The following is a 56,121-nucleotide window of genomic DNA, read 5'->3' as shown; positions in this document are numbered from 1 at the left end:
TCCTTGACCACCAGGTGTTCCAGGTTGGCCAGCACGTGGGACAGCTCGGCCGGTTTGCGGCACTGGAAGGTCGGTACGTTTTTCAGGATCGGCTCTTCGCTGAGGTAGAAGCGGATCATGTCGTCGACATAGGGGTAGATCGATTTATCGTCCGCCACCCCGGTGCCAATGGCGTTGGCCAGCACCACGTTACCGCTGCGGTAACAGGCCAGCAGGCCAGGCACGCCGAGCATGGAGTCGGGGTTGAAGGCCAGCGGGTCGAGGAAGGCGTCGTCGAGACGACGGTAGACCACGTCCACCTGCTTGGCCCCGGCGGTGGTGCGCATAAACAGCTTGTCGTCACGGACGAATAGATCGGCGCCTTCGACTAGCTCCACGCCCATTTCGCGGGAAAGGAAGGCGTGTTCGAAATAGGCGCTGTTGAAACGCCCCGGCGTCAGCACCACGACGTTGGGGTTATCCAGCGGGCTGGAAGACTTCAGCGTGTCGAGCAGCAGGTTCGGGTAGTGGTCAATCGGCGCCACGCGCTGGGCAGCAAACAGCTCGGGGAACAGGCGCATCATCATCTTGCGGTCTTCGAGCATGTAGCTGACGCCGCTGGGCGTGCGCAGGTTGTCTTCCAGCACGTAGTAGCTGCCGTCGCCATCTCGCACCAGGTCGACCCCGGCGATATGGGCGTAGAGGTCGCGGTGCAGGTTGAGGCCCTGCATGGCGATCTGGTAACCCTCGTTGGCCAGCACCTGCTCGGCGGGCACGATGCCGGCCTTTATGATGCGCTGGTCGTGGTAGAGGTCGGCAAGGAACATGTTCAGCGCCTGCACGCGCTGGATGCAGCCGCGTTCGACGATGCGCCATTCGCTGGCAGGGATGCTGCGCGGGATGATGTCGAACGGGATCAACCGCTCGGTGCCCTGGTCGTCGCCATACAGGGTGAAGGTGATACCCGCGCGGTGGAACAGCAGGTCGGCTTCCCGGCGGCGCTGGGCCAGCAGTTCATCCGGCGTATCCGCTAACCAGCGGGCAAATGCTTGGTAGTGCGGGCGGACAGCGCCACTCGCGTCGTACATCTCGTCATAAAAGGTGCGGACCATGCCGTACTCCTTGTCACCCGGACATGGAGGCAGCTTTGCAAGGCTCGCGCCATACAATAAAAATGTTTTAAATCAGTAACTTGAGTATTTACGACACAAGCAACGCACCAAGCCAGGGCGCAATGGTGACCGCCAGGTCGCAGCGCGCGCCATTTTAAGGCGGCCAGTCCGTAGGGTGGATAACGCTCTTTTTATCCACCGCACGGCAACCACTGGTGGATGGGAAAGCGTCATCCACCCTAGCCGAGCATCAGAACCCGGCCAGTTGCAGCCAGTGGCGATAGAAGCCTTCTGCTACGCGGTTTAGTTCGGCAATTTTGGCGGGCAGTTGGTCGAGCATCTGCGCCCTGCTCTGCTGGCTGGGTTGGCTTTCATCCAGCAGGTGGTGCCAGTCGCCGAGCCACTGGCGGACCAGGGCTTCGTCCATTTCCGGGTGGCCTTGCAGGGCCAGGACTTTATCGCCCCAGGCAAACGCCTGGTTGCTGCACCAGGGGCTGCTGAGCAAAGGCTGTGCACCCACAGGAATAGCAAAGCTGTCGCCATGCCACTGGAAGATCGGGAACTGCTCAGGCACATGCTGTAACCAGGGGCTGGGCGCCGCCAGGTCCAGACGGGTCAGCGGCTGCCAGCCACTTTCGGTGTAGGGCATGCGGCTGATGTCGGAGCCGAGCGCCTTGGCCAACAGCTGGCCGCCCAGGCAGTGGCCGATCAGCGGAATATCGCGGCGGATAAAGTGCTGCAGCGCGGCGACCTCGGTGGCCAGCCAGGGCAGCGGATCATTGACGCTCATTGGTCCGCCCATGATGGCCACGGCCTTGGGTCGGTCCAGATCAATGCCGTCCAGCTCACCGAGGTCAGCGCGTAACACTGAGAATGGATGACCCGCCTGCTCCAGCACCTTGCCCAGGTGGGCCGGCGGGCAGTAATCGATATGGGTAAGAATCAGGATGTCAGTCATGCGCCAAGTCTGAAGCAAAGCGCAGGCTGGGGTCGAGGGGCGATTGGCTGGGCGCGCGTAGGCGAGGTAGAAATGACACGGGCCAGCTTATGGCCGGCCCGTGTGCAGACTTCAGGGCTGCCTTACCTCCTGGGTAACACCCCACCCATCCAGTTTGCCGCCAAGCGGCGCCACGACTGACTCCAGGTCATGCTCGAAGTCGTCGATGCCGTGGTATGTCGCGAACATTACTTTACTGACTTGCAGGTGCCAGACACCGTCATCACGCTCGGTCACCAGGGCGTGTAAAGACTCACCTCGAAATTTGCGGGTGGCCATGCGGGCCCGCTCTTCATCAGGGAAAAGGGCGTAGAACTCGATGGGATGGAAGCTGGCAAAGTCGAAGCCACCCTCCTTCATCCGCCGTAAAACCCCGTTACTGACATCATCGTGCAAGGCTGTGCTCATGAAGTGACCTCCTCAGGCGATGGACAAATTTACAGGACGCTAAAGAACCAACTAGGTGTCGATACTGCAGTGCTACGACCTGGTAAACGCTTTCCCATTGCTACCGCCAGAGCCTCAGCGGTGTTGCGGCACCGATTGCAGTGCCGCCCGAGAATCAAGCGATGTGCTGCTTGATATGTCATAAGCCAGACCTGAAACCAGGGCTGGTCAACGCAGGCTTGTTCAGAGCGAACAAGTCAGAAGCGTTAGTTGCAGACTAGTCCCATCAACGCGCATTTGCCCAGCGAAAGTTGTTTCAGCCACACAGCCAATCAATCAGTCGCGACTAAGCCAGGCCATGATGCGCCGGGTCAGCCAGGCGGGGGTCAGCTGGCCGGACCAGTACAGCAGCTTGAATTGTCGGCTGATCGGCCGGTGTACCGCGTGGCTGCGGGTTTGCGCCAAAGCGGCCTGAGCCACGGCTTCAGCCTCAAGATTGACGCCCAGACGGCGCAATACCGGGGCCTGGAAGCGTTGGTTGTTAAGCATCGGCGTGCTGACAAACGGCGGCATCAGGTCGCCGACGCGAATGCCGTGCTTGGCCCACTCGAGGTCCAGCGCCTCGGTCAGCCCGCGCACGGCGAACTTAGAGGCTGAATAGCTGGCCAGATGCGGCACGCCGTAGAGCCCAGAGGCCGAGCCCATATTGATCACCTGGGCGTCGGGCGTGGCTTTCAGATAAGGAAAGGCCGCGTGGGTCATATTTAGCAGCCCCTGCACGTTGATCTGCAGAATGCGCGCATGCTCGCTTAGCTCGATGTCCTCGAAGTGCCCGCATTGCAGAATCCCGGCACTGTTGAACAGCAGGCGCAACTGACCGCCATGCAGGGCGCAGAAGTCCGCCAGGGCGACCTTGACTGCCGCCGGGTCGGCCACATCCAGCTCGGCATGCCAAACGTTACCCAACTCACCGGCCAACTGAGTCAGCGCTTGGTGGTTGATATCCAGCAACCCAACCTGCCAGCCGTGTTGATGAAACAACCTGGCGGTGGCGGCGCCGATCCCTGACGCGGCGCCGGTAATCAGAATATTGTTCACTCAGCAGCCCCGCTCACGCAGAAAACTCACCACTTCAGCCAAGGCAAAATCGGCGGCTTTGAGCATGCCCGCGTGGGCCTGAAACACGTGCCACAGGTTCGGATAACGCTGCAGGCGCACATCCACACCCGCCGCCTGGGCCTTGTCGGCAAAACGCAGGCTGTCGTTACGCAAAATTTCGTCTTCACCGACCTGAATCAATACAGGGGCCAGGCCATGCAGATCGGCAAACTGCGGCGACAAGCCAGGGTCGTCGTGGGCCAAACCCGCCGGGCAATACAGCGCCAGGGCCTGCTCCACCCATTTGCGGTGGATCAGCGGATCACCGGCTGGTGGCTCGTGCAGCTGTGTGCCGGTAAAGTCGGTGACCGGTGAAAAACACACCAACGCTGCCGGTTGCGGCAGATCCAGATCACGCAAACGCAAACTGGTAATCAACGCCAAGTTGCCACCAGCCGAGTCGCCGCCAATCACGATCTGCTCGGGCGTATAACCCAGCGTCAGCAGTTCCTGAAACGCGACCAACGCATCGTCACGGGCGGCTGGGTATTGATGCTCAGGTGCCAGACGGTAATCCAGCGCGCACACATCCATCTGTCCGCGTTTGGCCAGGGTCGAGCAGATCGTGCGGTGGGTATTCGCTCCGCCGATCAGGTATGCACCGCCATGCAGGTACAGCAGCACCGTGCCGCGACCACTCTGTGGTTTATGCCACTCACAGGATCGCCCGCCCAAGGTGCCGGCGCTACGGGTAACGCCACTCGGCGCCGGGCTGGCTGCTGTCAGCAGGCGCAGCACCGCGCGCTGCCCGGCAATCGGCATGGGTGGGCGCACCAGACCACGGAACAGCAGGCGCAGGCTGGTACGCAAAACGCTGCGCAGCAGTGCCTGATCGGCCGCCGGCGCGGTGAATTCAACGGGTGCATTCATAGTCATCAAGCTCCGGTGCGCGGGTCTGCTGGCGGTAAGTGAAGGTATAGCCCGGCCAGTTATTGGTGCTTTTGCCGGAGGCGGTTTTGTACCAGCTTGAGCAGCCCTGCTCCCATATCGTTCGATGTGAGCTGGCCTGAATCTGCTGGTTGTAGCGCTGCTGTACTAAGGCTTTTACGTCGACATAACGGGCGCCTTGCTGGCGCAGCAAATCGATGCAGCCGAGCACATAGCGGAACTGACTTTCGAGCATATAAATGATCGAGTTATGCCCCAGGTTGGTATTCGGCCCGTAAAGAATAAACAGGTTGGGAAAACCGCTGACGCTGATGCCCTTGTAGGCTTCGGCGCCGTCGCGCCAGGCCTGGTTCAGCTCCTGCCCGCCGAGGCCGCGAATTTGCATCGGCGCAAGAAAATCCGTGGCAGCAAAGCCGGTGCCGTAGATCAGTACATCGCACGGGTGCTCGCGGCCATCGGCGGTGATGATGGCGCGCTCGCCGACGCGGCTGATCGCCTCGCTGATCACCGCCACATTGGGCTGCGCCAGGGCCGGGAAGTAGTCATTGCTGATCAGGATGCGCTTGCAGCCCATGGGGTAATTCGGCTGCAGCTGGGTGCGCAGCTGCGGATCACTGATGTGCTGATTAAGGTGCCGTTCGAAGCTGAAGCGAAACAGCTTCATCAGCCACGGCATGCTGATAAACGCTAGGCCGCGAACCTCGTGTTGCAGGTACTTGAGGCCGCGGTCGATGCGTTGCAGCCAGGGCAGCCGGCGCATTACCGCTAGTTCCCACGGCCGATAGGCGCGGTCCGGCTTGGCCAGCACATAGGCCGGCGAGCGCTGGAACAGCTGCAGCTGCGCGACCTTGGGCTGGATTTGCGGAACAAACTGGATCGCCGAGGCGCCGGTGCCGATCACCGCCACGCGCTTGCCGTTGAGGTCCAGGTCATGCCGCCAGCGCGCCGAGTGAAAGGCCTCCCCGGCGAACTGCTCAATTCCCGGCAACGCTGGATAGGCCGGCTGATTGAGCTGGCCGCAGGCGCTGATCAGCACCTCGGCGCAGAGTTCTTCGCCAGTGCTCAGGGTTACCCGCCACAGCGCTGCGGCCGCATCGAAAGCGGCAGACGCCACTTCGGCATTGCAGCGAATACGCGGCCGCAACTGGTACTTGGCCACGCAATGCAGCATGTAGCCGTGGATTTCCGCCTGGGGCGCGAACTTGCGGCTCCAGTCGGTTTTCGGCTCGAAGGAAAACGAATACAGGTGCGACGGCACATCGCAGGCCGCCCCCGGATAGCTGTTGTCACGCCAGGTGCCGCCGACTTCTGCGGCCTTTTCCAGGATCAGAAAATCTTCGATCCCGGCTTTCTGTAACTGGATGGCCATGCCCAGGCCGCCAAAGCCGCTGCCGATAATCAGCACGCGCAACGGGGCCTGGTTCTGGGAAGTGTTGTGCATTGTTATATCCCCAACCGCAAACAGTGCGGATACCAAGATGCTACTTGCCCGGCACGTGAGAGGTTATGGCATAGTCGGCCAATCAGTTGTGACTTTCGGACAAATCAGCGGATAACTGCATGTCGGCTCTTCCCTACAGCCTGCCACGACGCAGCATCACCAGTGTGCAACTGCTGACCCAGCTGGGCCTCGATCATGGTTTGAGTGTCGAACACTGCCTGCGCGACACCGGCCTCAGCCCCCTGCAACTGGCCGAGTTGCACAGTGAAATCGAAGGTGCGCAGGAGCTGCAGCTGATCCGCAACCTGATCGAGGCCCTGCCTGGCCGGGATGACCTCGGCCTGCAAGCCGGTTTGCGCTATCAACTGACCACCTATGGCATCTGGGGTTACGCCCTGCTCAGCAGTCAGAGCTTCCGCCAGGCTGCCGACCTCGGACTGCGCTACTTGGACCTGACCTTTGCCTTTAACCGCATCAGCTTGCGTGAAGACGCCGACCAGGCGCATCTGCAGCTGGACGGCAGCCATTTGCCGGATCAGGTGCGCGACTTTCTCCTGCTGCGCGACACCGTGGCAGTGATGGTGATTCAGCGCGAACTGACCGGCAACCGCATGCCACTGGATCGCGTACAACTGAGCATGCCGGCGCCGGCTGACACTGCACGCTTTATCGAGCAATTCGGCCTGCTGCCGGAGTTTGCCTGCGCAGAGAACCGCATCAGTTTTTCCCGTCACCTGCTTGATCTGCCACTGCCTCGCGCCAATCCGCACAGCGCTCAGCTCTGCGAGCAGCAATGCCAGGCCCTGCTGGCCAAACGTCAGGTACGCAGCGGCCTGGCCGGGCAGATTCGTGATCGCCTGTTGAGTACACCGGGACGGCTGGCGGACATGGAAGTCATCGCCTGCGAACTGAACATCAGCAGCCGTACCCTGCGTCGCCGTTTGGAAGAGCAAGGCAGCAGCTTTCGCCAGTTGCAGGAAGAAGTGCGTCAGGCCCTGGCCGAAGAACTGCTGGCCATCGCCAGCCTAAGCCAGGAGGAGATTGCCGAACGCCTGGGCTACAGCGAGGTGTCGAACTTTCTGCATGCCTTCAAACGCTGGAAAGGCCTCACGCCTGGGCAGTACCGCCAAGGATTGGTGTGAAAGAGCGACTGACAAGTCGTCGGCGCAGATGGCACTTTGCTATTTCATCCGCCAAATTGGCACTTTCCACCCTCAAGCTGGCGACCATTTGCGCCGATACTGCTGAACAACCTACAGACTGGAGTTTTCATGCGACAGGGTTTCCTTGGGCAGTTCCTGCCACATGATTTGACCGACCAGGCCAGCATCCTGTTGGCCCGCACCCTCGCCTTCAGTGCCCTGTGCAGCGTGGTCATTGGCCTGTACAGCTGCATCAAGTGGGGCCGCCTGGGCAACGATGCATTGATGTATGGCTCGTTGCTGCTGGTGCTCGGCATGCCACTGATGTTGCTGGTACTGCGCAGCGCCATGCTGCCGCTGGCTGTGCCAGCCAATATGGCGCTGGCCAGCATGGCCAGTTACTCGATGCTGCTGATCTACCAGCTGGGCGGCCTGCATTCGGCGCATATCTACTGGCCGGCGGTGATTATCGTATTCGCCTACCTGCTGGCCGGCACCCGCAGCGCCATGGTCTGGAGCCTGGTTCAGGTGCTGTTCGTGTTCTGGCTGATCCGCCTGGAACGCAGTGGCGCCAGCCTGCCGGTGTTCGAACTGAGCCCACGGGATGCTGCCGTCAACACCTACTCGGGTTACATCCTGCCCGTACTGACCGTCTGGTTGGCGCAGTGGTACAGCGCGCAACTGCGTAATCAGGCCCTGGCCGATGCCGAACAGGCACTCAATGAATCCCGCGAGTTCGGTCAGCGCGCCGCGCGCAATCAGGATCAACTCGGCGGCATCGTCGATGACGTGCGCAGCACCGCCAGCGATTTGCTACAGATGGCCGGCAAGCTGCAACAGACCCTCGGCGGTATCCGCCAGCGCTGCCAGAGCATCGACACCGATGTGCAACAGCAGGCCGATGCCATGCACCAGCTGGATATGGCGCTGCATGAAGTGCTCGACAGCCTCGCCGCTAGCACCGGCCATATGCAGCAGCTCAGCCAGGACACCCAGCACAGCAGCAACCAGGTGAATACCTGCGCACAGCGCATGGAAGATGCCCAAGCCAGCATGCAGGCCATTCAGCAGAGCAACCAGCGCATCGCCGAATCCATGCAGATGATCAGCGCCATCGCCCAGCAAACCAACCTGCTGGCGCTTAACGCCGCCATCGAAGCCGCCCGCGCCGGTGAGCATGGCCGCGGCTTTGCGGTGGTGGCCGATGAAGTGCGTAACCTCTCACAGCGCAGCAATGAAACTGCCGACACCGTACAGAGCGTGCTGGGCCAGTCGCAGCAGATCATCGACACCGGGGCGATGCAGGTCAGTGAAGTAGGCAGCGCGCTGAGCAGCAACGCCGGGCTGACTGACAACCTCTCCAGCTCAATCCTGCAACACAGCCAGGCACTTACCCAGGCGCACCAGCAACTGTTGCACGTGCGCGACAACAGCGCCGCGCAACGTGACGCCAGCCAACGCCAACGCGCCGCCAGCGCCGAACTGCTGGATGCTCAGGAGTCGCTGGTGCACCTGGGCCAACAGCTGGAGCAGCTGTCGCATCAGTTGCATCAGCGCGTGGCCAGCGCTTAGCTAGCACGCACCCTCTCCCAAGCCAGGGAGAGGGTAAACGCCAGTTTGAAAGTCAGTTCTGCGCTGACAGCCAGCCGAACGGCGGTTATTGTTCGGCCATGAACCAATCACCCCACACTCTGCTTCTGAGCTATCAACCGCCCTGGCAGTGGCAACAATTCCACGCGCACTTTGCCCTCCGTGCCCTGGCTGGGGTGGAAAGCTTGCAACCGCACAGTTACGCGCGCAGCGTGCTACTGGAGGACCAACCTGGTTGGTTCCGCGTGCAACCCCTGGCTGATCAGCACGCGCTGCAGCTGCACTACAGCGAATCGCTGCAGACCTGTCTGGCGACGCTTACTGCGCGGGTGCGCAAAATGTTTGATCTGGACTGCCAGCCGCAGCAGATCAGCGCGCACTTTGCTAACGATACGCAGCTCGGCCCGCTGGTTGCGCGAAATCCCGGCTTACGCCTGCCGGCTGCTTTCGAGCCGTTCGAGCAGGCCGTGCGCGCCATTGTGGGTCAGCAGGTTACGGTCAAGGCGGCAGTGACCATCACCGGCCGCCTGGTTACGCGTCTGGGTGAATCACTGCAGTTTGCCGATGCGACCGATATTCAACGGCTGTTCCCCACAGCCGCAGCCATTGCTGACGCCAATCTGGACGGCATTGGCATGCCCGGCAAACGCGTGCAGACCTTGCAGCACTTCGCTGGGCAGGTGGCCAGCGGGGCACTGCGTCTGGATTTGCAAAACGGCTACACAGCCTTTGTCGAGCAGCTGTGTGCCCTACCCGGCATCGGCCCGTGGACGGCGGAATACATTGCCCTGCGCGCCTTTGGCGAGGTCGATGCATTTCCCGCCAGCGACCTGGGCCTGCTCAAGGCGCCGGTGTGGGGGCCAGAAGGCATCGACGCCAAACAGCTCAAGGCCCGCGCCGAAGCCTGGCGACCTTGGCGCGCCTATGCCGCCGCGCACCTGTGGCACAACTACTCAGAGGGATGACGCCGGATGTTCTACCGCTACCACGACAGCCCGATTGGCCGCCTGCTGTTGGCCGCTGACGAAACCGGCCTGCAAAAGCTGCTGATGGATATCGATGACAAGCCCTGGCATATCGGCGAACACTGGAGCCGCGCCGCCGATGAGCTGGATGAAGTGTGCCGGCAACTGGATGAGTATTTCGCCGGGCGTCGGCAGCGCTTCGAAGTGCGCCTGGCGCCGCAAGGCACGGCGTTTCAGCAAGCCGTTTGGCAAGCGCTGCAGACCATCCCATTTGGCCAAACCAGCTGCTACAGCGCCCTCGCCGCCGAGATCGCGCGGTCCAAGGCGGTGCGCGCCGTCGGCGCAGCCAATGGCGCCAACCCGATTGCCGTCATCATTCCCTGCCATCGTGTAATCGGCCGTGACGGCAGCCTCACCGGTTATGCCGGCGGCCTGCCGCGCAAGGCGCTGCTGCTCAAATTGGAAGGGGCGCAGCTGCCGGAACAGCGCTTGCTGAGTATTTAGCCTAGGGTAGAACCCGCGCCAGCACGCGCGCCGGAGCCTCTAGCGGCAACGCCAGAATCAGACCCTCGCCAGATGCCGGGTAGATGCCGGTCAACGCGGTGATATTGACCTGATGGGAGACCAGCACCAACGACGCACCACGCGGTTGTGCATTGATCTGCTCGATCAGCGCGGCGGTTTGCTCACGGGCGTTGTTGGGTATTTGAAAGAATGAATCCAAGGCAGGTAGCGCTTCGACTGCGCCCAAGCCCATTTCGCGGGCCGTATCCTGAGCGCGGCACCAGCGGCTGCTGAGCAGACGCGGCTCGATCCACTGACTACGCAACAACTGTCCCCAGCGCTGCGCCTGCTCACGGCCAACTTGATTGAGGTTGCGCTGGGTGCGGCAATCATTCAGCTGGAAATTCGCCGGATCACCCGTACCGGGCGCTGTGGCATGGCGCAACAGCAGCACGGCGCGACCTTCACGCAGCGCAGTCCAGGCGTGCTTATCGCTGGCCTGAACCGTGCCACTCAACAGGCAAAGCGCCAACCACCAAACGCCGGCCCGCCGCATGACTAGAACTTGACCGTACCGCGAGGCCCCAACAGCGCCCAGATGATCAGACCGATCACCGGCAACAGTACGATTAGCAAGATCCACAACACCTTGATGCCCGTTTCGGCGTTGCTTTTGATGACGCTGAGAATCGCCCAGATATCCAGCGCCAGAATGACCAGACCCAGTAAACCGTTGAACATTGAACCCATATGGTGTCGCTCCTATGCGAAGGGATCGCTTAAGTAGGATAGACGCTGGCCAGAAGAGTTCAGCCGCTTTACCTATCAGCAGTCATCCAGCCCCGCAAAGGCGGCGGCAAACTCACCCGCGACAGGCACAAAATCAGGCACCTTGGCGCTGTCAAACAGACGCAGCACGGCAAACCGTGGATGCTCGCCGCCATCGAACCAATGCGCCGTAGTGGCGGGCAACAGCAGCAGATCACCCTTCTCGCACAACAGGCTGTAGACGTACTCGCCGAGATGCAGCGCCAGCAGGCCACGCCCGGCCAGGTAGTAATGCAGGTGGGCCGGCTGACAAGATTGCTCTGCGCGCAGGCGGCGAGCCAGCTCACTGCCCTCACCGCGCTCATCACACAGGCTCATAACCTCGGCAGTGGCGTAGCCATGTGCGGTCATCAGCTGGTCGACCTGTACGCGACTAGCCGCCAGCAGCTCATCACTGGCTATACCGGCCGTGACCGCCTGCTGAACCGGCACCTGACTGAATTGCACGCCAACAGCAGCCAGAGTGCTGGCGATGTCCTCGGCGTGAGTCAGCAGCTTGTTCGGGTACTCGGGCGAAGACTGGTGGTAGACGGTCAGGCTGCTCATGCTCAAGGCTCTCGTACAGTCGGTTTCAAGTCAGCGGTTCAATTCAACTGCTAAAGGTTCAGGGCCGCTCATCGCGCATATAGCGCGCGGTAATCACCGCAGCCGTCAGGGCAATCAGGCTGGCGATGGCAAAGGTCCAGGCCGCACCGAGACTGTGCCAGCTATAGCCCGAATACAACGCGCCCAATGCACCGCCCACGCCCGCCAGCGCGGCATACAACGCTTGGCCTTGCCCCTGTTGGCGATCGGCAAAGCTACGCTGAACAAAATGCATGGCCGCCGCATGGAAGCTGCCAAAAGTCGCCGCATGCATCAGCTGAGCGAACAGCAGCACCGGCAAGTGCCCAGCCAGATTACCCAGCAACAGCCAGCGCACGGCAGTAATCAGAAAGCTCGCCAGCAGCACGGTACGCAGGGAATAGCGCGCCAGCAACCGGGCCATGACCATAAACAGCACGATTTCGGCCAATACGCCCAGCGCCCACAGCTGGCCGATAACCCCGCGCGAATAGCCGAGTGCTTCCAGGTGCAAACTGAGAAAGGTGTAGTACGGGCCATTGCTTAACTGCATCAGCCCGGCGCTGAGGTAAAAGGCGAGAATCCCCGGCCGCCGTAGTTGCTGGAGAAAGCCGCCCTGCTCCAGGGTGTTAGGGCGCAACTGCGGCTGGGCATTAGGCACCCACCAACTGCTCAGGACGATACCGCTCATGATCAGAATCAGCGCCCAGGGATAGGCATCCAGGCTGAGCAACTCGAACAGCTTGCCGAGGCCCACCACTGCGACGATAAAGCCGATGCTGCCCCACAGACGGATCTGGCTGTAGCGCGCGGCCTGCTCCTTGAGATGGGCAAAGGTGATGACTTCGAACTGCGGCAGCACCGCGTGCCAGAAGAACGCATGCAGCGCCATGATCAGCGCCAGCCAGGCGTAGCTCTGGCTGATAAAGATGCCGGCAAAGCACAGCAGCGTGCAGAGCGCACCAAAGCGCACAATAGCCAAGCGCTGGCCCGTGTGATCGCCCAGCCAACCCCAGATATTCGGCGCAATGCAGCGCATCAGCATGGGAATGGCGATCAGCTCACCGATCCGCGCAGCGGAAAACCCCAGGTGATCGAAATACAGCGCGAGAAAGGGCGCGGTGGCACCGAGCAGCGAGAAATAGAAGAAATAGAAACCGGACAGACGCCAGTACGGCAAAACCGGGCTCATGCTGAGCACAAACCCGGCAGCGTGCTGCGGAGCGCACGTGGCCGCGCAGCAGCGCTGATCACAGCTGTGGCAGCACCGGCGTGTTGACCCGCACATCGGCATTCTGCGCGCGGTGGCGCAGCAGGTGGTCCATCAGCACGATGGCCATCATCGCTTCAGCGATTGGTGTAGCGCGGATGCCCACGCACGGGTCGTGACGACCCTTGGTGATGATATCCACCGGGTTGCCGTGAACATCGATCGAGCGCCCCGGCGTGGTGATGCTCGAGGTCGGTTTGAGCGCCAGGTGCGCAACAATCGGCTGGCCGCTGGAGAGCCCACCGAGAATGCCGCCGGCATTGTTCGAGAGGAACCCTTCAGGGGTCATCTCGTCACGGTGCTCGGTGCCGCGCTGCGCCACGCTGGCGAAACCCGCGCCGATTTCCACGCCCTTGACTGCATTGATACTCATCAGCGCATGGGCCAGTTCGGCGTCCAGGCGGTCGAAAATCGGCTCGCCCAGGCCGGGCATCACGCCCTCGGCAACCACGGTGATCTTCGCCCCAACCGAATCCTGATCACGGCGCAGCTGGTCCATATAGGCTTCCAGCTCCGGCACTTTGTCAGGATCGGGGCTGAAGAAGGCGTTCTGTTCGACGCTGTCCCAGGTCTTGAACGGAATTTCAATCGGGCCGAGCTGGCTCATGTAGCCGCGAATCACGATGCCCTGAGTCGCCAGGTATTTCTTGGCGATGGCACCCGCGGCCACACGCATGGCTGTCTCGCGCGCCGAACTGCGGCCACCACCGCGGTAGTCACGCACGCCGTACTTGTGGTGATAGGTGTAATCGGCGTGGGCCGGGCGGAAGGAGTCCTTGATCGCCGAATAGTCTTTGGACTTCTGGTCGGTATTGCGGATCAGCAGGCCAATCGAGCAACCGGTGGTCTTGCCCTCGAACACCCCGGCAAGGATTTCCACCTCATCGGCTTCCTGGCGCTGGGTGGTATGACGGCTAGTGCCCGGTTTGCGCCGATCAAGATCGCGCTGCAGGTCTTCCAGGCTAATCTCCACCCCCGGCGGACAGCCATCGACAATGGCGACCAACGCCGGGCCATGGCTTTCGCCAGCGGTGGTGACAGTGAACAGCTTGCCGTAGGTATTGCCGGACATGTGCAAAACGCTCCGCGAAAATCAGCTCCGAGGCTACGCCAGCCGGCGCAAAGCCTCATTTGGATAAAGGCGGCGAGTATACCCGTGGCGTCCGCACAGATCATCCTCGAACCTTCAGGGCAGATAAACGTCCAAGATGCTCACCCCCGGCAGTTCTTTTCCATGACCCGAGCTCTTCTGTTGCCCCTTCTTCTCTGCAGCGCCCTGCTAAATGCCGCGCCCAACGCCGCCCACACCACCACCGCACACAGCAGCGTGCAGCAACCCATGCGCCTGCAGACCGGCCAAGGTACGCTGCATGGCACGCTGCTCAAGCCCAGCAGCACCAAGCCGGTGGCCGTGGCGTTGCTGATTGCCGGCTCAGGCCCCACCGACCGTGACGGCAACAACCCCGAAGGCGGCCAGAGCGACAGCCTCAAGCGCCTGGCGCAAAGTCTGGCCAAACAGGGCATCGCCAGCCTGCGCTATGACAAACGCGGTGTAGCCGCGAGCCGCGCCGCCACCCCGGATGAACGCGACCTCAGTGTCGAGGGGTATGTCAGCGATGCCGTGGGCTGGGCACAGCTGCTCAGGACTGATCCGGCGTTTGACCGACTGATTCTCATCGGCCACAGCGAAGGTGCGCTGATTGCCAGCTTGGCGGCCGAACAGGCCCAGGCCGATGCCCTGGTGGCGATTGCCGGCAGCTCGCGGCCGATTGATCAGTTATTGCGTGAGCAACTCGCCGCTCGCTTGCCCCCACATCTCATGGCGCAGAGCAATCACCTGCTTGACCGCCTAATGGCCGGGCAACTCACCCCGCAAGTACCCAAAGACCTGCAGGTGCTGTTTCGCCCCAGTGTGCAGCCCTATTTGATTTCGCTGCTGCGGCAGAACCCCGGTCAAGCCTTTGCTCGCCTGCAGATTCCGGCGCTGATCGTCCAAGGCAGCCACGACATTCAGGTCAGTGTCGCCGATGCCCATGCCTTGCAGGCGGCCAAGCCTGATGCCGAGTTGCTGATCATCCCCGGGATGAACCATCTGCTGCGCATCAGCGCGCTGGATTTACCGGCGCAACTGGCCAGCTACGACAATCCTCGGCTACCGTTGGCACAGGGGCTGGGCGAGCAGATCGCCCAGTTCATCCAGCGCAGCGGCAAAAAGCCAGCCTCCAGTTAGCCGAGCGGCGGCCGATAAGCGCATCAGACGACACCTGAAGATGTCGCGCACAGGATCGCCGTGTATGACTGACAACCCAGAACAACAGAACGATACCGACGCCGCTTCGCAGGAGGTCGTCGAGCAAGCCCACCCGTGGGCCGATCTTGCGCCCGAGCACTTTCGCCTCTTGCGCCTGACCGCCTTGCCCACCGACCGCCACACTGGCGCACGCCCCTTGCGCTTTATCCAGTTCGGCCGCGTCGAGCGGCTGGGCAAGCAACACAGTTTGCTGCGTTTAACCTTGCAGCTCCCCGGACAGCGGGTGCGCAAGGAGCAGAATATTCTCGAAGTCTGGGCCGATCACGAACAACGCCTGCTCAGTTTCGGCCCCGACAGCGCACTGCAGGTGCAGCCGGAAAACCGAGGTTTAGGGCGCTTTATGCTGGCACAGGGGATTAGCTGGGCACGTCAGCACTTCGCCCATTATCAAGTGGCCAACACCACGCTGCCCAGCAAGGACGCCTTCAGTGAAGAAGCCCGTGCGCGGCGCGACCACTGTCTGCAGGCCCAGGGCTTTGTCGTCGAGTACCTCGACCCGCTGAAGATCAAGGCGCATTGCGTCGCACCACGGGTCAGCTCACTGCATGGCGACTGGCATACGGAAAAAGTGCAGATCGTCGAATTACTGGACGCCGCCAGCATGCTGCAGCAGGCTGACCAGAGCCTGCGCGAGCAAGAGGTGAAAGTACGCAAACTGGAAGAGCGCATTGAGGTTTTCAAACGCGAAGACAACGGTCTGCGCTTCACCATTACCTGCCTGGTGGCCTTCTGCGTGTTTCAGGCGGGGTTGCTGATCTGGATTGCCACGCGCTAACGGATGGCGCGTGCCTGGCGATACTGCCCTGGCGCCACGCCATAGACCTGTTTGAACTGCCGGCTCAGATGGCTCTGGTCGGCAAACCCCAGCTGCATTGCCACGCTCAGCGGCGCACAGCCATTCCTTAATAACGCCCGAGCCTGTTCCAGGCGGCGCTGCATCAGCCAGCTATGCGGCGGCAGGCCGGTGGCGCGGCGGAATACGCGCGCGAAATGAAATGGCGACAAGCCCACTGCCTGCGCCAGTTCCTCCAATGAAGGAGGCGACGCCAGCTGGCTGCTGAGTAATTCCTTGGCGCGGCTGACCGCATGCGGCTCATGGCCCGGTACCAGGACCTCAGGCAGACGCGCATGACGCTGAAACAGCAGCAGAATCGCCTCACGCCAGGCAGTTTGCAGCTGCAGCGCCGACGCCTGGCTGTCCAGTAGTTGATGCAAGGTGACGAACTGGTGATGCAGCTGTGGATCATGCAGCACGCTGAGCGCGAATGACGGCATACCCTGCTGACTGCATTCCAGCTCCGCGAGCACGCCGCATACCTGCGCATTGTCCGGGTAAAAACCGCGGTAATGCCAACCCAGATCATGGGCTTTGGAGCCGGTATGCAGCTCGTCCGGGTTGATCAGCACCATGCTGCCGGCCGGCGCCAGATGATCGCTGCCGCGATGACGAAAGCGCTGCGCACCATGTTCAATCACGGTAAAGACAAACCCTTCATGCACATGCGGGGAAAAGCGCTGCTCAACATAATGCGCCTGCAACAGCTCTACCCCGCCCAACTCGCGTGATTGCCAGAACCGTGTCTGCTCGCTGTGTGCCTGCGCCATGAGTCAACCGCTGAAACGCGCCTCCAGCTGCTGCTTGATCGCCGGCCAGTCGTGATCCGTGATGCTGTACAACACGCTGTCGTCCAAACGCCCGTCGGCCAAGCGGCGGTGGTTTCGCAGCAGACCTTCGCGCTGCGCGCCGAGCTTTTCGATGGCACGTTGCGCGCGTAGGTTGCTCGCAGCGGTTTTTAGCTGAACGCGGACCAGCCCCCAGTGCTCAAAAGCGTGCTTGAGCATCAGGTACTTGATAGTGGTATTGAGGCCCGTGCCGTGCTGGCTGCGATCCAGCCAGGTCCAGCCAATCTCCGCGGCGGGCAAGCTGTTCATAAAGTCGCCGAAACGGGTAGTGCCCACCAGCTGGTCGCCCAGGCGAATCACAAAGGGCAAGGCCCGCCCTTCGCGCTGATCAAGCAGCCCTAGGCGGTACCAGTCCAATCGCAGGCTGCCACTCATGTAGATCAATTCTTGGCGATTGGCTTCGGCTAGGCTGATCAAAGCCGGGATATCGGCATCGACCATTGGCTCGATGCGCAAACCACCACGTTGCAGGGTAATCAGTTGCGGCTTGAACATAGGGTCCCTCCTCGGACAGAGTCGCAGGCGCGACACGCTAACAGGGCCAACACGTGTGCACAATCCACAACAGCAACAGGTTCTACGCCAGTGCGACCTTGGTCGTGCCTGACGCATCGCGACTTTGCTGCGAGACTGACACCCATCATCTGCCGTGGACGCTGATGCGGTAGGCTCTGGGCAGCCGCTGCGCTGTCAGGTAAGACCCCGGCAGCCCCCTATAGTTTGTTTTCGGAGTTTGCATGACCCTGTCTAGCGGGCTGATCGCCGCGGTTGCGCTGATTTACATGGCCCTTCTGTTCGCCATCGCCTTCTACGGCGACCGCCGCGCCACGCCCATGCATCCGAAGGTTCGCGCCTGGGTGTACAGCCTGTCGCTGGCGGTGTACTGCACCAGCTGGACGTTTTTCGGCGCGGTAGGCCAGGCCGCTGAGCAGCTGTGGTCATTCCTGCCGATTTATCTAGGCCCAATCATCGTTCTGGTCTTCACCCCCTGGGTGCTGCAGAAGATGGTGATGATCAGCAAACAGGAAAACATCACCTCGATTGCTGACTTTATCGCCGCGCGTTACGGCAAATCCCAGACGCTGGCTGTAGTAGTGGCGCTGGTTTGCCTGGTGGGCGTATTGCCCTATATCGCCTTGCAGCTCAAAGGCATCGTGCTCGGGGTCAACCTGCTCAGTGGCGCTGGCGCCGGCGCCAATGGCACCGGCGCTCAGGACACCGCGTTGATCGTCTCACTGGTGCTGGCACTGTTCACAATATTGTTCGGCACTCGCAACCTGGATGTCACCGAACACCACCGCGGCATGGTCCTGGCAATTGCCTTCGAGTCACTGGTCAAACTGCTGGCCTTCCTCGCCGTCGGCACGTTTGTGACTTACGGCTTGTACAACGGTTTTGGCGACTTGTTCAGCCAGGCTAAAGCCAGCACTGAACTGGCGGGCTTCTGGGCAGAAACCGTGAACTGGCCGGCGATGATGACCCAGACGGGGCTGGCGATGATCGCCATCATCGCCCTGCCGCGTCAGTTTCATGTGGCAGTGGTGGAAAACATCGAGCCCAAGGATCTGCGCCTGGCGCGCTGGGTGTTCCCCGCCTACCTGATACTCGCCGCGTTGTTTGTGGTGCCCATTGCCTTGGCCGGGCAGATGCTGCTGCCGGCCGGTATCACCCCCGACTCCTTCGTGATCAGCCTGCCGCTGGCCGAAGCCCATCCGGCGCTGGCCATGCTGGCCTTTATCGGCGGCGCGTCGGCGGCCACCGGCATGGTAATTGTCGCGTCAGTGGCGCTGTCGACGATGATTTCCAACGACATGCTGCTGCCTTGGCTGCTGCGCCGGCAGAACACTGAGCGGCCCTTTGAAGCCTTCCGTTACTGGATGCTCACCGCGCGACGGGTAAGCATCGTGGTGATTCTGCTATTGGCCTATGTGTGCTACCGACTGCTCGGTTCCAACGCCAGCCTGGCAACCATCGGTCAGGTCTCCTTCGCAGCCATCGGCCAGCTAGCCCCAGCGATGTTCGGCGCACTGGTATGGAAGCAGGCCAACCGCCAGGGCGTATTCGCCGGGCTGTTCGTGGGCGCGCTGATCTGGTTCTACACCCTAGTCATGCCGCTGGTATCGCGCAGCCTGGGCTGGCCGGTGGATGCCTTACCGGGCATACACACCTTGCTGTACGGGCCGATTGGTTTTCAGGTCGACCCGCTGACCCGTGGGGTGGTGCTATCCCTGGCCGGCAACTTCCTGCTGTTTGCCTGGGTCTCCTACTTCTCGCGCACCCGGGTGGCCGAGCATTGGCAGGCCGGGCGCTTTATCGGCCATGACCTGGGCAACAAACCGAGTAACCGCAGCATGCTCGCGGTGCAGGTCGGCGACCTGTTGCTGCTGGCCAACCGTTTTGTCGGTGAAGACCGCGCGCGGCAAAGCTTTATGCGCTTTGCCTACCGCCAGGGCAAAGGCTTCGACCCCAACCAGACCGCCAACAGTGAATGGATCGCCCACACCGAACGCCTGCTGGCCGGTGTGCTCGGTGCCTCATCGACCCGCGCGGTGGTCAAGGCGGCCATCGAAGGCCGCGAGATGCAGGTCGAGGATGTGGTGCGCATCGTCGACGAAGCCTCGGAAGTGCTGCAGTTCAACCGCGCACTGCTGCAAGGCGCCATCGAGAACATCACCCAGGGCATCAGCGTGGTCGACCAATCGCTGCGCCTGGTGGCCTGGAACCACCGTTATATAGAGCTGTTCAATTACCCCGAGGGCCAGGTGTATGTCGGCCGCCCGGTGGCTGAACTGATCCGCTTCAACGCCGAACGCGGCCTGCTCGGCGGCGGTGATATCGAGGAGCACGTCAGCAAACGCCTGTACTGGATGCGCCAGGGCACGGCGCACACTTCAGAGCGACTGTTCCCCAACGGCCGGGTGATCGAGCTGATCGGCAACCCCATGCCTGGCGGCGGTTTTGTCATGAGTTTCACTGATATCACCGAGTTCCGTGAAGCCGAGCGCGCACTGAAAGACGCCAACGAGGGCCTGGAACAACGCGTCAGCGAGCGCACCCAGGAGCTGTCACAACTGAACCAAGCGCTGACCGAAGCCAAGGGCGTAGCCGAAGCCGCCAACCAGTCGAAAACCCGCTTTCTGGCCGCCGTCAGCCATGATCTGATGCAGCCGTTGAATGCTGCGCGGTTGTTCTCCGCCGCCCTGTCCCATCAGGACGACGCCCTGCCCGCCGATGCCCGTGAACTGGTGCGCCATCTGGACAGCTCATTGCGCTCGGCCGAGGACCTGATCAGCGACCTGCTGGACATCTCGCGCCTGGAAAACGGCCGCATCACTCCGGACCGTCATGCCTTTGTGCTGAATAATTTGTTCGACACCCTGGGTGCCGAGTTCAGGGTGCTGGCTGCCGAACACGGCGTGGACTTCCGCCTGCGCGGCAGCCGCCTGCGGGTCGACAGCGATATCAAACTGCTGCGGCGCATCCTGCAGAACTTCCTGACCAACGCCTTCCGCTACGCCAAGGGCCGTGTACTGCTCGGTGTGCGCCGCAAGGGCCAGCAGCTGCGTTTGGAAGTATGGGACCGCGGACCGGGAATACCGGAAGACAAACGCAAAGTGATTTTCGAGGAATTCAAACGCCTGGACAGCCACCAAACCCGCGCTGAAAAAGGCCTGGGGCTGGGCCTGGCGATTGCTGACGGCCTGTGCCGAGTGCTCGGTCATCAGCTGGAAGTACGCTCTTGGCCAGGCAAAGGCAGCGTATTCAGCGTCACCATTCCCCTGGCCTTGCACGCCGAACCGCCGGCGCTACTCAGCCAACCCGAGCAGAATGGACAAGCACTGGCCGGCATCCAGGTGCTGTGTATCGACAACGAGGACAGCATCCTCGCCGGCATGCACAGCCTGCTGTCACGTTGGGGGTGTCAGGTGTGGACGGCACGCAATCGCTTGGAGTGCGAGCACCTGCTGAGTGAAAACGTGCGGCCGCAGCTGGCACTGGTGGACTACCACTTGGATGACGGCGAAACCGGCACCGAGCTGATGGCCTGGCTGCGCACGCGCTTGGGCGAGCCGCTACCGGGTGTGGTAATCAGCGCCGACGGTCGCCCCGAGCTGATCGCTCAGGTGCATGCCGCCGGCCTGGATTACCTGCCCAAGCCAGTCAAACCGGCCGCTTTGCGCGCCCTGCTCAGCCGCCATCTAGCGCTGCGCTGAGAACCGGTTCTTAACCTAGCAGGCGCTGACGAAACAGCGCCTGATGCTCACGGCATTGCGCAGCAGCGAGCAGGAATACGCCGTGACCGCCACGCTCAAATTCCAGCCAGGTGAAATCGACTTCCGGGTACAGCGCCTCGACATGCACCTGACTATTGCCGACTTCGATAATCAGCACGCCCTTTTCGGTCAGATGATCCGCCGCCTCGGCGAGCATGCGCCGCACCAGGTCCAGGCCATCGTCGCCGCAGGCCAGGCCCAGCTCAGGCTCGTGCTGGTATTCGGCCGGCATATCGGCGAAATCCTCGGTATCCACATAAGGCGGGTTGGATACGATCAGGTCAAAACGCTGGCCCGGCAGCTCAGCAAAACCGTCGCCCTGCACGGTGTACACACGTTCCTCAAGGCCGTGGCGCTCGATGTTCTGATTGGCCACTTCCAGCGCCTCAAACGACAGATCACCCAGCACCACTTCGGCCTCGGGAAACTCGTAGGCACAGGCAATGCCAATGCAGCCCGAGCCGGTGCACAAATCGAGAATCCGCGCCGGTTCCATCGCCAGCCAGGGCTCGAAGTGCTGCTCGATCAACTCGCCAATCGGTGAGCGTGGAATCAGCACACGCTCATCAACAATGAACGGCATGCCGCAGAACCAGGCCTCACCCAGCAGGTATGCGGTCGGTACGCGCTCATCGATGCGCCGTGCGAGCAAAGCATGCAGGTGCGCATGTTCGGCGTCTTCCAGGCGGCAATCGAGGTAGCTGTCGGCAATTTCGTAAGGCAGGTGCAGGGCACCGAGCACCAGCTGACGGGCTTCATCCCAGGCATTGTCGGTGCCGTGGCCGAAGAACAGCTCCTCGCCATGAAACCGACTGACTGCCCAGCGAATGTAGTCACGCACGGTACGCAGGCGGGTTGGGTAGGCAGGTGTAGCGTCAGTCACGGCAGCTCTCCACAAAAAAAGTGCGCCATTCTAGCAGCCTGACGCGCCCACCCGCGCCGGGTGTAGCGCTAGTTAAGCTACGCGACGCATTACTGACTAGATAGGCCGCCACAGTCACAAAGTAGGCCTGCCCAAGCCTCATGCGCATCAGTATAATTTTGTTACCAATTCCAAACCCTTCCCCTCCCTTCTCAAGACATTCCTAAAAATGGTCATAGATCCGTTCTCGATCACGGGCTTGCTCGTGCTGGCGATATTTTTGATTGGCATGACGCTAATCGTTTTTGAAGCACAACTGGAGATGGATAAGTTCAAGCCGGCGATGTTCATGATGTCCGGCTTGGTCGTTATCGGTGCCCACTACGCGCTTTACGACCCCAATGGTTTTCAGTTCTTTCTGCATGCGCAGAGCGAGATCAAGGAAGAACTGTTCGGCCTGATCGCCTTTATGGCGTTTATGTGGATGGTGGTCGAGCTGCTCAACGAGAGGAACGTCTTCACTGCACTCAATGGCTACCTGATGCGCAAAGGCCTCGGTGCGCGCGCTATGTTCTGGGCCACAGGCGCGCTGTCGGCGCTGCTCTCACCATTTCTCAACAACATCACCACCGCAATGATCTTCGGCAAGACGGTAAAAAACATCTCAACCAATCAGCGCTATACCCATATCTCGCTGTGCAACATCGTGGTCGCCTCCAACTCCGGGGTGTGGTTCCTTGGCACCTCGACCAGCCTGATGGTGGTGCTGGCCGGTAAGATCAGCATCGCCGGCCTGCTGTTGCTGATCCCCTCCGCCTTGATCGGCTGGTTGCTGTTTGCCGCGACCCTGCATTTCTTTTACCTGCGCAAACTCACTGGCCAGGACTTGATTCAAGTGGCTGACCAGGCCGAATCCGCACTCAAACCCGGCGGCGCAGGCCTGGCGATAGTCGGTTTCTTCGCCGTATTTGGCGCGGTGCTGTGCAATATCGTGCTGAAAGTCAGCATCGAGTTTGCCATAGGCATCGGCCTGGGGAGCGTCGCCCTGTATGCCTGGCTGCTGATGCGCCGCGGCATTGAATTGCCGTGGCAGGATCAACTGCAAAAGGTCGAGTGGAACGCGCTGCTGTTCTTTATCGGCATCATCACTTCAGTGGCCTGCCTTAACCACGTCGGCTGGTTGTCATATATCTCGCAGCTGTTTGAAGTGATGCACCCCACCGCCGTTAACGTGGTGCTCGGGGTCGCGTCCGGTGTTATGGACAACGTGCCTGTGGAAGCGGCTGCGCTGATGTCCAACCCGCAAATGGGCCTCAATCAATGGGCGCTGAATGCGCTGATGGTGGGGATTGGCGGCTCGCTGACGGTGGTCGGCTCCGCTGCGGGAGTCATGGCGATGTCGCTGGACAAGACCTACAGCTTCGCCGTGCACCTGAAGTTTCTGCCGGCCATTCTGGTCAATTTCTTCGGCTCGCTGGGTATCTGGTACCTGCAGTTCGAACTGTTTGGCCTCTACTAAAACGAAAGCGCCAGGGCATGCCCTGGCGTTTGTCGATGAATGCGGCGTTGGCGCACACCACCATTAGTCTCGTTTAAGGTGCAATTCGCGCAGTACAGCGATGGAAATCGCCACGGCAAACAACAGCCAGAAATGTTCGGAAAACAGTGCAATCAGGCTCATATTGCAGCTCCTTTGCTTGAAATAGCCGTTCCTCGGCGGCCCCTCGATTCTGCTCGCCGTATAAGCAGCACGCAAGATCATCGACCACAAAGGTTCACAGCAGCGCAGCACAGGCGGACAATAGACCCACTGTCCATGCCAGCCTGGAGTTCCTGCCATGTCCGCCCCTAAAACCATGTTCGCCCTCACTGGCCGCGGCCATGCCCCCGCCAGCCTGAGCAATGCGACCTTGCTGATCATCGATGCGCAAGAGGAATACCGCAGCGGCGTGTTGCAACTCCCAGGACTGGATGCCGCGTTGGAAGAAATCGCCAAACTGCTCGCAGCCGCTCGCGCACAAGGCAGTGCCATTGTTCACGTCAAACACCTAGGTATTCCTGACGGCCTGCTCGACCCACGCGGCCCACGTGGCCATCACCTGCCGGAAGCTGCTCCGCTGCCGGGGGAGCTGGTCATTGAGAAACGCATGCCCAACGCCTTTAACGGCACCGACTTGCACGAGCGCCTGCAGGCCTTGGGGCATCTGGACCTGATCGTCTGCGGCTTTATGACTCATTCGAGCATCAGCACCACCGTGCGCGCCACCAAGGACTATGGTTACCGCTGCACCGTAGTCGATGCCGCCTGCGCCACCCGTGACCTGCCAACCCCAGACGGCCACGTCATCAGCGCGGCCGACATGCACCGTGCCGAGATGATCGCCCTGGGCGACAATTTCGCCGCCGTGGTGCCGCGCGCCAGTGCGCTGATCTGATTCACCGCCAGCGCGCAGCAGTTCGCAACGTGCACAGCGGCTGAACGGCGAAGTTGAACCCCGCCAGCCCGGGCCGGTCATACCGCCGATAGCCACCGAGGAACTTGGCATGAGGAAATCGGAATGAAACACGCCGATGGTTTTGATGCACGCCGCCTGCGCCCGCGCAATGCCAGCAACTGGCGCCTGCGCCTGGGCGCTGGCCTAGCAGCGTTGTTTGCCACATTCGGCATACTGCTGAGCATGGCAGGAATCGCCACCCTGCTCGGCCAACCTGCTGCGCTCGGCCCACTGAACGAATCGCCAGCCGCCGCCAGCGTTTTTGTCGTGATCGGGCTGCTGTTGCTGACCTTCGGCGTGCTGCTCTGGCGCCGCTGCCGACGCCGCCTGCGCCGTCCCAGCGACCTAAGCATGGCCCCACATCTGATGAAAAAGCGCGACTGAGTGCCGGGCAGCTTGGTTACACTAACGGCCTTCGCGGATATCTAGGGTCTGTTACCGTTTTGTCGCGAGCCGCGTTGCCGCGTAAAATCTCGCCAGGCTAGGCGGAGGACGCAGGTAATGGTCGCTCCCTTGCCAAGACCTCCAACACCGCATGGCGAGATTTTTCGTGCAACCCGAAGGGCCGGGCCTGTTTTAGCGCGATACTGCGTTTCTCGACACTCATTTGGAACACCAAACTTCGCGTCTCGTGCCTTGCCTCGCGCTAAAAAAGGCTCCGGCGCAGCCACGACAAAACGGTAACAGACCCTAAATGCAAGACGACGATTTTTCCCTATTCAAAGCCGAGTTGCGCGGCGTCAAACCAATCAAGCATGACCGCGCCGACACCGGCAAACCAAAACCCAACCGCGCCCAGCTGGCCACCCTGCGCCAGGCTGCTACGGCGCGCGTGGATTCAATCAAGGTCGACGGCCTGTCCGACCAGTTCGTGATCGACGTCGGCGCCGAAGACCCGCTGTACTGGGCCGGCAACGGCGTGCAGGACGGCCAGATGCGCAAGCTCAAACTGGGCCAGATCAGCTTCGAAGGCAGCCTTGACCTGCACGGCATGAGCGTGGAAAAAGCCCGCGACACCCTGTGGGAATTTATCGCCGAGGCCAACAAACTGGAGGTGCGCTGCGTGCGCATTACCCACGGCAAGGCGGTGCGCATGGACGGCCGCAAACCGATGATCAAAAGCCACGTCAACACCTGGCTGCGCCAACACCCACAAGTGCTCGGTTTCACCTCCTGCCTGGCCAAACATGGCGGCACCGGTGCGGTGTATGTGATGCTCAAGCGCACCATGATGGATGGCCGCGACGAATAAGCCCCTGCGGCTGGCGGCCTGCGCACTTGCCAGCCCGACCCTCGCGGCCTAACCTGCGCCCTTCAGAAAGACCTACGAGATTGTCCATGTCCCTGGAACAGCAATACACCGAGATCCTTGGCCAACTTGGCGAAGACGTATCCCGCGAAGGCCTGCTCGACACGCCCAAGCGCGCCGCCAAAGCCATGCAGTACCTGTGCAAGGGCTATCAGCAAACGCTCGAAGAAGTCACCAACGGCGCGCTGTTCAGCTCCGACAACAGCGAAATGGTGCTGGTGAAGAACATCGAGCTGTACTCGCTGTGTGAACACCACCTGCTGCCTTTTATCGGCAAGGCCCATGTCGCCTATATCCCCAACGGCAAGGTGCTCGGCCTGTCGAAAGTCGCCCGCATCGTCGATATGTATGCACGCCGCCTGCAGATCCAGGAAAACCTCAGCCGGCAGATCGCCGAAGCCATCCAGCAGGTCACCGGCGCCCTCGGCGTTGCAGTGGTGATCGAAGCGCAGCACATGTGCATGATGATGCGCGGCGTGGAGAAGCAGAATTCCTCCATGGTCACCTCGGTGATGCTCGGCGAGTTCCGTGAAAACGCCGCCACACGCAGTGAGTTCCTCAGCCTGATCAATAACTGATCAAGCTCTGAGTCAGAAGAAACCGGCCCCACGCCGGTTTTTTTCTGCCTGCACATCCTCAAAGCAAGCGGCGAGATTCCGCCAAAAGTCGCAATAAATCCGCCCGAGCATGGCGAGATCACGCCACCTAGAGCCGTCGATCAACCCAGTGCAACTGCGGCAGCGCGCCGCAGTCCAACGCTTTGCAGTGGCGGGCATGCTTCTTGCCAATTGCTATTAGTCAGCCCCAGGCAACGCCAGTCGCCACGCCTTGGACAGCTGCCGTTATGCACACGACGCCCTGCACACCCTGCCCCGCGCCTGTCGCTCGCCGACGGGCCAGCACGCTATTGCCACACGCCTGATCCCGTGTCGGCGCAGGTCGTCACTTTGACTTCACCGATTGAAATGGTTGGTTTAATGAAAAAGCTCCTATTGACCCTGCTGTGCCTGAGCGTGATCGGCTGCGCCAAGCACCCCGAGCCGGAAAAATCCGTGGATGTTCTGCTGATTGGCGGCGGCATCATGAGTGCCAGCCTGGGCACCTACCTCAATGAACTGGAGCCCGGCTGGAGCATCGACATTTACGAACGCCTCGACCGCGTCGCCGATGAAAGCTCCAATGCTTGGAACAACGCCGGCACCGGCCACTCGGCCTTCTGCGAGCTGAACTACACCCCCGAGCTGGCCGATGGCAGCATCGATATCAGCAAGGCGGTGGCAATCAACGAATCCTTCGAGATTTCCAAACAGTTCTGGGCCTATCAAGTTGAACGCAAGGTGCTGAACAATCCGCCTTCGTTTATCAACAACGTGCCGCATATGAGCTTTGTTTGGGGTGATGACAACGTCGAGTTCCTCAAGAAGCGCCATGCCGCCCTGCAGGCCAGTTCGCTGTTCCGTGGCATGGAATATTCCGAAGACCCGCAGCAGATCAAGCAGTGGGTACCGCTGGTGATGGAAGGCCGCGAGCCTGGGCAGAAGCTTGCAGCCACCCGCGTCTCGATCGGCACCGACGTCAACTTTGGCGAAATCACCCGCCAGCTGTTCGATTCGCTGAGCCAGCAGGACAACGTCAGCCTCAACCTGCAGCATGAAGTGCGCGGTATCGAGCGCAATGCCGACAACACCTGGAACGTGCAGGTGGCCGACCTGGCCAACGGCGGTGCCGAGAAAACCATCAACGCCAAGTTTGTGTTTATCGGCGCCGGCGGCGCCGCGCTGAAGCTGCTGCAGATGTCCGGCATCAGCGAGGCCGAAGGCTATGCTGGCTTCCCGGTCGGCGGTTCGTTCCTGGCCACTAGCAACCCGGAAATCGTCGCGCAGCATCAGGCCAAGGTCTACGGCAAAGCTTCGGTCGGTTCGCCGCCGATGTCAGTGCCGCACCTCGACACTCGTGTAATCGAGGGCCAGAAGGTGCTGCTGTTCGGACCGTTCGCCACCTTCTCCACCAAGTTTCTGAAAAACGGCTCGCTGCTCGACACCTTCAGCGCCCTGACCACCGACAACATCCTGCCGATGACCCACGCCGGCATCGATAATTTCTCGCTCAGCACCTACCTGATGGGCCAACTGATGCTCAGCCAGGAAGACCGCATGGATTCGCTACGCGAGTACTTCCCCAATGCCAAATCGGAGGATTGGGAGCTGATCCAGGCGGGTCAGCGCGTACAGATCATCAAGAAAGACGCCGAACACGGCGGCATTCTGCAGTTCGGTACCGAAGTGGTCAGCGCCGCTGATGGCAGCATCGCCGCGCTGCTCGGCGCCTCGCCAGGCGCCTCGACCGCCGCACCGATCATGCTCTCGGTGCTGGAGAAGACCTTCAAGGACGAGATGCAGAGCCCAGAATGGCAAACCAAGCTGAAAGAAATCATCCCGTCCTACGGCCAAAAGCTGAATGACGACCTGGCGCTGACTAATCAGACCCGCGCCTGGAGCAGCGAACGCCTGCAACTGGAGTTCGTTGAAGTGCCACCGCTGGCCCTCACCCCAGAGGTCAGCCAGGCGCAGTAAAGCGCCTGCTGGGCAATGCAGATTGCCCGAAGCACTGTTTACCGTCGCTACGGCGACACACCCTGCGGCCATGGATGGCGCGCAATAAAAAACCGGCCACAAGCCGGTTTTTTATTGCGCTGTGAAAAGCCTACTGGCCCTTGAACGGCACCCGTGGCTTGGTGCGTAAAGGGTCGAGCAGACCCGACAGGCCGTTGTGGTCGATCTCCTGCATCAGCGCCAGCAGCCGGCCGATTTCACCCTGGGGGAAACCTTCACGGGCAAACCAGTTGAGGTAGTTACCCGGCAGATCGGCGAGCAAACGGCCTTTGTATTTACCGAACGGCATTTCGCGGGTCACCAGCAACAACAGGTCTTCGGGTTTCATCGCAGGCTCAGCAGGGTCAGGCAATCGAGCGCAAATTATGCCGTTCGACCGGGAGCACGGCCAGCACCGGGCCAATCGCAGCAAACTCGGGTAAGCTGCGCGCCCGTATCTAGCTACCCAAGGTTTGCCCCCGCATGATTATCAAGGCACTGCGCATTGGCCTCGGCCAGTTGATCATATTCCTCGACTGGATCAGCCGTCCGGCCAAGCTTAAACGCACCCCAGAAGCTCAGGCTGCGGTCGAGCAAAGCGCCAGCAACCTCGCGCTGTACCAGTTCCACGCCTGCCCGTTCTGCGTAAAAACCCGCCGCACCCTGCACAAGCTGAATGTGCCAGTGGCCCTGCGCGACGCCAAGAACGACGCCCAGGCACGTAGTGAGCTGGAGCAACAAGGCGGCAAGATCAAGGTGCCGTGCCTGCGCATCGAAGAAAACGGCCAGAGCACCTGGCTGTACGAGTCCAAAGCGATCATCGCTTATCTCGATGAGCGCTTCGCTGCAGTTTGAAAAAACAACCGGGGCCGCTTAGCGGCCCCGGTTGTTTCAGCGCTATAGCTGATCACTCAGCCCAGCCATTCAGTTCACCAGCACTCGTACCTTGCCGACCATTCCGGCCTGGTAGTGGCCGGGAATCAGGCAGGCAAAGTCGAATTCACCGACACGGTTGAAGGTCCAGATAACCTCCTCGCGCTGCCCCGGTGCCACATGCGTCATATCCGCTGACTCATGCTGCATGCCCGCAGATGTCGCCATCATCGCAGCATGCGCCTGTAACTCAGCCTGGGTGCCGAGCACGAACTCGTGCATGACCTGCCCCTCGTTACGATGAACAAAGCGGATGGTTTCGCCCTGCTTGACGTCAAGCTGATCGGGGCTGAAACGCATCTGATCACTCATACTGATTTCAATGGTACGACTGACCTGCTCCGGCTCGCCGGCAATCCCCCAGGCCTTCTGCTGCTTTGCCGGTGCTGCCGCGTGATGCCCGCCGTGATGCTCGCCAGTGGCCCACACAGCGTCGCTGCCCAACAGAAGGCCCAGACTCAATAGCAAGACAACAGCATTTGAAGATGCACTCATGGTTAATTTCTCGGAATAAAAACTGAATAAACGCTGTGAGCAGGCCGCGCCACAGAGCTGGCCACACACAACAACACGGTGTTCAGACGAGAAATAACCGCGGCGGACGTTCAAGGGGTTCGCTGATAAAGCCGACAAACTGATCCAGTCGCACCAGGGACGGCTCGACTGCTTGCAGTGGAGAATTACTGACAACTACCGCGCTCAGGGCCACCGCACCGACACAGAATGCGCAAAGGCTGCACAGGCTGTTATCGGCGGCAGGCAGGGACTTGCTGGAGTTGTCGCCAGCGTGATGTTGGTCATGGGCAGACGCCTTAGCCGGCTGAGCCGTGGCCATCGCGCCCAGGTGGTGCGTCGCCATTTGCGCATCAGCCTTGGCCATCGCCCCGCTCTGCTGGGCTACCGCGCATAACTGCATGCTGAGAGCGGCCATGCTCTGCGCTGGCAAGGCGAGCATCAGCATGCAAATCAGGGCAGTTCGCAGTGAGCGCATGGCGTTGGATGTTGTCGTAGGCAAAGATATGGAGGCGGATTATCCGCCCAACAGCAGCTTTGTCCATGCCCGAGCATGGGCAAAAGCCCCCGCAGCTGGCTATGATCGGAGCCCATGACCAACACCCCACTCTTGCGCCAACCCTGCCCACCCGGTGCCTGCGATTGCGGGCGCGAGCAACTGTTGCAGCAAGCCAATAGCGATGTCCGTATTCTGTTGCTCACCCGCGCCGAGGAAAAGCGCCTGCTAGAACGGCTGGAGAACCTAGAAAGCCTGGCGGACCTGGAAAAGCTGCAGCGGCGCATCTACGAACAACTCGGCGTGCGTGTTGCGGTTGCCCCAGGCTTCAATGAAGTACGCAGCATGCGCGGCATTGCGATTCAGATCGATGAGTTGCCCGGGCTGTGCCGCAAAACCCGCCAGGCCATTCCCACCGCCATTCGCCGCGGGTTGGAAAAACGCCCGCAGATCGCCTACGACTTGCTCAACACCCATGACCTGCTGCGCGATGCCTGACAGCGTCTATCATTTGCGCCCCGCCAACACCCGCGTTGCGCCCTGAGTCTTCTGGCAATACCAGAACACCCGCCTGACCCCACGGGTGATCGCCACGTAGGCCAGGCGCAAGCTTTCATCCTGCATCGCCTGGTCGTAGCTGTTGCTGAAGAAGCCCGAGTAGGCGTACAGCGCATTACGCAGCGGGTGCGGCTCGGGTGGTTGGCAGTCATCGAGGATGATCGCCACTTCGGCCTGCAGACCCTTGGCGCGGTGGATGGTGTAGGCCTTGACCGGCAGCTGCTTGTCCAGCTGCGCGGTAATGGCTTGCAGTGGCTCATTCCGCCGGCTCAGTAGCAGCACGGCATTGCGTTCGCGGCTGTTGCGCTCGGCGGCGTAAGCGCACTGCGCGCGGATCTGTTTGAGCAACTCCGGCTGACGCGCCTTGCTGTCGAAGCGCTGAATCAGGCGCACGCCATGATCGCCCGGCTGCGTGGCTTTAATCGCCTGGCTGGCCTTTGCCTGTTTGTGCTGCACGTCGCCGAGCAGCGCTTCAGCGTCACGAATAATCGGCTCAATCGAACGGTAGTTGTTGGCCAGGGTCAGCACGGCGCTGCGCTTGGCTTTCCCTTTCCCAGGAAAGTGCCGATCAAAGTCGATAAACAGCTCCGGCGAACTGCCGCGCCAGCCGTAGATCGACTGCCAGTCATCGCCGATGGCCATCAGACTGACCGCAGCCCCCTGCCCGGCCAGCGTGCGCTGCACGGCCTGCAGCCACTGGACGATCTGCGGCGAGATGTCCTGAAACTCATCAATCAGCAGATGGCTGAACGGCGTCAGCAGTGACGCTGCCACGCCCTGCCCGTCTGCATTCAGCCTTCCCGTCAGCTGGGCAAAAGCGGCGTTAAAGGTCAACAGCCCCTGCTTCTGCAAAGCGCTCTGGAAATAGGGCCAGAACAGCAGCAATGCCTCAATAAACTCACGCACTGGTATTGCAGTGTCGAGGCGTTGCGGTTGCATAGTCGACAGCTCAACGCCAATGCTTTCGGCAAACCCGGCCTGAGCGTAGAACGCTTCATAGAGCGGCGCAGCACTGAATTCGCCTGCCAGTTTATAGGTATCCAACGGCGCCTTGGGCAGGCGCTTGCCTGTATCGGATGGCGGCGGCAACTGCAGCAGGCTGTGCACCTTTTGCCGAAACGCCGGCTGCTCGGCATAGCACTGCTGGTAAGCCTGCTTAAGCAGACGCTGTTGGGCCGGCCGCAGCCGTCCGGCACTTAGCGGGTTATCTAACTCGCGGCTCGCCGCCTGTGGGTCATCCAGCTGTTCGAACCAGCGTGGGTTGTTCAACAGGCTCTTGGCCACGCTGCCCATGGCCGAGTGAAACGTACGCACAGACTGACGCGCCTGGGCGGCATCAAAGGGGTAGTTGAAGAAGCCCAGCACCTTTAGCAACTGCTCACGCAGCTCGACACAGGAGGCATTGGTAAAGGAAATCACCGTCAGCTGATCGGGCTTGATGCCCAGGTGACAGAACATAAACACCACCCGCAGCACCAGCGTGGTGGATTTGCCCGAACCGGCCCCGGCGAAGATGCGCGTCAGCGGATGATTGCTGAGGATCATCGCCCATTGCTCATCCGAGGGTGCACTGAGCAGCCCAGCCGTCACCGCCCGCGCCACCTGCTCGCGCATAGCCTGAGCTTGCGCGGCCTCGACTGTCAGCATAGCCGGCCCGTAAATGCCTTGAGTGCGTGGTTTACCGGCAGCGCGGCGCGGATTAGCCGGCGGCTTCGCGCCAGCAGATTGACCCTTGCTAGCCGCTTTTTTGGCCCGTGGTGCAGCCTTTTTTAACTGCACCGCCGCTTCACGCTCGGCACGCAGATAAGCTGTGGTGTGGGGAAAGTAGCGCGCCAGTGCAGCGGACAACAGCCGCTTATAGCGCTGAACAGCAGATGGCATTCGCGATCCAGCCAGAAGATAGATCGTTGAATGATAAGTGCTTTTTACGTCGAGCTGGCGACTGAGCATTGAGAAAGCGCAGCGCCTCTCACCGCTCAGCTGATCCGACAGCTATCAGTCGAGCATACCGACATAACGCGGATGGCTGGCAACCCGCTCCAGCCAAGCGCGAATGGCCGGATAGGGCGTCAGATCAAAGCCGCCTTCATCCGCCACATGGGTGTAGGCGTACAGGGCGATATCGGCAATCGAGAAATTCTCGCCAACCAGATATGGCGTGCGCTGCAGCTGCTTCTCCATCACCTTGAGTGCCTTGTGACCGCGCACATGGCACTCCTCGTACTCACTGCGGCGCGCTTCGGGCAGGCCCTGATACAGCTGGATGAAGCGTGCCACCGCGACGTAAGGCTCGTGGCTGTATTGCTCGAAAAACTGCCACTGTAGCACCTGGGTGCGCAGACGCGGCTCGCTGGGCAGAAACGCGCTGCCGTCGGCGAGGAAGTTGAGGATGGCATTGGACTCCCACAAGCAGGTGCCGTCGTCCAGCTCCAGCACGGGGATCTTGCCGTTGGGGTTCTTGGCCAGGAAGGCGTCGCTCTGGGTTTCGCCCTTGAGGATATCAATCGGGATCCACTCATAGGGCTGATCCAGCAGGTGCAGCATCAGCTTGACCTTGTAGCAGTTGCCCGAGCGGTAATCGCCATAGACCTTATACATATCGCCCTCCTCCTAACCTGCTTAACGCGTGGACTAGCTTGCTTGTGCCTGGCGAATCACCTCGGCCAGGCGCTTGAGGCCTTCACTCAGGCGCTCCGGCGCAACGTGGCTGAAGTTAAGCCGCAAATGCCCGGGGTTAGCGTCCGGATCAATAAAGAACGGTTCGCCCGGCATAAACGCCACGTTCTGCGCCAGGGCCGGCGCCAGCAGCGTACGTGTATCCAGCGGCTGCTTGAGGGTCAGCCAGAAGAACAGCCCACCTTGAGGAATCTGCCAGTCGGCCAGGTCGCTGAAATGCTCAACCAGCACGTCCTGCATGGCATCACGGCGCACCCGGTAGAAATCACGCAATTCGGCCAAGTGTTCTCGGTAATGCCGTGTACCCAGCCATTGCAGCGCCTGCCACTGACCAATACGGTTGGTGTGCAGGTCAGCGGACTGTTTCAACCGCAGCAAGTAGGGGTACAGGTCTGGGGTGGCAATCAGGTAACCGACGCGCAGGCCAGGCAGCAGGGTTTTCGACACGGTGCCGGTGTAGATCCAGCTGGCCTGCTTAAGGCGGCTGACAATCGGTGTGGCGCTGCCATCATCAAACACCAGTTCGCGGTAAGGCTCATCTTCGATCAGGGTCACGCCAAACTCATCGAGCAAGGCTGCCACCGCATCGCGCTTGGCTTCGCTGTAGCGCACCGCCGATGGGTTCTGGAACGTTGGGATTAGATAGGCGAAAGCCGGCTTGTGGTTCTGCAGCCGCGCGCGCAACGCGTCGATCTGCGGGCCATCGGCTTCCTGCGGCACGGCGATGCAATCGGCGCCGAACAACTGAAAAGCCTGCAATGCCGCGAGGTAAGTCGGCGCCTCCAGCAACACCTCGGTACCCGGATCGATAAACAGCTTGCTGGCTAGATCCAGGGTTTGCTGCGAACCACTGACGATCAGTACCTGGCTGGCGTCGCAGGGTACGCCCAAGGCGCGCGCCTCTTCAGCAATCGCTTCACGCAGCTCAGGCTCGCCTTCGCTGGTGCCGTATTGCCCCATGCTGGTGGGCATATCCGCCCACTCCACCCGCGGCAACATTGGCTCGGCCGGCAGACCGCCGGCAAACGACATCACTTCTGGACGCTGCGCGGCAGCCAGGATTTCACGGATCAGGGAGCTTTTCAGGCGGGCAACACGTTCGGAGAAGGCCATGGATACACCGGTAGCGAAGGCAAATAAAAATAGGTCAAACTGTTTGACCAAAGCTCTGTTTGACAGAAGCTACGACGATCAGCCTGGATACGTCAACATGCTTGACCTTAAAAACCCAAACACTCAACAGACCGCCATGGAAGCGTTCTTCTTCGGTTACCAGGCGTTTACCGCCAAGGCCGATGAGATGCTGGCGCGCCGCGGCCTGTCGCGCGTGCATCACCGCATTCTGTTCTTTATTGCCAAGTACCCCGGCCTGAGCATGAAAGAGCTGCTCGGCTACCTGGGTGTAAGCAAACAGGCGCTGAATACCCCGCTGCGTCAGCTGCTGGAAATGAACCTGGTGCAGAGCCTTGCCGCTGAAGACGACAAGCGCAAACGCCTACTCGGCTTTACTCCTGAAGGCGCCAAGCTGGAACAGGCTCTGCGCCGTGAACAGGCCAAGCTGCTGCAGCGGGCGTTCAGTGAAGCCGGAGAAACAGCCGTGAGCGGCTGGTTACAGGTCAACCAAACCCTGCACAACAGCGCAAATGAAGGCTGAGAGAGCACCCTCGGCAAAACTGTACTGACGCTGCGACCGAGCCAACTGAAACTGTACCGCCCATTGCCTGCATTGCTGTACCGCGACGCTCTGAACATCTCCCCCTAGGCTGATCAGCACTGCCCCTGAGTGCTGCGCCATGACCGCCGAACTGCTGCTCGCCTTTATCGCCTTTGCCTTTGTCACCTCGGTGACACCGGGCCCTAACAATATGATGCTGCTCGCCAGCGGGGTGAATTTCGGCCTGCGCCGCAGCCTGCCGCACATGTTCGGCATCAGCCTGGGGTTTATGCTGTTGGTGGCTTCGGTCGGCCTCGGCTTGGGCCAGCTGTTCGAACAAGTACCGCTGCTGTATGACGTATTGCGCTATCTGGGCGCGGCCTACCTGCTGTACCTGGCCTGGAAGATTGCCGGCTCCGGTGCACCGCAGGATGGCGGAAAGCCGGTGGGCAAGCCGTTTACCTTTCTCCAGGCAGCGGCCTTTCAGTGGGTCAACCCGAAAGCCTGGATCATGGCCATCGGCGCTATCACCACCTACACCCCGCAGGAAAACTTCGTAGTCAATGTGCTGCTGATCGCGGCGCTGTTCGCCCTGGTCAACTGTCCCAGCGTCGGCCTGTGGACGGTGGCCGGTAGCCTGCTGCGCAACTGGCTGAGCAACGCCCGAGCGCTGCGCATCTTCAATATCGGCATGGCCTTGCTGCTGGTAGCCTCGCTGTACCCCATCTTCGCCGACACCGGACTGCTCTGATGCACGACCTGCCGCAAACCCGCCTACAGCCGCTGGCCGACACCTCGACCTCGGCGGTAGTCGCCGGCTTTATCGCCATGCTTACCGGCTACACCAGCTCGCTGGTGCTGATGTTCCAGGCCGGCCAGGCCGCCGGACTGACTAACGGGCAGATTTCATCGTGGATCTGGGCGCTGTCGATTGGCATGGCGATCTGCTGCATCGGCCTGTCGCTGCGCTATCGCGCGCCAATCATGATCGCCTGGTCCACCCCCGGCGCAGCCCTGCTGATCACCAGCCTGCCCGGTGTGCCGTATAGCGAGGCAATTGGCGCCTATATCTTCGCCTCCGGGCTGATTGTGCTGATCGGCCTGACGGGCACCTTTGACCGCCTGATGCGGCGCATTCCCGCCTCTATTGCGGCAGCGCTGCTGGCGGGCGTGCTGTTCAAAATCGGTCTGGAAATCTGCGTGGCCGCCGAACAGCAGCCGCTGCTAGTGGTGGCCATGCTGCTGGCGTACTTGGTTGGGAAACGGCTGCTACCGCGGTATGCCGTGCTGGCGGCACTGATTGTTGGCAGCGTGTTGGCTGCGCTCTTCGGCCTGCTCAATTTCGAGCACTTCGAGCTGCAACTGGCGGTGCCGGAATGGACCACACCGAGCTTCTCCCTGGCAGCGGTCATCAGCATCGGCATTCCACTGTTTATCGTCGCCATGGCCTCGCAAAACTTGCCGGGCATGGCTGTGCTGCGCGCCAATGGTTATGACGTACCGGCCAGCCCGCTGCTCACCACCACCGGGCTGACATCCATGCTGCTGGCGCCCTTTGGCAGCCATGGCATTCATATGGCCGCTATCAGCGCAGCGATCTGCGCCGGCCCGGAAGCCCACGAAGACCCGAAAAAACGCTACACCGCCGCCATCTGGTGCGGGGTGTTCTACGGCATCGCTGGCATATTCGGCGCCACCTTGGCCGCGCTGTTTGCTGCCCTGCCAAAAGCATTGATCCTGTCCATCGCGGCACTGGCGCTATTCGCCTCGATCATCGGCGGCCTGACCCAGGCCATGAGCGAGCCGAAAGAGCGTGAAGCGGCGCTGATCACCTTTCTGGTAACCGCCTCGGGCATGACCCTGTTCTCGGTGGGCTCGGCGTTCTGGGGGATTGTTGCGGGCTTGCTGACCTTGGCGATTCTTAACTGGGGCAAGCGAGACGCGTAATTAGCAGGTATAAAAAACGGGCTTATGCATACACATAAGCCCGTTTTTGTTATAGCCGGTGCAATCAGCCGCGCTGACGCTTCGGCAGCACATCCTTAAGCTTGGCGTGCATGCCGCGCAGGGTTTTCTCGGTGCTTTCCCAATCGATGCACGCATCGGTAATGGACACGCCGTACTTGAGCTGGCTGAGGTCCTTGGGAATCGACTGGTTGCCCCAGCCCAGGTGGCTTTCCACCATCAGGCCGACGATCGACTGGTTGCCTTCGAGAATCTGGTTGGCGACGTTGTCCATCACCAGCGGTTGCAGGGCCGGGTCCTTGTTGGAGTTGGCGTGGCTGCAATCGACCATGATGTTCGGGCGTATGCCGGCTTTGGTCAGTTCCTGCTCACAAACGGCAACACTCACCGAATCGTAGTTCGGCTTGCCGTTGCCACCGCGCAGCACCACGTGGCCGTAGGCATTGCCTTTGGTGGTGACGATGGACACGCCACCTTCCTGGTTGATGCCGAGGAAACGGTGCGGGCTGGAAACCGACTGCAGGGCGTTGATCGCCACAGTCAGGCCGCCATCGGTGCCGTTCTTGAAGCCCACGGACGAAGACAGGCCTGAGGCCATCTCGCGGTGGGTTTGCGATTCGGTGGTGCGCGCGCCGATGGCCGACCAGCTGATCAGGTCCTGCAGGTACTGCGGGGAAATCGGGTCGAGGGCTTCGGTCGCAGTCGGCAGGCCCATTTCAGCCAGGTCACGGAGCAACTGGCGACCGATATGTAGGCCATCCTGAATCTTGAACGAGTCATCCATAAATGGATCGTTGATCAGGCCTTTCCAGCCGACAGTGGTTCGCGGCTTCTCGAAATACACCCGCATAACCAGATACAGACTGTCCGAAACCTCGGCAGCCAGCGCTTTGAGGCGCTCGGCATACTCGTGGGCGGCCTTAATATCGTGGATCGAGCACGGCCCGACCACCACGAACAGGCGATGATCCTTGCCATCGAGAATATTGCGGATCACCTCACGACCGCTGGCAACCGTGCGCAGAGCAGCATCGGTCAGCGGAATTTCACGCTTGAGCTGTGCGGGGGTTATCAGGGTTTCGTTGGAGGCAACGTTTAGGTCATCAATCGGTAAATCAGCCATCGTGCTATTCATCAGTCAGAGTCATCAGGTCACGGGTGCCGGCCGCCAGCGATCCCCGTGTGGCGGAGCACAGCAATATGAGCACAGCGGGGAAGCCGAACCTTAGCGCGTATAGGCCTGGCTCGACAATGGGCTTTGCGGCTTAAGCCGCGCCGAGTGGACGATTCAACTAATTCAGGCTGGCGCGGGAAAATTCGGCGGCATGCTGGCTGATCCACTCCTGCGCCACCACCTCGACTGGCAGGCTGCAACCCAGTTCCTGCTCGCGCTGGTGACGATAATGCTCAATCTGGCAGACCTGCTCGACCATGCGCGCGCGAAACAGGGTGTCCTCATCGACAAAGGCGATACCCACCAGGTATTTGTCTTCCTGTTTGCGGCACCACGCCACCAGGCCTGGGTAACGCGCATGCTCGCCGAACAACGGAATACGCAACTCGATGGCCGTACCGCGGCGAAAAGCACGGTTTGAGTTGCAAGCCACACCGCCGAGACTGATATTGTTCAGCCGCTGCTTGGGCACGAACGCCTGTTTACGCAGCACTAACTCAACGGGCATATCACTGGGATGACGCAAAAAGTGACGCATCTTATGACTACCTCGGATGCCATCAATTTGATACCACATTGGCCAGTATAGTGACTGAGCTGGAACTGACCGATTTAGATGCAGACCGCTACTTGCTCGACGCGCCTGGCATCTCATTGCTGATATTTACCAGCATAGGTTGTGCCAGTTGCCGCTGGGTGAAGCGTGAGCTGCCTAAGTTACCCTTACCCATCCAACGCCTGGCCTGGGTCGATGCGGCCGACAACGGCGGATTAGTGACGCGCTATGAGGTATTTCAGCTGCCGGCGCTATTCGTAGTGCGCGATGGTCAGTTTTATGGCGCGTTGCAGAGCCGTCTGCAGCCCGCCGCACTTATTCAGGCGCTGGACACTGCCCTGTCGCGCCCCGCAGAGGAATTACCCTGATGACCCCAACTCCCCGTATCGGCATTATCGGCTCCGGCGCCATTGGCGGCTTCTATGGCCTGATGCTGGCCCGCGCCGGCTTTGATGTGCATTTTCTGCTGCGCAGCGAGTTCGCCGCAGTCGCCAGCCAAGGCTTGCACGTCAACAGTGCCCTACACGGCAACCTGCACCTGGATAACGTGCAGGCGTATCAGTCAGCGGCTGATATGCCGCCGTGCGACTGGCTGCTGATCGGCGCTAAAACCACCAGCAACGCCGAACTCGCCCCGCTGATCAGCCAGGCCGCCGCGCCCGGCGCCAAAGTGGTGCTGATGCAGAACGGCCTGGCCGTGGAAGACGAACTGCGCCCACTGCTGCCGGACTCGCTGCACCTGCTGGGCGGCCTTTGCTATATCTGCGCCCATCGCAGCGCACCGGGGGTGGTCGAGCATCAGGCGCTGGGCAGCGTCAATCTGGGCTATCACTCAGGCCCGGCTAGTGATGCCGAGAGCCGTCAGCAGATCCTCGAACAAGGCTGTGCACTGTTCCAGGCTGCTGGCCTGGACTCCACCGCCATGGCCGAACTGAACCAGGCACGCTGGCAGAAACTGGTGTGGAACGTGCCCTACAACGGTCTGGCCGTGCTGCTGAACAGCGCCACCACGGCACTAATGGGCAACACCGACAGCCGCGCGCTGATCGAGGCGATCATGCAGGAAGTGGTGGATGCCGCCGGCGCCTGTGGCTATCAGTTGCCCGCAGGCTTTGCCGGCAAACTGTTGGCGGCCACAGACCGCATGCCGGATTACCTGCCGAGCATGTACCACGACTTTGCCCTGCAGCGCCCACTGGAGCTGCACGCCATCTACGCCGCGCCGTTGGCCGCTGCGGCGCAGGCCGGCTGCGCCATGCCGCGCACCGAGATGCTTTATCAGACCCTGCGTTTCATCGAACAACGCGCGCAATAGGACACAGCCATGAGCAAGGGATTAGGCGACAAACTGGTACTGGCGATCTCCTCGCGGGCGTTGTTCGACCTGCGCGACAGCCATCAGATTTATGAAAGCCAGGGCGTCGAGGCCTATCGCCAATACCAGATTGAGCATGAGGACGAGATCCTCCCCCCAGGTGATGCCTTTCCGCTGGTCGAGAAGCTGCTGGCGCTGAACACCGCTCTCAAGCAGCAGCGCGTTGAGGTGATCCTGGTTTCGCGCAACAGCGCCGACACCGGCTTACGTGCGTTCAACTCAATCCAGCACTACGGGCTGGGCATCTCCCGCGCAGCCTTTGTTGGCGGCCGTAGCCCCGACCCTTATCTGGCTGCATTTGGCTGTCACCTGTTTCTCTCCACCCACGCTGAAGATGTGCGCAGCGCGTTACGTGCAGGCTTCGGTGCTGCGACCATTCTTTCTGGCGGCGCACGGCGGGCGGCCAGCAATGAACTGCGCATCGCCTTCGACGGCGATGCCGTGCTGTTTTCCGATGAATCCGAGCGGGTCTATCAGCAGGCCGGTCTGGAAGCCTTCCAGAGCCACGAACGTGAATCGGCCCGTGAGCTGCTCGGCGGCGGCCCATTCAAACCCTTCCTTGCCGCCCTGCATCGTCTGCAACAGGAGTTTCCTGAAGAGCAGTGCCCGATTCGCACCGCATTGGTTACAGCGCGTTCGGCGCCGGCCCATGAGCGGGTGATTCGCACGCTGCGCGAGTGGAATATCCGCCTGGATGAGTCGTTCTTCCTTGGTGGTCTGGAAAAAGCCGCAATTCTAGAAACCTTCGGCGCCGACGTTTTTTTCGACGACCAAACCGGCCACTGCGAAAAAGCCAACAAGGTCGTACCTACCGGCCATGTGCCACACGGCATCAGCAACGAACCGCAGCTCTAGTCTCCGCGCGAGGGCGGTCAATCGCCCTCGCCGCTAAGCGCTCTCTATCTCCCTGCCTATATAACCATTCGTCCTCAAAACCTCGGCTTTCTTTGACTTATCGATGGCGCTGCTAAGCTCAGATCAGGCCTGCCAGTCTGGCAGTCAAGGAGGCCGAATGATTCGCTCGATTCTCTATGCAACCGACCTAGGCCTTTACGCCCCCTACATCCTGCAGCATGCGCTGGCACTCACACGCTCCTTCAACGCCAGCCTGTATGTGGTGCACGCCGTCGAGCCCATGGGCCTGTTTGCGGAATCAGTGCTGCAAACTTACCTGGATGAAGAGCGCCTAAAGGACCTGCGCACCAACGGCCTCAGCACAGTGATGGCGAGTATCGAGCAGCGGGTGCTGGAGGGCTTTCGCGATGAGATTGGCGAAGCGTTGCATGACTTGGATCTGATCAAGGCGGTACGCGTGGTACAGGGCGATCCCCCCTTGGTGATACTCGATGAAGCACAGCAACTCGGTGTGGATTTGTTGGTCCTAGGTAGCCACAGCCACGGCACGGATATGGACATTCCGCTGGGCCGTACCGCGTCGCGCCTGGTGCAGTTGTCAGAAGTACCGGTGTACCTGGTGCCGATGCTGCAGCATCGCAGCCGAGGTGATCTTTAGAAGAAGCGCAGCACATTTCTATTTTTGGTCTAGATTTAATGCTTCAATCATCATTATGGTTATATAGAACGCCGGTAACCTGAACGGCCGTCTTTTTGCTTTGAGGGATTTTTATGAAGCTTCAGCAACTGCGCTACATCTGGGAAGTCGCGCATCACGACCTCAACGTTTCTGCCACGGCACAAAGCCTCTACACCTCACAACCCGGCATCAGCAAACAGATCCGCCTACTCGAAGACGAGCTGGGGGTTGAAGTCTTCGCCCGCAGCGGTAAGCACCTGACCCGCATCACCCCGGCCGGCGAACGCATTATCAACACCGCTGGGGAAATCCTGCGCAAGGTCGAAAGCATCAAGCAGATTGCCCAGGAGTTCTCCAACGAGAAGAAAGGCACCCTTTCCATCGCCACCACCCACACCCAGGCGCGCTATGCCCTGCCGCCGGTGATCAGTGCCTTTATCAAGCAATACCCGGATGTGTCCCTGCACATGCACCAGGGTACGCCGATGCAGATCGCTGAAATGGCGGCCGACGGCACCGTCGACTTCGCCATCGCCACCGAAGGTCTGGAGCTGTTCAACGACCTGATCATGATGCCCTGCTACCGCTGGAACCGCTGCGTCGTGGTACCTCAGGGCCACCCGCTGACCAAGCTGCCGAAGCTGACCCTGGAAGCCCTGGCCGAATACTCCATCGTCACCTACGTGTTCGGTTTTACCGGCCGTTCCAAACTCGACGAAGCCTTCAGCCATCGCGGCCTGACGCCGAAAGTGGTGTTTACCGCCGCCGACGCTGACGTGATCAAAACCTACGTACGCCTGGGCCTGGGCGTGGGCATCGTGGCTAAGATGGCGGTCGACCCCAAACTCGATCCGGACCTGGTGGTGCTGGATGCCGGTGAGCTGTTCGAAGCCAGCGTGACCAAGATCGGCTTCCGTCGCGGCACCTTCCTGCGCGGTTTCATGTGCGACTTTATCGAGAAATTTGCCCCGCACCTGACCCGCGACATGATGGCCAAAGCCGTGCAGTGCCACAGCAAGGTCGAGCTGGAAGAGCTGTTCGAAGGCGTTGAACTGCCGCTGCACTGAGCCAACCTGCAGATATGAAAAAGCCCGTCCAAGTGACGGGCTTTTTCATACTCGGCGATACCTATTCAGTGGCTTTCAATTCTTTGCCATGAGCAAAGTTCACCCACCAGCCGAAGGCTGCCGCGGTGAAGAACATGATGATGCTGTAGATCGCCGCCGGGATCGACATGGTGGCGTTATTCAACAGCATCGGGCTCAGTGCTAGGGCTATCGCCAAAGTGCCGTTGTGGATGCCGATCTCCATGCCGATGGCAACCGACTGACGCAGGCTTAGCTTAAACAAACGCGGCACCCAGTAACCTACCGCCAGGCTGATCAGGTTGAACGCCAGCGCCGCACCACCCACCTGCGGCGCGTAATCGACGAAGGTCTGCCAATCCTTGACCACCGCCAGGATGATGATGATCAGCAGAAACAGCGCGGAGATGATCTTCACCGGCTTCTCCATACGTGCGGCAAATCCAGGGAAGCGGCTGCGTATCCAGATACCAATAGCCACCGGGCCGAGGACGATAACAAACACCTGCACCACCTTGGTGAACTGCAACGGCAAGGCCTGATCACCTTCCATAAAGTAGGCCAGCGACAGGTTGACGATCAGCGGCATGGTCAGCACCGCAATCACCGAATTGACCGCCGTCAGGGTGATATTCAGTGCCACATCACCATGCGCCAGGTGGCTGTACAGGTTGGCAGTGGTGCCGCCAGGCGAGGCTGCCAAGAGCATCAGACCAACTGCCAGCGCCGGGGCCAGACCAAAGGCCTTGGCCAGGAAGAAACACACCACGGGCAGTAGCAACAGCTGGCAGCTCAAGCCGATCAGCACCGGTTTGGGAAACTTCACCACCCGGGCAAAATCGGCCAGGGTCAGCGACAGGCCCAGGCCAAGCATGATGATGCCCAAGGCGATGGGCAGGAACAGGGTCAATAGCGGGTCAGCAGTCACGGCTTTCTTACTCCTTGATCAAAGCGCTGGGCGATCTTGAACAACGACGTAGAACACTGCAGTGACTTTAGTGGCCAACGTGGTGAAAGAAATGGCGAGGTATAAAAAAAGCGCCCAGATGGGCGCTTTTTTTATTACTGAAGGAAATCAGATGGCGGTGGCCCCACCATCCACCGCCAGCGCGTGGCCGGTAGTGAACGCCGCGTTATCGCAGCACAGGTACAGCACGGCAGTAGCGATTTCCTCGACCTTGCCAATGCGCCCGACCGGGTGCATGGCGGCGGCGAACTCGCCCTTCTTCGGATCGGCTTCATAGGCGCGGCGGAACATGTCAGTGTCGATCACCGCCGGGCATACGGCGTTGACCCGCACTTTCTTCTTTGCGTATTCAACAGCAGCGGACTTGGTCAGGCCGATCACCGCATGTTTGGATGCGCTGTAGATGCTCATCTTCGGCGCAGCGCCCAGGCCGGCGACCGACGCGGTGTTGACGATGGCGCCACCGCCCTGAGCCAGCAGCAGCGGGATCTGGTGCTTCATGCACAGCCACACACCTTTGACGTTGACGCCCATGATGGCGTCGAACTCGCTTTCGCTGCCCTCGGCCAGCTTGCCTTTCTCGATCTCGATGCCCGCATTGTTAAAGGCATAGTCCAGGCGGCCATAGGCGCCCAGCGTGCGCTCCATCAACACCTTGACCTCAGCATCGCGGGTCACGTCGCAACGTACAAACAGCGCATCGCCGCCCGCTTCGCGGATCAGCGCGGCAGTTGCTTCGCCACCGTCGACATCAACGTCGGACACCACCACCTGCAGGCCTTCGTTGGCGAATGCCAGTGCCGTGGCACGACCAATACCCGCTGCACCACCGGTGACCAGGGCAACCCGGCCGGAAAAGCTCAAGCTCATCTGCGTGTCCTCGCAAGGATTAAAAACTGCATTGAGTCTAATCAGCTGCTGCGTACCAAGGCAGCACTATCAAATTGCTGGTGATAGCCCCATCGAAATGAGTGATTAACACCCCAGCATGGCTATCACTCGAATGGATTTACAAGCATTCGGCCCACGGGCAAACCTTGCCCCGCTGACCAGCACGGGCTATCAACAGGCTTTCCGTTCAGTGAGTACCTGCCATGACTGCCCCACTCAACCGCCAATTCCTGCTTGCCCAACGCCCGGTCGGTCTGCCCAGCCGCGAAACCTTCAGCTATGTCGAAACCAGCGTGAGTGAACCCGGCCCCGGCCAAATTCTGGTGAAGAACGCCTACCTGTCGCTGGACCCGGCCATGCGCGGCTGGATGAACGATGCCAAGTCCTATATCCCGCCAGTCGGCATTGGTGAAGTGATGCGCGCCCTCGGCGTGGGTGAAGTGGTGGCCTCGCAGCACCCGGACTTTGCCGTGGGTGATCATGTAAATGGCGCCCTTGGTGTACAGGATTATTTCCTCGGTGAGCCCAAAGGCTTCTACAAGGTCGACCCCAAGCGCGCGCCGCTGCCGCTGTACCTGTCGGCACTGGGCATGACCGGCATGACCGCCTACTTCGCTCTACTGGATGTCGGCGCGCCGAAAGCGGGTGAAACGGTGGTGATTTCCGGTGCAGCCGGCGCGGTCGGCAGCGTCGCCGGGCAGATTGCCAAGCTCAAAGGCTGCCGTGTGGTCGGCATCGCCGGCGGTGCGGACAAGTGCAAGTTCCTGGTTGATGAACTGGGCTTCGACGGCGCCATCGATTACAAAAATGAAGACGTGATTGCCGGCCTCAAGCGCGAGTGCCCGAAAGGCGTGGATGTGTACTTCGATAACGTCGGCGGCGACATTCTGGATGCCGTGCTCACCCGCTTGGCCTTCAAGGCACGTGTAGTGATCTGTGGCGCGATCAGCCAGTACAACAACAAACAGGCGGTAAAAGGCCCAGCCAACTACCTCAATCTGCTGGTTAACAGCGCACGTATGGAAGGCATGGTGGTGATGACCTACGCCCCGCGTTTTGCCGAAGCAGCGGCGGAGATGGGCGGCTGGATGGCCAGCGGCAAGCTGAAATCCAAGGAAGATATTGTCAGCGGCCTGACCACTTTCCCGGAAACCTTGCTCAAGCTGTTCAGTGGCGAGAACTTCGGCAAGCTGGTGCTGAAAGTCGACTGAGAGAATTTCGTAGGAGCGGCTAAGCGCTGCTCCTACGAAAACCAGGCATCAGGCAACTGCCATTGCCTCACTGTCCTGCTTTATCGGCCGCCAGCGGCGCAGCAGCATATACAGGGTCGGGATTACAAACAGGGTGAAGAAGGTGCCTACCAGCAAGCCGCCGACAATCACCATACCGATCTGCTGACGGCTTTCCGCACCCGCCCCGGTGGCAATCGCCAACGGCAGCGAACCCAACACCATCGCCCCGGTCGTCATCAGAATCGGCCGCAGACGCTGCACCGACGCCTCAATCACCGCCCCTCGCAACTCATGCCCTTGTCGCAGCAGCACGTTGGCGAACTCGACGATCAGGATGCCGTGCTTGGTAATCAAGCCAATCAACGTCACCAAGCCGATCTGTGAGTAGATGTTCAAAGTGCCGCCGAACATCGTCAGGGCCAGCAAGGCGCCAGCCATCGACAGCGGCACGCTGAACAGGATGATCAGCGGGTCAGTAAAGCTTTCAAACTGCGCCGCCAGCACCAGGAAGATAAACGCCAAAGCCAGCGCGAAGATCAGTGCAATGCCCGCACTGGACTCCTTGAAGTCTCGCGACGTGCCGGTGTAGTCGTACTGCGTCTCTGCCGGGAATACCGTGCGCGCTGTGCTTTCCAAGTGTGCCAGGGCTTCACCCAGGGTGTAGCCGGAGCCCACGTTGGCACTCACCGTCACTGCCCGCAGTTGGTTGAAATGATTGAGCTCGCGCGGCGCCACGGTTTCGCGCACTTCAATCAGGTTGGACAGCTGCACCATGCTGTCATCGCGGCCGCGCACATAGACGCGGTCGAGATCTTGCGGGTTGCTGCGGTCCACGTCCTGCAACTGCACCAGCACGTCGTACTGCTCACCGTTCTTCTTGAAGCGCGTCACCTGGCGGCTGCCGAACAGGCTTTCCAGGCTACGGCCGATGGTGGCCACATCAGTGCCCACGGCTACGGCCTGTTCGCGGTTAACCGCGACCTTGAGCTGCGGTGCGTTGAGTTTCAGATCGCTGTCCAGGCTTTCCAACCCAGGATAATCGCGCAGTTGATTGAGCAACTGATCGACATAACCCTGCAACTCGCTGTACTCCATGGACGAGCGAATCACGAAGTTCACCGGCTGGTTTCGCGCGCTCTGCCCGAGCGGTGGACGGTTGACCGGGAAGGCGCGCACCCCGGCAATATCCTGCAGTTTGGGCAGCAGCTCATTACGAATCTCGAACTGGCTGCGCGAGCGGTCCGCCCAGTCCTCAAGTTTCATAAAGGAAATGCCCTGAGCCACAGTCGGGAAGCCAGCGATGACCATGTAGCGATTGGTTTCCGGGATGCTGTCGTAGGCCGCTTCGATCTCGCGGGCATAACGCCCGGTGTAGTTGATAGTGGCGCCGTCAGGGCCGTTAAACACGCCGACAATGGTGCCGGTGTCTTCGGTCGGCGCCAGCTCGGATTTAAGCCCTGAGAACAGCAGCACGCAGGCCACAATAGTCAGTAACAACACGCCCACCACCAACATCCAGGCACTCAGTGCTTTGGCCAATAGATGCTTGTAGCTGTAAGTCAGGCTATTGAGGAAATTCTCGATCAGGTTGTACACCCGGTTGTGCCGCTCACCGGCCTGATGCGGCTTAAGCAACAGCGCACACATCATCGGCGTCAGGGTCAGGGCGACAAAACCTGACACCAGCACCGCGCCGGCCAGGGTCCAGGCGAATTCTGTAAACAGTTTGCCTGTGGTGCCCTGCATAAAGCCGATGGGGGCAAATACGGCGGCCAGGGTCAGGGTCATGGCGATGACTGCAAAGGCAATCTCGCGACTGCCCTTGAGCGCCGCCTGCAGCGGCTGCATGCCCTCTTCGATATGCCGGTGGATGTTCTCCAGCATCACGATGGCATCGTCCACCACCAGGCCGATGGCCAGCACCATCGCCAGCAGCGTCAGGGTATTGATGGTGAATCCCATCAACGACATCAAGGCAAATGCACCGATCAGCGACACCGGGATGGTCACCAGCGGGATGATGGTGGCACGCAGCGAACGCAGGAAGATAAAGATGATCAGAATGACCAGCCCCACCGCTTCCCAGATGGTGATAAACACGTTGTCGATCGACTCGCGAATAAACTGCGAGTTGTCGTTTGCCACCGCCATTTCCATGCCTTCCGGCAGCAGCGCGCGTACATCGGGCATGGCCTCAGCCAGGCCGTCGGAGATATCCAACGGGTTGGCGGTAGCCTGCTTGATCATGCCCATCGAAACCGCCGGCTTACCCTTGTAGCGAACAATACTGCGTTCGTCCGCCGCACCGATTTCGGCATAACCAACGTCAGCCAGGCGCAGCAGGTAACCGCGCGAATCATCGAGGATCAGCTGATTAAACTGCTCCGGGGTGTTCATGTCGGTTTCCGAGAGCACGGTGAATTCGCGTTGCTGCGACTCAATACGCCCCGCCGGAATCTCGACGTTCTGCCGGCGCAGGGCGTCTTCCACGTCTTGCACGGTGAGGTTGTGCGCGGCGAGCTTCTCCGGGTCGAGCCAGATGCGCATGGCGAAGGTGCGCGCGCCGCGAATCTGCACTTCGGATACGCCGGGGATGGTCTGCAGGCGATCCTTGATCACCCGTTCCAACACGTCGGTGATCTCCATGGCGCTGTAGCGTTCGCTGTAGAAGGCGATCCAGATCACCGGCTGGGCGTCGGCCTCGACCTTTTGCACAATGGGCTCGGCAATTTCATCCGGCAGCAGGCCGCGCACCCGGCCCAGGCGGTCGCGTACATCGTTGGCAGCTTCATCGGAGTTGCTGCCCAGGCGGAACTGCGCGGTGATCTGGGTGTTTTCCGAACGGCTGATGGAGCTGACGAAGTCCAGCCCGTCGATGCCCGACAGCACGTCCTCGATCGGCTGGGCGACCTGGGACTCCATGATCTCCGGGCTGGCGCCCGGATAGGTAACGTTGACCGTGACAATCGGCACGTCGATATTCGGGTACTCGCGCACGGCCAAGCGGTCATAGGCCATTAAGCCAAGCAGCACAACAATCAGCGACAGTACGGTGGCGAATACCGGCCGCCGGATGCAGATATCCGACAGGGTCATGACGCTTGCTCCGCCACCTTGGTGCGTACCGGCGCGCCGGCCCGAACCTTCTGCCAACCGGCGCTGATCAGGGTTTCATCGCCCTGCAGGCCTTCTAGAACCTCGACCTTGCCAGCCAGACGCTTGCCCAGTTTGACCTCGCGCAGCTCGACCTTGCCCTCCACAACCAGATTGACCAGCAGCTTGTCGCCCACCGGCATGATGGCTTCTTCTGGAATCACCAGAGCATTCGGCCGCTCGGCGAGGATCACCGAAACCCGCACGAACTGCCCTGGGCTCAAGCGACCATCGCTGTTGCTGATATGCGCGCGAATCGCCTGACTGCGTCCAGCTTCGTCCAGGCGTGGGTTGATGGCGAAAATCTCACCGTTAAACCGCTCATCCGGGTAAGCATCCAGGCTGACTTCGATGAGCTGCTTGAGGCGAATCTGGCTGACGGCTTTTTGCGGAATGCGGAAATCCACCTTGAGCGGATCGAGCACTTCCAGGTTAACGATGTCCTGGCCTTCGCTGAGGTAATCGCCGGGGCTGACGGCGCGCAAACCCAAGACACCGTCGTAGGGGGCGAGGATGCGGGTCTTATCCAGGCGCGCCTGAGACAGCGCCAGGCTGGCGCGTGAGGCCTGCTGCTGCGCGCTGGCTTCATCCAGCGCCTGGGCGTTACTGGCGCCGCGCTTGAATAGCATCTGTGCGCGCTGAAAGTTCTTTTCCGCCAGGTTCAGGTTAGCTTGCGCCTGGGCCAGCTCGGCGCGGGTAATCGAATCATCCAGGCTGATCAGCAACGCACCGGCCTCGACGCGTTGGCCTTCACGAAAATGCAGCTGCGCCACTCGCCCGGCGATTTCCGGTCGGATCATCACCGACTCGTCAGGGCTCAGCGAGCCAAAGGTAACCAGCTCATCGCGCACCAAGCTTCGCTCGGCCTTGACCACCTCGACCAGTGGCCCTTCGTTGGCGTGCGCGGGCACGCTGACAAGCGAACACACGAGAAAGACGGTACCGAACAGAGCAGGTGCGCGGGCAAACATATACAACCCCTAATTCTTTGTAGAGGCTGAGTCTAACGGCCGAGCCGCACAGATCAGCCGTTAAAAATGTTTCCCGATGTTGGCTGCCCGGTTACTGGCGCATGCCCCGACCGCTAACCAGCAAGCGGATGCACACGCCATACAGCACAGCAGTAGCGACCAGCATAAAACCGATGGCCACGCCGATGCGGATATCGGACACCCCGAGAATGCCGTAGCGGAAGGCGTTGACCATATGCAGCACCGGATTGGCCAGGGACACGGTTTGCCAGAACTGCGGCAGCAAGGTGATCGAATAGAACACCCCGCCCAGGTAGGTCAAAGGCGTCAGCACAAAGGTTGGAATGATCGAAATATCATCGAAGTTGCGCGCGAACACGGCGTTGATAAAGCCGCCCAGGGAGAAGATGGTCGCGGTCAGCAGCACCACCAGCACGGTCACGCCGAGGTGATGCACCTGCAGCTTGGTGAAGAACAGCGACAGCAGAGTGACAATAAAACCCACCGCCAGGCCGCGCAGCACACCGCCGACCACATAGCCGGTGAGGATGATATGCGGCGACACCGGCGAGACCATCAGTTCCTCGATGGAGCGCTGGAACTTGCTGCCAAAGAAGCTCGACACCACGTTGCCGTAGGAGTTGGTGATCACCGACATCATGATCAGCCCCGGCACGATGTACTCCATATAAGTGAAGCCACCCATGTCGCCGATCTGACTGCCGATCAGGTTGCCGAAGATCACGAAGTACAGAACCATGGTGATTGCCGGCGGTAGCAGGGTCTGCGGCCAGATGCGGGTAAAGCGGCGGATTTCGCGGTAAACGATGGTGCGCAGCGCCACCATGTTGGCGGTGAATTCGGAATTCAGATAAGCCGTGCTCATACCGCCACCTTCGCCAGATTCTTCTCGACCAGGGAAACAAACAGCTCCTCCAGACGGTTGGTTTTATTGCGCAAGCTGAGCACCTCGATGTTCTGCAAGGCCAACTGACGGAATAACTCGGTAATGCCCTGAGCCTTATCCACCTGCACTTCCAGGGTATGCCCGTCGAGCAACTGCGCCGGGTAGCCGATCAGTTGCGGCGCCACTAGCAGCGCCTCTTTGAGGTCGAGCAGGAAGGTTTCTACATGCAGCTTTTTCAGCAGGTCCTTCATGCTGGTGTTCTCGACGATCCGCCCGTGGTCGATGATGCCGATGTTGCGGCATAGCTGTTCGGCCTCTTCCAGGTAATGGGTGGTGAGGATGATGGTGATACCCTGCTCGTTCAGCTCGGTGAGAAAGCTCCACATCGAACGGCGCAGTTCGATATCAACCCCGGCAGTCGGCTCATCGAGAATCAACAAACGCGGCTGATGCACCAGCGCACGAGCGATCATCAGGCGGCGCTTCATCCCGCCGGACAGTTCACGCGACGGCACATTGTGCTTGCCCCAAAGGCCGAGCTGGTTGAGGTACTGCTCGGCGCGCTCCTTGGCGATTTTCGCCGGGATACCGTAGTAACCGGCCTGGGTTACGACGATATCGAAGGCCTTCTCGAACTGGTTGAAATTGAACTCCTGCGGCACCACGCCCAGACAGCGCTTGAGCGCCGAGGGCTGTTTGTCCAGGTCGTGACCGAAGACGTTCACCGTGCCGCTGCTTTTGGTCACCAGGGTGGAAAGGATGCCGATGGTGGTGGATTTGCCGGCACCATTGGGGCCGAGCAAGGCGAAGAAATCACCTTCAGCCACGTCCAGGTCGATACCGTGCAGCGCCTGGAAGCCGTTGCCATAGGTCTTGGTCAACTGGCGAATGGACAGAGCAGTACTCATAAAAATGCGCACACCTGATCAGATAAAAAGAAATTCGAGAGGGGCTGCGCCTGCAGCGCGAAGTGGCCCAAGTCTAGCGCCTGGAAGCTCCCCACCACAGCATCTTTGCGCAAAACTGCCGCCCCCAGGGCTGGGCAGCAGCCTACCAGCGCCAGGCGCAGATTAAACCCGGCAGTTTCCGATGGTGCTTATCAACCCTGTCGATAAATCATCCAGGCACGGCCTCGGCGGCGAAGTCGCCACTGATCGACAACGCGTCATCGGCAAACAGATGTGGGTAACACGTAGCCAGATGACCGAAGAACAGCGGCTCCGGCACATCGGCAAACTGGCCGTGGTCATGCAGGTATTCCATATAACGCTCGCCCTGCTGGTTGAACGGGTGAAATACGCTGTCGCTCAGGCCATCGAATTCCAGCGGCGCGACCTTGAATACCCGACACAGCGCCAGGTTGAACGCCGGCGTGGCCTTGACCCAGCGGCCCTCAAGGTACAACTCGGTGTAGCCGTGCATGGCGAACACTTCACTGCGCAGCATTTCCAGCAGTCGTGGAGTGGCCAGATGATTGCGTACATCGGCCAGGCCGATGCGTGCCGGGATGCCGCAATGGCGGGCGCAGGCAGCCAGCAAAGTGGCTTTGGGCACGCAGTAGCTTTCGCCCGCCTGCAGTGCGTGACTGGCCTTCAGGGTGTCGGGGTCGCGGCTGAACACATAGGGGTTGTAGCGAATTTCATCGCGCACCGCGTAGTACAGATTGATCGCCTGTTGACGCGGGTCACGACTGGCCCCGCGAAACTTTTCTGCGAACTCCACCAGCGCAGGGTGGTCACTATCGATGAAGCGGCCGGGCTCGAGGTATTCACGCATCAGGGTTTCTCCATGACAGAGACCCAGTCTAACGACGCGGCTCCGGCCAATGTCACGACGATTCGGCCAAGCTCACCGCTCTTGTCGCCATCAATGACGACTACGCTCGTGATGGTGCGTAACAACGCATTATCATCATGGAGGATTCTGCATGCTCGCTCTCTGGTTATTCGCCCTGCTGCTTAGCACGGCCTTTCTCGCTCACCGCCGCACCGCGCCTCTGCCCGCACTGGGCATGGTGGCCGGCTTGCTGATTCTGATGGGCGTGTTCAGCCATGCACCGGTCTGGCTGATGGGCCTACTCTGGTTGCTCCTGCTAGCCGTGGCTTTGCCTCTGCTGCTGCCGCAACAACGCCGTAGCCTGTTCACTGCGCCGCTGTTTGCCTGGTTCAAGCGCGTGCTGCCGCCGATGTCGGCCACCGAACGCGACGCCATCGAAGCCGGCACGGTGTGGTGGGATGGCGAGCTGTTCAGCGGCCGCCCGGATTGGGACACCCTGCTCGCCTACCCCAAGGCGCAGCTCACCGAAGAAGAGCAGGCGTTTATCGATGGGCCCACCGAAGCGCTGTGCGCCATGGTCAGTGACTGGCAGATCGGCCAGCAGATGGACCTGCCCGCTGAGGCCTGGGCGCATATCAAGCAACACGGCTTCTTCGCCCTGATCATTCCCAAGCAATACGGCGGCAAGGGCTTTTCCGCCTATGCCCACTCCCAGGTAGCCATGAAGCTGGCCACCCGCTCCGGCGACCTGGCCTCCACCGTGATGGTGCCCAACTCGCTGGGCCCGGCCGAGCTGCTGCTGCACTATGGCACCGATGTGCAGCGTGACCATTACCTGCCGCGCCTGGCCCGCGGTGAAGACATCCCCTGCTTCGCCCTCACCGGCCCCCTGGCCGGTTCTGACGCCGGCGCCATGCCGGATACCGGAATCATCTGCAAAGGCCAGTGGCAAGGCGAAGAAGTGATCGGCCTGCGTCTGAACTGGGAAAAGCGCTATATCACCCTCGGCCCGGTCGCCACCCTGCTTGGCCTGGCCTTCAAGGCTTATGACCCCGAGCATCTGCTGGGTGAAGAGGAAGACCTGGGCATCAGCCTCGCTCTGGTACCCACCGAAACGCCTGGTGTCGAAATCGGCCGCCGCCATCTGCCACTCGGCGCCGCCTTTATGAACGGCCCGAACTCCGGCAAGGATGTGTTTATCCCACTGGATTACTTGATCGGCGGCCAGGAGATGCTCGGCAAGGGCTGGATGATGCTGATGAACTGCCTGTCCGTGGGCCGCTCCATCTCCCTGCCGGCCGTCGGCACCGGCGCAGCCAAGTTCACCAGCCTGACCACTGGCCAGTACAGCCAGGTACGTGAGCAGTTCAACGTGCCGCTTTCAGCCTTTGAAGGCATTCAGGAAGCCCTCGCGCGTATCGGCGGTAACGCCTGGCTGATGGACAGCGCACGTATCCTTACTGCCAATGCGGTGGATCTGGGCGAAAAACCCTCGGTGCTCTCGGCCATCCTCAAGTACCACCTGACCGAGCGCGGCCGCGAATGCATCAGCCACGCCATGGACGTGCACGGCGGCAAGGGCATCGTCATGGGCCCGAACAACTACCTGGCGCGCTCGTGGCAAGGTGCGCCGATCTTTATCACCGTGGAGGGGGCCAATATCCTCTCGCGCAACCTGATGATCTTTGGTCAGGGCGCGATTCGCTGCCACCCCTACGTACTCAAGGAAATGGCCCTGGCCAGTCGCGAAGACCAGGATCAAGCACTGCAGGAATTCGATGAACTGCTGCTGCAACATATCGGTTTTGCCGTGAGCAACGCCGCCAGCAGCCTGCTGCTCAGCCTCGGCTTTGGCGTTTTCAGCCAGGTGCCGGGCGATCGCATCATCCGCCCTTATTTCCGCGCGCTCAACCGCCTGGCAGCGTCCTTCGCCCTGCTCGCCGACACCAGCATGATGTTGCTCGGCGGCGAACTGAAACGCCGCGAACGCCTGTCGGCGCGACTCGGTGATGTACTCAGCCACCTTTACCTGGCCTCGGCGGCGCTCAAGCGCTACCACGACCTCGGTTATCCCGAGCATTCACAGCCCATGCTGCGCTGGGCCGTGGAAGAAAGCTTGGGCAAGGCCGAACAAGCACTGGAAGAGCTGCTCAGCAACTTCCCCAGCAAACTGCTCGGCTGCGCTCTGCGCGTGCTGGTATTGCCGCTGGGCCGCCGTCACAAAGGCCCAAGCGATGAACTGGACGCCGAAGTGGCTGGCATCATCGGCCGTAACAGCGGCGATCCGGCGCTGGAGGAACTGCTCGAAGGCTGTTATCGCCCACAAGCCGAACAGGACCCGGTGGGTGCTCTGCAATATGCGATGAACCTGCTGCAAGACGTACAGGGCCTGCAGAAGAAACTGCACAAGGCCGTCAAAGCCGGCCAGGTACAGGAACTGCCAGGGCAAAGCCTGATCGATGCCGCGTTGGCTGCTGGGGTTCTCAACCCAGAAGAGGCGCACAGCCTGCATCAGGCCGAAGCGGCGCGGCGGGTGGTGATCGATGTCGACGACTTCGCCAAGGAGGAGTTGACCTTAGGCTCTGGCAAGGTCCGTTAAGCAGACAGGACAGCGGGCGGCGTGAGCCTTATACTTGCGCGCCCGTTTTACCTACAGGATTGCCCCATGGCCAACACCCACATCGACCATCACCTCGCCCTGCTGCAGCACCTGCGCACCATCCTGGTCGCCCTGGGCGAAGCCGAGCAGATTCTCGATGACAGCCACGCCATGTACCTGGAGCGTTACGACGAATTGCTCAGCGATCTGCCGAGCGATCCGGAGGCCAGCCTTTATCTGGGTCAGGATCTGATCAGTCAGATCTTCCAGCGCTACCCGCAAATCGCTCACCTCGTGCCGCGAGACCTGCTGTGGTTCTTCGGCGGAGACTGCCTGCACTTCATGCCGGACGAAGAAATCGAGATGTACCAGACCCTCGAAGAACGCCGCTTCTACGCCGAAGAAAACGACGAACCCTTCGACTGGAATCAGGAAAAGCAGCTGCTGAGCATGCCCGCTCAGGGCGGCAAGCACTGAGCCTCAGCTAGAAACGAAAAAGCCCACACGGCATAACCGGCGGGCTTTTTTACAGGCTTCAAAAACAGCAGAAACAAAAACGCCGCTCAGTGAGCGGCGTTTTTGATGCTTTCTATCGAAAGAAAATGGAGCGGGAAACGAGACTCGAACTCGCGACCCCGACCTTGGCAAGGTCGTGCTCTACCAACTGAGCTATTCCCGCATACAACTTGGTACAACAAAAATGGCGTCCCCTAGGGGACTCGAACCCCTGTTACCGCCGTGAAAGGGCGGTGTCCT

Annotated in this window: 55 protein-coding genes and 1 tRNA gene (1 of these 56 only partly in view); 26 read left to right on the top strand and 30 right to left on the bottom strand. The window is 60.6% G+C overall.

Annotation, left to right across the window (positions count from 1 at the left end; all coding sequences use genetic code 11):
* From CUR33_RS17335 to CUR33_RS17310, 6 genes are all read right to left on the bottom strand, one after another.
* A protein-coding gene (locus CUR33_RS17335) for a circularly permuted type 2 ATP-grasp protein (RefSeq protein WP_160084807.1) crosses the window boundary here: on the bottom strand, positions 1-1,091 show its 5' portion. It extends 319 nt beyond the left edge of the window; only the first 1,091 of its 1,410 coding nucleotides appear in the window; it begins with the start codon at positions 1,089-1,091; the stop codon falls past the left edge of the window.
* A gap of 250 nt (positions 1,092-1,341) precedes the next feature.
* Complete coding sequence (locus CUR33_RS17330) at positions 1,342-2,049, bottom strand: type 1 glutamine amidotransferase (RefSeq protein WP_289240417.1); 708 nt, start codon at positions 2,047-2,049, stop codon at positions 1,342-1,344.
* Positions 2,050-2,160: 111 nt separating this feature from the next.
* Positions 2,161-2,496 (bottom strand): ribonuclease E inhibitor RraB, encoded by a 336-nt coding sequence (locus tag CUR33_RS17325; RefSeq protein WP_108490342.1) that lies wholly within the window; start codon positions 2,494-2,496, stop codon positions 2,161-2,163.
* A 315-nt stretch (positions 2,497-2,811) separates the two neighbouring features.
* The gene (locus CUR33_RS17320) at positions 2,812-3,573 is read right to left on the bottom strand and encodes an SDR family oxidoreductase (protein WP_289240416.1); all 762 of its coding nucleotides are present in this window, start codon (positions 3,571-3,573) and stop codon (positions 2,812-2,814) included.
* On the bottom strand, positions 3,574-4,503 hold the full coding sequence (locus CUR33_RS17315) for an alpha/beta hydrolase (RefSeq protein WP_289240415.1): 930 nt from the start codon (positions 4,501-4,503) through the stop codon (positions 3,574-3,576).
* Positions 4,487-5,962: a flavin-containing monooxygenase gene (locus CUR33_RS17310; RefSeq protein WP_289240414.1), complete on the bottom strand. Its 1,476-nt coding sequence runs from the start codon at positions 5,960-5,962 to the stop codon at positions 4,487-4,489. Before CUR33_RS17310 ends, CUR33_RS17315 begins: the two co-directional genes overlap by 17 nt.
* A 119-nt stretch (positions 5,963-6,081) precedes the next feature.
* Here CUR33_RS17310 and CUR33_RS17305 point away from each other — a divergent pair, with 119 nt between their 5' ends.
* From CUR33_RS17305 to CUR33_RS17290, 4 genes are all read left to right on the top strand, one after another.
* A complete protein-coding gene (locus tag CUR33_RS17305; protein WP_289240413.1) occupies positions 6,082-7,104 on the top strand; it encodes an AraC family transcriptional regulator in 1,023 nt (340 codons plus the stop codon).
* A 129-nt stretch (positions 7,105-7,233) separates the two neighbouring features.
* Positions 7,234-8,676, top strand: a complete 1,443-nt coding sequence (locus tag CUR33_RS17300; RefSeq protein ID WP_289240412.1) for a methyl-accepting chemotaxis protein — start codon at positions 7,234-7,236, stop codon at positions 8,674-8,676.
* A gap of 98 nt (positions 8,677-8,774) precedes the next feature.
* The gene (locus tag CUR33_RS17295; RefSeq protein WP_289240411.1) at positions 8,775-9,659 is read left to right on the top strand and encodes a DNA-3-methyladenine glycosylase family protein; all 885 of its coding nucleotides are present in this window, start codon (positions 8,775-8,777) and stop codon (positions 9,657-9,659) included.
* Positions 9,660-9,665: 6 nt separating this feature from the next.
* On the top strand, positions 9,666-10,163 hold the full coding sequence (locus tag CUR33_RS17290) for a methylated-DNA--[protein]-cysteine S-methyltransferase (protein ID WP_289240410.1): 498 nt from the start codon (positions 9,666-9,668) through the stop codon (positions 10,161-10,163).
* A gap of 1 nt (position 10,164) precedes the next feature.
* Here CUR33_RS17290 and CUR33_RS17285 read toward each other — a convergent pair whose 3' ends face one another.
* The 5 genes from CUR33_RS17285 to aroC form a co-directional block, all read right to left on the bottom strand.
* On the bottom strand, positions 10,165-10,719 hold the full coding sequence (locus CUR33_RS17285; RefSeq protein WP_289240409.1) for a histidine phosphatase family protein: 555 nt from the start codon (positions 10,717-10,719) through the stop codon (positions 10,165-10,167).
* 2 nt (positions 10,720-10,721) lie between these two features.
* Positions 10,722-10,913 carry a PLDc N-terminal domain-containing protein gene (locus tag CUR33_RS17280; protein ID WP_090247827.1) on the bottom strand — a complete coding sequence of 64 codons (192 nt, stop codon included), beginning with the start codon at positions 10,911-10,913 and terminating at the stop codon, positions 10,722-10,724.
* A gap of 75 nt (positions 10,914-10,988) precedes the next feature.
* A complete protein-coding gene (locus CUR33_RS17275; RefSeq protein WP_289240408.1) occupies positions 10,989-11,537 on the bottom strand; it encodes an acireductone dioxygenase in 549 nt (182 codons plus the stop codon).
* 58 nt (positions 11,538-11,595) lie between these two features.
* Complete coding sequence (locus CUR33_RS17270; protein WP_289240407.1) at positions 11,596-12,747, bottom strand: MFS transporter; 1,152 nt, start codon at positions 12,745-12,747, stop codon at positions 11,596-11,598.
* A 58-nt stretch (positions 12,748-12,805) separates the two neighbouring features.
* Positions 12,806-13,897, bottom strand: a complete 1,092-nt coding sequence (gene aroC, locus CUR33_RS17265; RefSeq protein WP_289240406.1) for a chorismate synthase — start codon at positions 13,895-13,897, stop codon at positions 12,806-12,808.
* A 162-nt stretch (positions 13,898-14,059) separates the two neighbouring features.
* Between aroC and CUR33_RS17260 the strand changes: the two genes are divergently transcribed.
* Both CUR33_RS17260 and CUR33_RS17255 read left to right on the top strand, forming a co-directional pair.
* Positions 14,060-15,055, top strand: coding sequence for an alpha/beta hydrolase family protein (locus CUR33_RS17260; protein ID WP_289240405.1), 996 nt, complete (start codon positions 14,060-14,062; stop codon positions 15,053-15,055).
* A gap of 64 nt (positions 15,056-15,119) precedes the next feature.
* Positions 15,120-15,911, top strand: coding sequence for a hypothetical protein (locus CUR33_RS17255; RefSeq protein WP_170048933.1), 792 nt, complete (start codon positions 15,120-15,122; stop codon positions 15,909-15,911).
* Here CUR33_RS17255 and CUR33_RS17250 read toward each other — a convergent pair.
* Together CUR33_RS17250 and CUR33_RS17245 are read right to left on the bottom strand one after the other, a co-directional pair.
* Positions 15,908-16,741, bottom strand: coding sequence for a helix-turn-helix transcriptional regulator (locus CUR33_RS17250; protein WP_289240404.1), 834 nt, complete (start codon positions 16,739-16,741; stop codon positions 15,908-15,910). The genes CUR33_RS17255 and CUR33_RS17250 overlap by 4 nt on opposite strands.
* A 3-nt stretch (positions 16,742-16,744) precedes the next feature.
* A complete protein-coding gene (locus CUR33_RS17245; protein WP_090247839.1) occupies positions 16,745-17,314 on the bottom strand; it encodes a GNAT family N-acetyltransferase in 570 nt (189 codons plus the stop codon).
* A 242-nt stretch (positions 17,315-17,556) separates the two neighbouring features.
* Between CUR33_RS17245 and CUR33_RS17240 the strand changes: the two genes are divergently transcribed.
* Positions 17,557-21,033: a hybrid sensor histidine kinase/response regulator gene (locus tag CUR33_RS17240; RefSeq protein ID WP_289240403.1), complete on the top strand. Its 3,477-nt coding sequence runs from the start codon at positions 17,557-17,559 to the stop codon at positions 21,031-21,033.
* A 10-nt stretch (positions 21,034-21,043) separates the two neighbouring features.
* Here CUR33_RS17240 and prmB read toward each other — a convergent pair whose 3' ends face one another.
* Positions 21,044-21,976 (bottom strand): 50S ribosomal protein L3 N(5)-glutamine methyltransferase, encoded by a 933-nt coding sequence (gene prmB, locus CUR33_RS17235; protein ID WP_289240402.1) that lies wholly within the window; start codon positions 21,974-21,976, stop codon positions 21,044-21,046.
* A gap of 268 nt (positions 21,977-22,244) precedes the next feature.
* Here prmB and nhaD point away from each other — a divergent pair, with 268 nt between their 5' ends.
* The 6 genes from nhaD (at position 22,245) to CUR33_RS17205 (ending at position 28,332) form a co-directional block, all read left to right on the top strand.
* Entirely contained in the window at positions 22,245-23,474 is a 1,230-nt protein-coding gene (gene nhaD, locus CUR33_RS17230; protein WP_289240401.1) for a sodium:proton antiporter NhaD, read from the top strand.
* Between the two features lie 319 nt (positions 23,475-23,793).
* Complete coding sequence (locus tag CUR33_RS17225) at positions 23,794-24,390, top strand: cysteine hydrolase family protein (RefSeq protein WP_090247845.1); 597 nt, start codon at positions 23,794-23,796, stop codon at positions 24,388-24,390.
* Between the two features lie 123 nt (positions 24,391-24,513).
* A complete protein-coding gene (locus CUR33_RS17220; RefSeq protein ID WP_090247847.1) occupies positions 24,514-24,834 on the top strand; it encodes an LPXTG cell wall anchor domain-containing protein in 321 nt (106 codons plus the stop codon).
* A 310-nt stretch (positions 24,835-25,144) separates the two neighbouring features.
* On the top strand, positions 25,145-25,702 hold the full coding sequence (locus CUR33_RS17215; RefSeq protein ID WP_160084825.1) for a Smr/MutS family protein: 558 nt from the start codon (positions 25,145-25,147) through the stop codon (positions 25,700-25,702).
* Positions 25,703-25,788: 86 nt separating this feature from the next.
* Positions 25,789-26,337, top strand: a complete 549-nt coding sequence (gene folE / locus CUR33_RS17210) for a GTP cyclohydrolase I FolE (protein WP_090247849.1) — start codon at positions 25,789-25,791, stop codon at positions 26,335-26,337.
* Between the two features lie 399 nt (positions 26,338-26,736).
* Positions 26,737-28,332: a malate:quinone oxidoreductase gene (locus tag CUR33_RS17205; RefSeq protein WP_090247850.1), complete on the top strand. Its 1,596-nt coding sequence runs from the start codon at positions 26,737-26,739 to the stop codon at positions 28,330-28,332.
* A 130-nt stretch (positions 28,333-28,462) separates the two neighbouring features.
* Here CUR33_RS17205 and CUR33_RS17200 read toward each other — a convergent pair whose 3' ends face one another.
* Positions 28,463-28,699 (bottom strand): DUF3820 family protein, encoded by a 237-nt coding sequence (locus tag CUR33_RS17200; RefSeq protein ID WP_090247851.1) that lies wholly within the window; start codon positions 28,697-28,699, stop codon positions 28,463-28,465.
* Positions 28,700-28,833: 134 nt separating this feature from the next.
* Here CUR33_RS17200 and CUR33_RS17195 point away from each other — a divergent pair, with 134 nt between their 5' ends.
* Positions 28,834-29,205 (top strand): glutaredoxin family protein, encoded by a 372-nt coding sequence (locus tag CUR33_RS17195; RefSeq protein ID WP_090247853.1) that lies wholly within the window; start codon positions 28,834-28,836, stop codon positions 29,203-29,205.
* 69 nt (positions 29,206-29,274) lie between these two features.
* Here the strand turns inward: CUR33_RS17195 and CUR33_RS17190 are convergent, their stop codons facing one another.
* A complete protein-coding gene (locus CUR33_RS17190) occupies positions 29,275-29,778 on the bottom strand; it encodes a cupredoxin domain-containing protein (protein WP_448703187.1) in 504 nt (167 codons plus the stop codon).
* 82 nt (positions 29,779-29,860) lie between these two features.
* Positions 29,861-30,274: a hypothetical protein gene (locus CUR33_RS17185; protein ID WP_289240399.1), complete on the bottom strand. Its 414-nt coding sequence runs from the start codon at positions 30,272-30,274 to the stop codon at positions 29,861-29,863.
* 114 nt (positions 30,275-30,388) lie between these two features.
* Between CUR33_RS17185 and CUR33_RS17180 the strand changes: the two genes are divergently transcribed.
* A complete protein-coding gene (locus tag CUR33_RS17180) occupies positions 30,389-30,790 on the top strand; it encodes a hypothetical protein (protein WP_289240398.1) in 402 nt (133 codons plus the stop codon).
* A 9-nt stretch (positions 30,791-30,799) separates the two neighbouring features.
* On the opposite strand, the gene CUR33_RS17175 is transcribed toward CUR33_RS17180, so the two are convergent.
* The 3 genes from CUR33_RS17175 to CUR33_RS17165 all read right to left on the bottom strand — a co-directional run bounded on the left by CUR33_RS17175 (position 30,800) and on the right by CUR33_RS17165 (position 34,639).
* Positions 30,800-32,731, bottom strand: coding sequence for a DEAD/DEAH box helicase (locus tag CUR33_RS17175; RefSeq protein ID WP_289240397.1), 1,932 nt, complete (start codon positions 32,729-32,731; stop codon positions 30,800-30,802).
* A gap of 114 nt (positions 32,732-32,845) precedes the next feature.
* Positions 32,846-33,448 (bottom strand): glutathione S-transferase family protein, encoded by a 603-nt coding sequence (locus tag CUR33_RS17170; RefSeq protein WP_170048945.1) that lies wholly within the window; start codon positions 33,446-33,448, stop codon positions 32,846-32,848.
* 33 nt (positions 33,449-33,481) lie between these two features.
* Positions 33,482-34,639, bottom strand: coding sequence for an aminotransferase-like domain-containing protein (locus tag CUR33_RS17165; protein WP_289240396.1), 1,158 nt, complete (start codon positions 34,637-34,639; stop codon positions 33,482-33,484).
* Between the two features lie 97 nt (positions 34,640-34,736).
* Between CUR33_RS17165 and CUR33_RS17160 the strand changes: the two genes are divergently transcribed.
* From CUR33_RS17160 to CUR33_RS17150, 3 genes are all read left to right on the top strand, one after another.
* On the top strand, positions 34,737-35,180 hold the full coding sequence (locus tag CUR33_RS17160; protein WP_289240395.1) for a MarR family winged helix-turn-helix transcriptional regulator: 444 nt from the start codon (positions 34,737-34,739) through the stop codon (positions 35,178-35,180).
* A 139-nt stretch (positions 35,181-35,319) separates the two neighbouring features.
* Entirely contained in the window at positions 35,320-35,931 is a 612-nt protein-coding gene (locus tag CUR33_RS17155; protein WP_289240394.1) for a LysE family translocator, read from the top strand.
* Complete coding sequence (locus CUR33_RS17150; protein WP_289240393.1) at positions 35,931-37,127, top strand: benzoate/H(+) symporter BenE family transporter; 1,197 nt, start codon at positions 35,931-35,933, stop codon at positions 37,125-37,127. The genes CUR33_RS17155 and CUR33_RS17150 overlap by 1 nt, the downstream gene beginning before the upstream one ends.
* 64 nt (positions 37,128-37,191) lie before the next feature.
* Here the strand turns inward: CUR33_RS17150 and CUR33_RS17145 are convergent, their stop codons facing one another.
* Entirely contained in the window at positions 37,192-38,268 is a 1,077-nt protein-coding gene (locus CUR33_RS17145) for a 3-deoxy-7-phosphoheptulonate synthase (protein WP_167141038.1), read from the bottom strand.
* A 169-nt stretch (positions 38,269-38,437) separates the two neighbouring features.
* Positions 38,438-38,857, bottom strand: a complete 420-nt coding sequence (locus CUR33_RS17140) for a PilZ domain-containing protein (RefSeq protein WP_160084841.1) — start codon at positions 38,855-38,857, stop codon at positions 38,438-38,440.
* A 59-nt stretch (positions 38,858-38,916) separates the two neighbouring features.
* On the opposite strand from CUR33_RS17140, the gene CUR33_RS17135 reads away from it, so the two are divergent.
* From CUR33_RS17135 to cysB, 5 genes are all read left to right on the top strand, one after another.
* Positions 38,917-39,243, top strand: coding sequence for a thioredoxin family protein (locus tag CUR33_RS17135; RefSeq protein ID WP_289240449.1), 327 nt, complete (start codon positions 38,917-38,919; stop codon positions 39,241-39,243).
* The gene (locus tag CUR33_RS17130; protein WP_289240392.1) at positions 39,243-40,190 is read left to right on the top strand and encodes a putative 2-dehydropantoate 2-reductase; all 948 of its coding nucleotides are present in this window, start codon (positions 39,243-39,245) and stop codon (positions 40,188-40,190) included. The genes CUR33_RS17135 and CUR33_RS17130 overlap by 1 nt, the downstream gene beginning before the upstream one ends.
* A gap of 9 nt (positions 40,191-40,199) precedes the next feature.
* Positions 40,200-41,105 carry a 5'-nucleotidase gene (locus tag CUR33_RS17125; RefSeq protein ID WP_289240391.1) on the top strand — a complete coding sequence of 302 codons (906 nt, stop codon included), beginning with the start codon at positions 40,200-40,202 and terminating at the stop codon, positions 41,103-41,105.
* 157 nt (positions 41,106-41,262) lie between these two features.
* On the top strand, positions 41,263-41,763 hold the full coding sequence (locus tag CUR33_RS17120) for a universal stress protein (protein ID WP_160084845.1): 501 nt from the start codon (positions 41,263-41,265) through the stop codon (positions 41,761-41,763).
* Positions 41,764-41,876: 113 nt separating this feature from the next.
* A complete protein-coding gene (gene cysB, locus CUR33_RS17115) occupies positions 41,877-42,851 on the top strand; it encodes an HTH-type transcriptional regulator CysB (RefSeq protein WP_090247877.1) in 975 nt (324 codons plus the stop codon).
* A gap of 61 nt (positions 42,852-42,912) precedes the next feature.
* Here cysB and CUR33_RS17110 read toward each other — a convergent pair whose 3' ends face one another.
* On the bottom strand, positions 42,913-43,797 hold the full coding sequence (locus tag CUR33_RS17110; protein ID WP_289240390.1) for a bile acid:sodium symporter family protein: 885 nt from the start codon (positions 43,795-43,797) through the stop codon (positions 42,913-42,915).
* A gap of 147 nt (positions 43,798-43,944) precedes the next feature.
* A complete protein-coding gene (locus CUR33_RS17105; protein WP_090247880.1) occupies positions 43,945-44,706 on the bottom strand; it encodes an SDR family oxidoreductase in 762 nt (253 codons plus the stop codon).
* A gap of 224 nt (positions 44,707-44,930) precedes the next feature.
* On the opposite strand from CUR33_RS17105, the gene CUR33_RS17100 reads away from it, so the two are divergent.
* The gene (locus tag CUR33_RS17100; protein ID WP_289240389.1) at positions 44,931-45,938 is read left to right on the top strand and encodes an NADP-dependent oxidoreductase; all 1,008 of its coding nucleotides are present in this window, start codon (positions 44,931-44,933) and stop codon (positions 45,936-45,938) included.
* A 48-nt stretch (positions 45,939-45,986) separates the two neighbouring features.
* Here the strand turns inward: CUR33_RS17100 and CUR33_RS17095 are convergent, their stop codons facing one another.
* From CUR33_RS17095 to CUR33_RS17075, 5 genes are all read right to left on the bottom strand, one after another.
* Positions 45,987-49,055, bottom strand: a complete 3,069-nt coding sequence (locus CUR33_RS17095) for an efflux RND transporter permease subunit (protein ID WP_289240388.1) — start codon at positions 49,053-49,055, stop codon at positions 45,987-45,989.
* Positions 49,052-50,083, bottom strand: coding sequence for an efflux RND transporter periplasmic adaptor subunit (locus CUR33_RS17090; protein ID WP_289240387.1), 1,032 nt, complete (start codon positions 50,081-50,083; stop codon positions 49,052-49,054). The genes CUR33_RS17095 and CUR33_RS17090 overlap by 4 nt, the downstream gene beginning before the upstream one ends.
* A 91-nt stretch (positions 50,084-50,174) precedes the next feature.
* Positions 50,175-50,954: an ABC transporter permease gene (locus CUR33_RS17085; RefSeq protein WP_090251084.1), complete on the bottom strand. Its 780-nt coding sequence runs from the start codon at positions 50,952-50,954 to the stop codon at positions 50,175-50,177.
* A gap of 11 nt (positions 50,955-50,965) precedes the next feature.
* Complete coding sequence (locus CUR33_RS17080; RefSeq protein WP_160084850.1) at positions 50,966-51,898, bottom strand: ABC transporter ATP-binding protein; 933 nt, start codon at positions 51,896-51,898, stop codon at positions 50,966-50,968.
* 208 nt (positions 51,899-52,106) lie between these two features.
* On the bottom strand, positions 52,107-52,766 hold the full coding sequence (locus CUR33_RS17075; protein ID WP_289240386.1) for a transglutaminase-like domain-containing protein: 660 nt from the start codon (positions 52,764-52,766) through the stop codon (positions 52,107-52,109).
* Positions 52,767-52,917: 151 nt separating this feature from the next.
* Here CUR33_RS17075 and CUR33_RS17070 point away from each other — a divergent pair, with 151 nt between their 5' ends.
* A complete protein-coding gene (locus CUR33_RS17070) occupies positions 52,918-55,365 on the top strand; it encodes an acyl-CoA dehydrogenase (protein ID WP_289240385.1) in 2,448 nt (815 codons plus the stop codon).
* Positions 55,366-55,431: 66 nt separating this feature from the next.
* Positions 55,432-55,842 (top strand): PA2817 family protein, encoded by a 411-nt coding sequence (locus CUR33_RS17065; protein ID WP_090247892.1) that lies wholly within the window; start codon positions 55,432-55,434, stop codon positions 55,840-55,842.
* A 126-nt stretch (positions 55,843-55,968) separates the two neighbouring features.
* Here the strand turns inward: CUR33_RS17065 and CUR33_RS17060 are convergent.
* Positions 55,969-56,044: transfer RNA gene (locus CUR33_RS17060), tRNA-Gly, on the bottom strand.
* Positions 56,045-56,121 lie beyond the last annotated feature (77 nt).

Source organism: Pseudomonas sp. FEMGT703P (assembly GCF_002786345.1).
Classification (GTDB): Bacteria; Pseudomonadota; Gammaproteobacteria; order Pseudomonadales; family Pseudomonadaceae; genus Aquipseudomonas; species Aquipseudomonas peli.
The sequence above is the reverse complement of the archived record's forward strand: the minus strand, read 5'-3'. Positions and strand labels throughout refer to the sequence as shown.

Coding starts and splice junctions, on each gene's coding strand:
- CUR33_RS17120 (WP_160084845.1), top strand. CDS start 41,263: ATGATTCGCTCGATTCTCTATGCAACCGACCTAGGCCTTTACGCCCCC.
- CUR33_RS17205 (WP_090247850.1), top strand. CDS start 26,737: ATGAAAAAGCTCCTATTGACCCTGCTGTGCCTGAGCGTGATCGGCTGC.
- CUR33_RS17140 (WP_160084841.1), bottom strand. CDS start 38,857: ATGCGTCACTTTTTGCGTCATCCCAGTGATATGCCCGTTGAGTTAGTG.
- CUR33_RS17280 (WP_090247827.1), bottom strand. CDS start 10,913: ATGGGTTCAATGTTCAACGGTTTACTGGGTCTGGTCATTCTGGCGCTG.
- CUR33_RS17160 (WP_289240395.1), top strand. CDS start 34,737: ATGCTTGACCTTAAAAACCCAAACACTCAACAGACCGCCATGGAAGCG.
- CUR33_RS17130 (WP_289240392.1), top strand. CDS start 39,243: ATGACCCCAACTCCCCGTATCGGCATTATCGGCTCCGGCGCCATTGGC.
- CUR33_RS17090 (WP_289240387.1), bottom strand. CDS start 50,083: ATGTTTGCCCGCGCACCTGCTCTGTTCGGTACCGTCTTTCTCGTGTGT.
- CUR33_RS17185 (WP_289240399.1), bottom strand. CDS start 30,274: ATGCGCTCACTGCGAACTGCCCTGATTTGCATGCTGATGCTCGCCTTG.
- CUR33_RS17215 (WP_160084825.1), top strand. CDS start 25,145: ATGCAAGACGACGATTTTTCCCTATTCAAAGCCGAGTTGCGCGGCGTC.
- CUR33_RS17070 (WP_289240385.1), top strand. CDS start 52,918: ATGCTCGCTCTCTGGTTATTCGCCCTGCTGCTTAGCACGGCCTTTCTC.
- CUR33_RS17155 (WP_289240394.1), top strand. CDS start 35,320: ATGACCGCCGAACTGCTGCTCGCCTTTATCGCCTTTGCCTTTGTCACC.
- aroC (WP_289240406.1), bottom strand. CDS start 13,897: ATGTCCGGCAATACCTACGGCAAGCTGTTCACTGTCACCACCGCTGGC.
- CUR33_RS17105 (WP_090247880.1), bottom strand. CDS start 44,706: ATGAGCTTGAGCTTTTCCGGCCGGGTTGCCCTGGTCACCGGTGGTGCA.
- cysB (WP_090247877.1), top strand. CDS start 41,877: ATGAAGCTTCAGCAACTGCGCTACATCTGGGAAGTCGCGCATCACGAC.
- CUR33_RS17080 (WP_160084850.1), bottom strand. CDS start 51,898: ATGAGTACTGCTCTGTCCATTCGCCAGTTGACCAAGACCTATGGCAAC.
- nhaD (WP_289240401.1), top strand. CDS start 22,245: ATGACGCTAATCGTTTTTGAAGCACAACTGGAGATGGATAAGTTCAAG.
- CUR33_RS17100 (WP_289240389.1), top strand. CDS start 44,931: ATGACTGCCCCACTCAACCGCCAATTCCTGCTTGCCCAACGCCCGGTC.
- CUR33_RS17250 (WP_289240404.1), bottom strand. CDS start 16,741: ATGGCGCAGGCACACAGCGAGCAGACACGGTTCTGGCAATCACGCGAG.
- CUR33_RS17330 (WP_289240417.1), bottom strand. CDS start 2,049: ATGACTGACATCCTGATTCTTACCCATATCGATTACTGCCCGCCGGCC.
- CUR33_RS17255 (WP_170048933.1), top strand. CDS start 15,120: ATGACTGACAACCCAGAACAACAGAACGATACCGACGCCGCTTCGCAG.
- CUR33_RS17325 (WP_108490342.1), bottom strand. CDS start 2,496: ATGAGCACAGCCTTGCACGATGATGTCAGTAACGGGGTTTTACGGCGG.
- CUR33_RS17075 (WP_289240386.1), bottom strand. CDS start 52,766: ATGCGTGAATACCTCGAGCCCGGCCGCTTCATCGATAGTGACCACCCT.
- CUR33_RS17195 (WP_090247853.1), top strand. CDS start 28,834: ATGATTATCAAGGCACTGCGCATTGGCCTCGGCCAGTTGATCATATTC.
- CUR33_RS17150 (WP_289240393.1), top strand. CDS start 35,931: ATGCACGACCTGCCGCAAACCCGCCTACAGCCGCTGGCCGACACCTCG.
- CUR33_RS17190 (WP_448703187.1), bottom strand. CDS start 29,778: ATGAGTGCATCTTCAAATGCTGTTGTCTTGCTATTGAGTCTGGGCCTT.
- CUR33_RS17240 (WP_289240403.1), top strand. CDS start 17,557: ATGACCCTGTCTAGCGGGCTGATCGCCGCGGTTGCGCTGATTTACATG.
- CUR33_RS17295 (WP_289240411.1), top strand. CDS start 8,775: ATGAACCAATCACCCCACACTCTGCTTCTGAGCTATCAACCGCCCTGG.
- folE (WP_090247849.1), top strand. CDS start 25,789: ATGTCCCTGGAACAGCAATACACCGAGATCCTTGGCCAACTTGGCGAA.
- CUR33_RS17290 (WP_289240410.1), top strand. CDS start 9,666: ATGTTCTACCGCTACCACGACAGCCCGATTGGCCGCCTGCTGTTGGCC.
- CUR33_RS17095 (WP_289240388.1), bottom strand. CDS start 49,055: ATGACCCTGTCGGATATCTGCATCCGGCGGCCGGTATTCGCCACCGTA.
- CUR33_RS17300 (WP_289240412.1), top strand. CDS start 7,234: ATGCGACAGGGTTTCCTTGGGCAGTTCCTGCCACATGATTTGACCGAC.
- CUR33_RS17200 (WP_090247851.1), bottom strand. CDS start 28,699: ATGAAACCCGAAGACCTGTTGTTGCTGGTGACCCGCGAAATGCCGTTC.
- CUR33_RS17180 (WP_289240398.1), top strand. CDS start 30,389: ATGACCAACACCCCACTCTTGCGCCAACCCTGCCCACCCGGTGCCTGC.
- CUR33_RS17220 (WP_090247847.1), top strand. CDS start 24,514: ATGAAACACGCCGATGGTTTTGATGCACGCCGCCTGCGCCCGCGCAAT.
- CUR33_RS17245 (WP_090247839.1), bottom strand. CDS start 17,314: ATGTTCAAGCCGCAACTGATTACCCTGCAACGTGGTGGTTTGCGCATC.
- CUR33_RS17145 (WP_167141038.1), bottom strand. CDS start 38,268: ATGGCTGATTTACCGATTGATGACCTAAACGTTGCCTCCAACGAAACC.
- CUR33_RS17275 (WP_289240408.1), bottom strand. CDS start 11,537: ATGAGCAGCCTGACCGTCTACCACCAGTCTTCGCCCGAGTACCCGAAC.
- CUR33_RS17260 (WP_289240405.1), top strand. CDS start 14,060: ATGACCCGAGCTCTTCTGTTGCCCCTTCTTCTCTGCAGCGCCCTGCTA.
- CUR33_RS17225 (WP_090247845.1), top strand. CDS start 23,794: ATGTCCGCCCCTAAAACCATGTTCGCCCTCACTGGCCGCGGCCATGCC.
- CUR33_RS17315 (WP_289240415.1), bottom strand. CDS start 4,503: ATGAATGCACCCGTTGAATTCACCGCGCCGGCGGCCGATCAGGCACTG.
- CUR33_RS17310 (WP_289240414.1), bottom strand. CDS start 5,962: ATGCACAACACTTCCCAGAACCAGGCCCCGTTGCGCGTGCTGATTATC.
- CUR33_RS17065 (WP_090247892.1), top strand. CDS start 55,432: ATGGCCAACACCCACATCGACCATCACCTCGCCCTGCTGCAGCACCTG.
- CUR33_RS17305 (WP_289240413.1), top strand. CDS start 6,082: ATGTCGGCTCTTCCCTACAGCCTGCCACGACGCAGCATCACCAGTGTG.
- CUR33_RS17125 (WP_289240391.1), top strand. CDS start 40,200: ATGAGCAAGGGATTAGGCGACAAACTGGTACTGGCGATCTCCTCGCGG.
- CUR33_RS17170 (WP_170048945.1), bottom strand. CDS start 33,448: ATGTATAAGGTCTATGGCGATTACCGCTCGGGCAACTGCTACAAGGTC.
- CUR33_RS17165 (WP_289240396.1), bottom strand. CDS start 34,639: ATGGCCTTCTCCGAACGTGTTGCCCGCCTGAAAAGCTCCCTGATCCGT.
- CUR33_RS17285 (WP_289240409.1), bottom strand. CDS start 10,719: ATGCGGCGGGCCGGCGTTTGGTGGTTGGCGCTTTGCCTGTTGAGTGGC.
- CUR33_RS17175 (WP_289240397.1), bottom strand. CDS start 32,731: ATGCCATCTGCTGTTCAGCGCTATAAGCGGCTGTTGTCCGCTGCACTG.
- CUR33_RS17270 (WP_289240407.1), bottom strand. CDS start 12,747: ATGAGCCCGGTTTTGCCGTACTGGCGTCTGTCCGGTTTCTATTTCTTC.